This window comes from Halorubrum sp. Ea1 (assembly GCF_002252965.1).
Lineage (GTDB): Archaea > Halobacteriota > Halobacteria > Halobacteriales > Haloferacaceae > Halorubrum.
The window spans coordinates 1-56,452 of sequence record NZ_NHPG01000082.1 but is presented as its reverse complement, the minus strand read 5'-3'; the positions used below and the strand labels follow the sequence as shown (position 1 = coordinate 56,452).

53 protein-coding genes, 1 tRNA gene and 2 pseudogenes (1 of these 56 cut by a window edge) are annotated in these 56,452 nt (G+C 59.0%); 26 read left to right on the top strand and 30 right to left on the bottom strand.

The genetic code is table 11. The annotated features are described in order from the left end of the window. Positions 1-436 carry the 3' portion of a universal stress protein gene (locus DJ73_RS10435; protein ID WP_094522599.1) on the top strand. 14 nt of this gene lie to the left of the window's left edge, so the window shows 436 of its 450 coding nt (coding positions 15-450); the start codon falls outside the window, past its left edge; its stop codon occupies positions 434-436. 78 nt (positions 437-514) lie between these two features. Here the strand turns inward: DJ73_RS10435 and DJ73_RS10430 are convergent, their stop codons facing one another. Both DJ73_RS10430 and DJ73_RS10425 read right to left on the bottom strand, forming a co-directional pair. Next, on the bottom strand, positions 515-745 hold the full coding sequence (locus DJ73_RS10430) for a hypothetical protein (protein WP_094522597.1): 231 nt from the start codon (positions 743-745) through the stop codon (positions 515-517). An 86-nt stretch (positions 746-831) separates the two neighbouring features. Continuing rightward, complete coding sequence (locus tag DJ73_RS10425) at positions 832-2,229, bottom strand: APC family permease (protein ID WP_094522595.1); 1,398 nt, start codon at positions 2,227-2,229, stop codon at positions 832-834. A gap of 208 nt (positions 2,230-2,437) precedes the next feature. Between DJ73_RS10425 and DJ73_RS10420 the strand changes: the two genes are divergently transcribed. Further along, a complete protein-coding gene (locus DJ73_RS10420) occupies positions 2,438-2,836 on the top strand; it encodes a hypothetical protein (RefSeq protein ID WP_141212707.1) in 399 nt (132 codons plus the stop codon). A gap of 76 nt (positions 2,837-2,912) precedes the next feature. On the opposite strand, the gene DJ73_RS10415 is transcribed toward DJ73_RS10420, so the two are convergent. Then, positions 2,913-3,866, bottom strand: a complete 954-nt coding sequence (locus DJ73_RS10415; protein ID WP_094527497.1) for an alpha/beta hydrolase — start codon at positions 3,864-3,866, stop codon at positions 2,913-2,915. Between the two features lie 49 nt (positions 3,867-3,915). Here DJ73_RS10415 and DJ73_RS10410 point away from each other — a divergent pair, with 49 nt between their 5' ends. After that, positions 3,916-5,352: a DEAD/DEAH box helicase family protein gene (locus DJ73_RS10410; protein ID WP_094557915.1), complete on the top strand. Its 1,437-nt coding sequence runs from the start codon at positions 3,916-3,918 to the stop codon at positions 5,350-5,352. Positions 5,353-5,632: 280 nt separating this feature from the next. Next, positions 5,633-5,836 (top strand): hypothetical protein, encoded by a 204-nt coding sequence (locus tag DJ73_RS10405; protein WP_094522587.1) that lies wholly within the window; start codon positions 5,633-5,635, stop codon positions 5,834-5,836. Between the two features lie 65 nt (positions 5,837-5,901). Here the strand turns inward: DJ73_RS10405 and udk are convergent, their stop codons facing one another. Then, a complete protein-coding gene (gene udk, locus DJ73_RS10400; RefSeq protein WP_094522585.1) occupies positions 5,902-6,600 on the bottom strand; it encodes a uridine kinase in 699 nt (232 codons plus the stop codon). A gap of 237 nt (positions 6,601-6,837) precedes the next feature. On the opposite strand from udk, the gene DJ73_RS10395 reads away from it, so the two are divergent. The 6 genes from DJ73_RS10395 to DJ73_RS10375 all read left to right on the top strand — a co-directional run bounded on the left by DJ73_RS10395 (position 6,838) and on the right by DJ73_RS10375 (position 12,587). Beyond that, positions 6,838-7,467 carry a cyclic nucleotide-binding/CBS domain-containing protein gene (locus DJ73_RS10395; protein ID WP_094522583.1) on the top strand — a complete coding sequence of 210 codons (630 nt, stop codon included), beginning with the start codon at positions 6,838-6,840 and terminating at the stop codon, positions 7,465-7,467. A gap of 96 nt (positions 7,468-7,563) precedes the next feature. Continuing rightward, positions 7,564-8,097 (top strand): GNAT family N-acetyltransferase, encoded by a 534-nt coding sequence (locus DJ73_RS10390; RefSeq protein ID WP_094522581.1) that lies wholly within the window; start codon positions 7,564-7,566, stop codon positions 8,095-8,097. Between the two features lie 68 nt (positions 8,098-8,165). Continuing rightward, positions 8,166-8,239, top strand: a tRNA-Thr gene (locus tag DJ73_RS10385). 138 nt (positions 8,240-8,377) lie between these two features. After that, entirely contained in the window at positions 8,378-10,501 is a 2,124-nt protein-coding gene (locus DJ73_RS10380) for an Lrp/AsnC family transcriptional regulator (protein WP_141212945.1), read from the top strand. A 446-nt stretch (positions 10,502-10,947) separates the two neighbouring features. Further along, the gene (locus DJ73_RS19785) at positions 10,948-11,526 is read left to right on the top strand and encodes a hypothetical protein (protein WP_141212944.1); all 579 of its coding nucleotides are present in this window, start codon (positions 10,948-10,950) and stop codon (positions 11,524-11,526) included. After that, entirely contained in the window at positions 11,523-12,587 is a 1,065-nt protein-coding gene (locus tag DJ73_RS10375; RefSeq protein WP_094557913.1) for a Kiwa anti-phage protein KwaB-like domain-containing protein, read from the top strand. The genes DJ73_RS19785 and DJ73_RS10375 overlap by 4 nt, the downstream gene beginning before the upstream one ends. Before the next feature lie 47 nt (positions 12,588-12,634). On the opposite strand, the gene DJ73_RS10370 is transcribed toward DJ73_RS10375, so the two are convergent. From DJ73_RS10370 to DJ73_RS10340, 7 genes are all read right to left on the bottom strand, one after another. After that, the gene (locus DJ73_RS10370; protein ID WP_094557912.1) at positions 12,635-13,024 is read right to left on the bottom strand and encodes a hypothetical protein; all 390 of its coding nucleotides are present in this window, start codon (positions 13,022-13,024) and stop codon (positions 12,635-12,637) included. Between the two features lie 471 nt (positions 13,025-13,495). Beyond that, positions 13,496-17,008, bottom strand: coding sequence for an Eco57I restriction-modification methylase domain-containing protein (locus tag DJ73_RS10365; RefSeq protein WP_141212943.1), 3,513 nt, complete (start codon positions 17,006-17,008; stop codon positions 13,496-13,498). Positions 17,009-17,277: 269 nt separating this feature from the next. Next, the gene (locus tag DJ73_RS10360; protein WP_094557910.1) at positions 17,278-17,868 is read right to left on the bottom strand and encodes a site-specific integrase; all 591 of its coding nucleotides are present in this window, start codon (positions 17,866-17,868) and stop codon (positions 17,278-17,280) included. Between the two features lie 415 nt (positions 17,869-18,283). Next, on the bottom strand, positions 18,284-19,771 hold the full coding sequence (locus DJ73_RS10355) for a tripartite tricarboxylate transporter permease (RefSeq protein WP_094557909.1): 1,488 nt from the start codon (positions 19,769-19,771) through the stop codon (positions 18,284-18,286). Then, positions 19,771-20,265, bottom strand: a complete 495-nt coding sequence (locus DJ73_RS10350) for a tripartite tricarboxylate transporter TctB family protein (RefSeq protein ID WP_094557908.1) — start codon at positions 20,263-20,265, stop codon at positions 19,771-19,773. The genes DJ73_RS10355 and DJ73_RS10350 overlap by 1 nt, the downstream gene beginning before the upstream one ends. 12 nt (positions 20,266-20,277) lie before the next feature. Beyond that, positions 20,278-21,345 carry a tripartite tricarboxylate transporter substrate binding protein gene (locus tag DJ73_RS10345; RefSeq protein WP_094557907.1) on the bottom strand — a complete coding sequence of 356 codons (1,068 nt, stop codon included), beginning with the start codon at positions 21,343-21,345 and terminating at the stop codon, positions 20,278-20,280. 959 nt (positions 21,346-22,304) lie between these two features. Further along, complete coding sequence (locus DJ73_RS10340) at positions 22,305-22,910, bottom strand: site-specific integrase (protein WP_094557906.1); 606 nt, start codon at positions 22,908-22,910, stop codon at positions 22,305-22,307. 330 nt (positions 22,911-23,240) lie between these two features. On the opposite strand from DJ73_RS10340, the gene DJ73_RS19780 reads away from it, so the two are divergent. The 3 genes from DJ73_RS19780 (at position 23,241) to DJ73_RS10335 (ending at position 25,318) form a co-directional block, all read left to right on the top strand. Next, on the top strand, positions 23,241-23,873 hold the full coding sequence (locus tag DJ73_RS19780) for a hypothetical protein (RefSeq protein ID WP_141212942.1): 633 nt from the start codon (positions 23,241-23,243) through the stop codon (positions 23,871-23,873). A gap of 90 nt (positions 23,874-23,963) precedes the next feature. Further along, entirely contained in the window at positions 23,964-24,266 is a 303-nt protein-coding gene (locus DJ73_RS19775) for a hypothetical protein (RefSeq protein WP_141212941.1), read from the top strand. 29 nt (positions 24,267-24,295) lie between these two features. After that, positions 24,296-25,318, top strand: a complete 1,023-nt coding sequence (locus DJ73_RS10335) for a S8/S53 family peptidase (RefSeq protein ID WP_094557905.1) — start codon at positions 24,296-24,298, stop codon at positions 25,316-25,318. An 899-nt stretch (positions 25,319-26,217) separates the two neighbouring features. Here the strand turns inward: DJ73_RS10335 and DJ73_RS10325 are convergent. Next, on the bottom strand, positions 26,218-27,462 hold the full coding sequence (locus DJ73_RS10325) for a site-specific integrase (RefSeq protein ID WP_094557903.1): 1,245 nt from the start codon (positions 27,460-27,462) through the stop codon (positions 26,218-26,220). A 130-nt stretch (positions 27,463-27,592) separates the two neighbouring features. Here DJ73_RS10325 and DJ73_RS10320 point away from each other — a divergent pair. From DJ73_RS10320 to DJ73_RS10310, 3 genes and pseudogenes are all read left to right on the top strand, one after another. Continuing rightward, positions 27,593-28,325: pseudogene (locus tag DJ73_RS10320) on the top strand (IS1595 family transposase); the annotation flags it as partial. Between the two features lie 373 nt (positions 28,326-28,698). Further along, positions 28,699-30,453 carry a serine protease gene (locus DJ73_RS10315; protein ID WP_094557902.1) on the top strand — a complete coding sequence of 585 codons (1,755 nt, stop codon included), beginning with the start codon at positions 28,699-28,701 and terminating at the stop codon, positions 30,451-30,453. A gap of 124 nt (positions 30,454-30,577) precedes the next feature. Continuing rightward, positions 30,578-31,570, top strand: a complete 993-nt coding sequence (locus tag DJ73_RS10310; RefSeq protein WP_094522577.1) for an MvdC/MvdD family ATP grasp protein — start codon at positions 30,578-30,580, stop codon at positions 31,568-31,570. A 109-nt stretch (positions 31,571-31,679) separates the two neighbouring features. Here the strand turns inward: DJ73_RS10310 and DJ73_RS10305 are convergent, their stop codons facing one another. Continuing rightward, on the bottom strand, positions 31,680-32,468 hold the full coding sequence (locus DJ73_RS10305; RefSeq protein ID WP_094522575.1) for a winged helix-turn-helix domain-containing protein: 789 nt from the start codon (positions 32,466-32,468) through the stop codon (positions 31,680-31,682). 584 nt (positions 32,469-33,052) lie between these two features. On the opposite strand from DJ73_RS10305, the gene DJ73_RS10295 reads away from it, so the two are divergent. After that, positions 33,053-33,259, top strand: coding sequence for a hypothetical protein (locus tag DJ73_RS10295; RefSeq protein ID WP_094522573.1), 207 nt, complete (start codon positions 33,053-33,055; stop codon positions 33,257-33,259). Positions 33,260-33,294: 35 nt separating this feature from the next. On the opposite strand, the gene DJ73_RS10290 is transcribed toward DJ73_RS10295, so the two are convergent. Both DJ73_RS10290 and DJ73_RS10285 read right to left on the bottom strand, forming a co-directional pair. After that, positions 33,295-33,714, bottom strand: coding sequence for a universal stress protein (locus tag DJ73_RS10290; RefSeq protein WP_094522571.1), 420 nt, complete (start codon positions 33,712-33,714; stop codon positions 33,295-33,297). A gap of 71 nt (positions 33,715-33,785) precedes the next feature. After that, a complete protein-coding gene (locus DJ73_RS10285) occupies positions 33,786-34,304 on the bottom strand; it encodes a CinA family protein (protein ID WP_094522569.1) in 519 nt (172 codons plus the stop codon). Between the two features lie 59 nt (positions 34,305-34,363). Here DJ73_RS10285 and DJ73_RS10280 point away from each other — a divergent pair, with 59 nt between their 5' ends. From DJ73_RS10280 to DJ73_RS10270, 3 genes are all read left to right on the top strand, one after another. Then, positions 34,364-34,987, top strand: coding sequence for a bifunctional 2-polyprenyl-6-hydroxyphenol methylase/3-demethylubiquinol 3-O-methyltransferase UbiG (locus DJ73_RS10280; RefSeq protein ID WP_094522567.1), 624 nt, complete (start codon positions 34,364-34,366; stop codon positions 34,985-34,987). Beyond that, positions 34,980-35,480: a hypothetical protein gene (locus tag DJ73_RS10275; RefSeq protein WP_094527494.1), complete on the top strand. Its 501-nt coding sequence runs from the start codon at positions 34,980-34,982 to the stop codon at positions 35,478-35,480. The genes DJ73_RS10280 and DJ73_RS10275 overlap by 8 nt, the downstream gene beginning before the upstream one ends. 77 nt (positions 35,481-35,557) lie before the next feature. Further along, positions 35,558-35,818, top strand: a complete 261-nt coding sequence (locus DJ73_RS10270; RefSeq protein WP_094557901.1) for a hypothetical protein — start codon at positions 35,558-35,560, stop codon at positions 35,816-35,818. A gap of 84 nt (positions 35,819-35,902) precedes the next feature. Here DJ73_RS10270 and DJ73_RS10265 read toward each other — a convergent pair whose 3' ends face one another. The 4 genes from DJ73_RS10265 to DJ73_RS10250 all read right to left on the bottom strand — a co-directional run bounded on the left by DJ73_RS10265 (position 35,903) and on the right by DJ73_RS10250 (position 39,581). Continuing rightward, complete coding sequence (locus tag DJ73_RS10265; protein WP_094522561.1) at positions 35,903-36,625, bottom strand: thymidine kinase; 723 nt, start codon at positions 36,623-36,625, stop codon at positions 35,903-35,905. Between the two features lie 79 nt (positions 36,626-36,704). Then, positions 36,705-37,160: a hypothetical protein gene (locus tag DJ73_RS10260; RefSeq protein WP_094557900.1), complete on the bottom strand. Its 456-nt coding sequence runs from the start codon at positions 37,158-37,160 to the stop codon at positions 36,705-36,707. Between the two features lie 27 nt (positions 37,161-37,187). After that, entirely contained in the window at positions 37,188-38,252 is a 1,065-nt protein-coding gene (locus DJ73_RS10255; protein WP_094527493.1) for an amidohydrolase family protein, read from the bottom strand. A 66-nt stretch (positions 38,253-38,318) separates the two neighbouring features. Continuing rightward, entirely contained in the window at positions 38,319-39,581 is a 1,263-nt protein-coding gene (locus tag DJ73_RS10250) for an HD domain-containing protein (RefSeq protein ID WP_094557899.1), read from the bottom strand. 103 nt (positions 39,582-39,684) lie between these two features. On the opposite strand from DJ73_RS10250, the gene DJ73_RS10245 reads away from it, so the two are divergent. Further along, positions 39,685-40,089 carry a universal stress protein gene (locus tag DJ73_RS10245; protein ID WP_094527491.1) on the top strand — a complete coding sequence of 135 codons (405 nt, stop codon included), beginning with the start codon at positions 39,685-39,687 and terminating at the stop codon, positions 40,087-40,089. 33 nt (positions 40,090-40,122) lie between these two features. Here the strand turns inward: DJ73_RS10245 and DJ73_RS10240 are convergent, their stop codons facing one another. The 3 genes and pseudogenes from DJ73_RS10240 to DJ73_RS10230 all read right to left on the bottom strand — a co-directional run. Beyond that, positions 40,123-41,361 (bottom strand): HD domain-containing protein, encoded by a 1,239-nt coding sequence (locus tag DJ73_RS10240; protein ID WP_094522551.1) that lies wholly within the window; start codon positions 41,359-41,361, stop codon positions 40,123-40,125. Positions 41,362-41,476: 115 nt separating this feature from the next. Continuing rightward, complete coding sequence (locus DJ73_RS10235) at positions 41,477-42,046, bottom strand: transcriptional regulator (protein WP_094522549.1); 570 nt, start codon at positions 42,044-42,046, stop codon at positions 41,477-41,479. Positions 42,047-42,127: 81 nt separating this feature from the next. Continuing rightward, positions 42,128-42,814 (bottom strand): annotated as a pseudogene (locus tag DJ73_RS10230) (phosphoribosylamine--glycine ligase); the annotation flags it as partial. A 183-nt stretch (positions 42,815-42,997) separates the two neighbouring features. Between DJ73_RS10230 and DJ73_RS19770 the strand changes: the two are divergent. Continuing rightward, the gene (locus DJ73_RS19770; RefSeq protein ID WP_141212940.1) at positions 42,998-43,567 is read left to right on the top strand and encodes a hypothetical protein; all 570 of its coding nucleotides are present in this window, start codon (positions 42,998-43,000) and stop codon (positions 43,565-43,567) included. A 21-nt stretch (positions 43,568-43,588) separates the two neighbouring features. Next, a complete protein-coding gene (locus DJ73_RS19765; RefSeq protein ID WP_141212939.1) occupies positions 43,589-44,227 on the top strand; it encodes a hypothetical protein in 639 nt (212 codons plus the stop codon). Positions 44,228-44,422: 195 nt separating this feature from the next. Here the strand turns inward: DJ73_RS19765 and DJ73_RS19760 are convergent, their stop codons facing one another. The 5 genes from DJ73_RS19760 to DJ73_RS10215 all read right to left on the bottom strand — a co-directional run bounded on the left by DJ73_RS19760 (position 44,423) and on the right by DJ73_RS10215 (position 50,899). Further along, a complete protein-coding gene (locus DJ73_RS19760) occupies positions 44,423-45,298 on the bottom strand; it encodes a hypothetical protein (protein ID WP_141212938.1) in 876 nt (291 codons plus the stop codon). Between the two features lie 1,173 nt (positions 45,299-46,471). Then, positions 46,472-48,736 (bottom strand): hypothetical protein, encoded by a 2,265-nt coding sequence (locus DJ73_RS19755; RefSeq protein WP_141212937.1) that lies wholly within the window; start codon positions 48,734-48,736, stop codon positions 46,472-46,474. Further along, positions 48,729-50,045 (bottom strand): hypothetical protein, encoded by a 1,317-nt coding sequence (locus DJ73_RS19750; protein ID WP_141212936.1) that lies wholly within the window; start codon positions 50,043-50,045, stop codon positions 48,729-48,731. Before DJ73_RS19750 ends, DJ73_RS19755 begins: the two co-directional genes overlap by 8 nt. 173 nt (positions 50,046-50,218) lie before the next feature. Beyond that, the gene (locus tag DJ73_RS10220) at positions 50,219-50,488 is read right to left on the bottom strand and encodes a hypothetical protein (protein WP_094557897.1); all 270 of its coding nucleotides are present in this window, start codon (positions 50,486-50,488) and stop codon (positions 50,219-50,221) included. Positions 50,489-50,542: 54 nt separating this feature from the next. Next, positions 50,543-50,899: a hypothetical protein gene (locus tag DJ73_RS10215; RefSeq protein ID WP_094557896.1), complete on the bottom strand. Its 357-nt coding sequence runs from the start codon at positions 50,897-50,899 to the stop codon at positions 50,543-50,545. A 117-nt stretch (positions 50,900-51,016) separates the two neighbouring features. On the opposite strand from DJ73_RS10215, the gene DJ73_RS10210 reads away from it, so the two are divergent. Both DJ73_RS10210 and DJ73_RS10205 read left to right on the top strand, forming a co-directional pair. After that, a complete protein-coding gene (locus DJ73_RS10210) occupies positions 51,017-51,835 on the top strand; it encodes a transcriptional regulator (RefSeq protein ID WP_094557895.1) in 819 nt (272 codons plus the stop codon). A 109-nt stretch (positions 51,836-51,944) separates the two neighbouring features. Then, positions 51,945-53,171 (top strand): PD-(D/E)XK nuclease family protein, encoded by a 1,227-nt coding sequence (locus DJ73_RS10205; RefSeq protein WP_094557894.1) that lies wholly within the window; start codon positions 51,945-51,947, stop codon positions 53,169-53,171. 91 nt (positions 53,172-53,262) lie between these two features. On the opposite strand, the gene DJ73_RS10200 is transcribed toward DJ73_RS10205, so the two are convergent. Then, on the bottom strand, positions 53,263-53,451 hold the full coding sequence (locus tag DJ73_RS10200) for a ribbon-helix-helix domain-containing protein (protein WP_094557920.1): 189 nt from the start codon (positions 53,449-53,451) through the stop codon (positions 53,263-53,265). A 130-nt stretch (positions 53,452-53,581) separates the two neighbouring features. Then, positions 53,582-54,946, bottom strand: a complete 1,365-nt coding sequence (locus DJ73_RS10195; RefSeq protein ID WP_094557893.1) for a restriction endonuclease — start codon at positions 54,944-54,946, stop codon at positions 53,582-53,584. A 337-nt stretch (positions 54,947-55,283) separates the two neighbouring features. Between DJ73_RS10195 and DJ73_RS10190 the strand changes: the two genes are divergently transcribed. Next, the gene (locus tag DJ73_RS10190; protein ID WP_176451118.1) at positions 55,284-55,697 is read left to right on the top strand and encodes a TRAM domain-containing protein; all 414 of its coding nucleotides are present in this window, start codon (positions 55,284-55,286) and stop codon (positions 55,695-55,697) included. 147 nt (positions 55,698-55,844) lie between these two features. Here the strand turns inward: DJ73_RS10190 and DJ73_RS10185 are convergent, their stop codons facing one another. After that, positions 55,845-56,126, bottom strand: coding sequence for a helix-turn-helix transcriptional regulator (locus tag DJ73_RS10185; protein ID WP_094557892.1), 282 nt, complete (start codon positions 56,124-56,126; stop codon positions 55,845-55,847). Between the last annotated feature and the right edge of the window lie 326 nt (positions 56,127-56,452).

Here is a 56,452-nt window from a genome sequence, read left to right as displayed (position 1 = left end):
CCTACTCCCCACGGACGGCAGCGAGGGCGTCGACCGCGCGATCGACCACGCCGTCGACGCCGCTGACCGATACGACGCGACCTTGCACGTGCTGTACGTCGTCGACAGCGACGTGATCAACGCCTACTCCGGCGACGAGTTCGTCGACGGCTCGGAAGGCGCCGAGGAGACGCTAGAGGAGCGCGGTCGCCAGGCGCTCGACGAGGTGGCGGCCCACGCCGGCGACGCCGGCGTCGACGTCGTCACCGACTTGGTGTACGGCGTCCCCCACGAGGAGATCCTCCGGTACGCCGACAGGGAGGACATCGACCTGACGGTGATGGGCTCGAAGACGCGCTCCGGCGACTACCGGCGGATGCTCGGCTCCGTCACCGAGCGCGTCTCGCGTCGGTCGACCGCGCCGGTCAGCATCGTGAAGACGACGGTCGAGGAGTGAGGCGACCCCGACGACACCGGCGGAAGGCGACGAGTCTCGAGCCGGCGACGCCGCGGCCCCTCCGACGCGGCCGTCACGCTACCCGGTAAGCGGGAGGAGGATCCCGAACACGAACGGTGAGAGAAGCGCGACCGCCGTCCCGAGGAACTCCAGGTCGAGCAGCAGGGTCTCCTCCCATCCGGGTACCTGCAGCCCGCCCGCGTGGATGATCGCCTTCCCGACCGCGCCGGTCAGGAACAGACAGACTCCGAGCAGCACACTCCGCTTGGTGGCTTTCGAGTAGTCCAACTCACCGTAGCGTCCCGCCATGTCACTCGCTCGGACGGTCTACTAACGATTCCCATTTCGACGGGTTCGGGCTGGGAAACGGCGAGCGCCCCGCTCGTCGCGACCCCTCACTCCTCTTCCCGTTTCGAGACGGCCGCGGCCTCGTCCAACGGTTCCGACGCGTCCGGTTCGCGGTCGAAGTACGTCCCCAGCGCGCCGGTACGGTCGGTTCGCGAGCGTGCGTACGCGAGATACCAGACGGCGCTTCCCGCGCTGATCCCGACGGCGCCGACGACGGAAATCAGCCCCATCTGGGCGATCAACAGAACGCCGCCGATCACGCCGAGGACCTGTACCACGGGGTAGCCGGGAGAGCGGAACTCCGGGTCGTAGAAATCGCCGCCGACCTCCCGGAAGACGATCACGGAGACGTTCTCCAAGGAGAACACGAGGATGAGAAAGGCGCTAGCCAGCTTCGCGAGGTCCACGACCGGGACGAAGGCGATGAGCGTGAGCAACACCCCACCGGTCACGAGCACGGCGTTCACCGGCGTCAGAAACCGTGGACTGATCCGCCCGATCCGCTCGGGCAGTAGCGAATCACGGCTCATCGCGAGGAGGAACCGCGACGTCCCCAAGACGCCCGCGTTCGCCATGCTGGTGAGTGCAAGCACGGCGGTGACGGCGACGACCGTCACGCCCGCACCTCCGAACACTCGCTCGGCGCCGTCGGCCATCGGGGTCAGGGAGGTGCCGCCGGTCGGACCACCGTGAACGAGGGTATCGGCCGGGACGACGCCGACGATTACGCCCACGACGGCGGTGTAAACGGCCAACATCACCCCGATAGAGATGAGCATCGCGCGCGGGATGTTCCGTCCGGGGTCGCTGATCTCCTCCGCGACGGAGGCGACTTCCCCGATCCCGGCGTACGAGACGAAGACGAAGGCGGTGGCAGTGGCGATCCCACCGAGTCCGTGGCTGACGAACGGCGAATACTGAACCGGGTTCGAGAGCCCGACTCCGCCGACGACGTATGCGCCGAGCACGAGGACGACGAGGCTCACGAGGACGCCCTGCACCTGACCGCTCTTTTCTGTCCCGAACATGTTGAGTAGAATAACGACTCCACCGAGGCCGAGCGCGACCGCCTTCACGAGGGTCGCCGGGACGTTCACGAGTAGCAGCAGGTACGCACCGAGGCCGACAAGCGCGAACGCGCTCTTGAACACGAGCGAAAACCAGACACCGATACCCGCGACCGTGCCGAACAGCGGGCCCATGGCGCGATCGATGTAGAGATACGTACCGCCGTCTTCCGGCATCGCCGTCGCCATCTCCGCCTTCGAGAGTGCGTTCGGAAGGACGATCAGCCCGGCCAACAGGTAAGCGACGATGACCGCCGGCCCCGCCTTCTTAAATCCGACCGCGGGGAGCACGAAGATCCCGCCACCGATCATCGCGCCCATGCTCAGCGTCACCGCCGAGTACAGGCCGAGGTCCCGTTTCAGGTCTCCTTCGCTCATTACGCCATCTCCATTTTGCAAAGGGTTATTTCTTCGGTATCCTTAACAGAGAGACGGTTTTTTCGGTAAAAAGCAATACAGTAATATTTTTGTGGTTTCGGCGACGATTCGACACCTGTGGATCGTTTCGCTCGCTCCCCGGACGCCGCGCCCGCGCCCCGAGCGAGACGAGACGCTACGGGCCTCGCGGTCGGACGGCGGTGTTCACATGTTCATCAATCATCTGAGAGCGGACGAACGGACGACGCTCGTGGAAGAGGCACTCCGGCTGTCCGTGGAGGTCGGCGTCGAAGGGGCCGCGGTGTTCGGCGGCGGTCTCCTGCTGTACTTCGTCGTCGGGGGACTCCTAACGAACGCGATACGACCGAGGACACCGTACCCCCTGTTCTCGATCCAGTCCGACCCGGTACTCCTCTCTCTCGGGGCGTTGGTCGGCGCTTTCACCGTGCAAGCCGCCGGCTCGCTGCTCTTGTATCGGTTCTACGTCGGGGACGAAGACGGGTCGGCCGCGTCGATCGCGTTGGGTCTCGTCGCGTTGGGGGCCGGCGGTGGACTCCTCCAGATGACACTGCCGGCGGCTTGGGAACTGCTGATCCCCCTCGTCTGACCCCGGCGGCCACCTACCGGCCGACGGCCTCTCCCGGGGTCCCCGGGCGTCCTCGGTCTCCCAGCGACCGCGTACGTCACAGTCTCGCTTCGACGTCGCCGGCGACGGCCGACAGCGCTTCCTCCGCGACGGCGACGCGGTCCGAGAGACTGCAGAACCCGTGGGCCATCGCCGGGTAGTGGCGGTGCTCGACCGGCGTCCCCTCACCGTCGAACCGCTCCGCGAGCGCCGCCCCGTCGTCCCGGAGGGGATCGAACCCGGCGGTGACGACGGTCGCGGGCGGAAGCCCGCCGAGGTCGCCCGCGCGGAGGGGCACCGCGAACGGGTTGTGCGCGTCCACGGGGCTCCGGAGGTACCGGTCGTAGAACCACCGCATGTCCGCGCGGGTGAGCAAGGGGCCGTCGGCGTTCTCGCGGTACGAGTCGGTCTCGAAGTCGTCGCCCGCGATCGGGTAGAGGAGGAACTGGCCGGCGACGTCGACGGCGCTGTCGCCCAGTTCCCGACGGTGCAGACAGGCCGCGAGCGCGAGCGTCGCCCCGGCGCTGGTGCCGGAGACGCCGAGCCGGTCGGGGTCGCCGCCGACCGCCGCCGCGTTGTCCGCGACCCACTCCACGGCCGCGGCCGCCTCGTCGACGGCGACGGGGAAGGGGTGTTCGGGCGCGAGCCGGTAGTCGACGGAGACGACGACCGCCCCCGTGCGAGTCGCCAGCTCGCGACACGGACCGTCGATGGAGTCGAGGGTGCCGAGCGTCCAGCCCCCGCCGTGGAAGTGGACGAGGGTGCGGGCGGGCGGCGTCGATCCGTCGAGGGCCGCCTCGGGTCGGTACACCCGCACCGGCAGTTCGCCGTGGGGACCGTCGAACGCGAGGTCCCTGACGTCGGCGACGGCGGGCTCCGGGTCGCCGGAGAACACCTCGTCCTCGACGCGCCTCGCGGCGCCGACGGAGAGGGCGTGCCACTCGGGGAGCCCGAGCGCCTCGATCTCGTCGACGACGGCCGCCAGTTCGGGGTCGAGTTCGTCCGCGCGCATGGCGGACGGAGGCGGTGCCCCTTTGTAAGTCGGTCGGCAACGTCAGGCGATGAACGTCCGGCTGACCTACGAGGACGGGACGATTCGGGTCGACGCCGGAGACTCGGCCGGGGGCGCTACGGAGGAGTCGACGGACGACGAAGCCGGATCGACCGACTGCGAGCCCCTCGCGTCGCTCCCGCCGCTCCCGGGCGTCGAGGCCGACCCGCGCTCGGGGACCGGCCGCGCACCGGCCTACCGCTACGCCGCGATCCGCCGCGCGCTGGAGGTCGCCGGCGCGAGCGTCGAGGACCACGTGCTGGACGCGAGCGATCGGGCCGCGCAGGAGGCGGGGCTCCCGGACGCGCTCGCGACCGACTACGACCTGCGGGAGTACCAGCGCGAGGCGCTCGACGCGTGGCGCGACGCGGGCGACCGCGGCGTGCTCGAGCTCCCGACCGGGGCGGGCAAAACCGTGATCGCGATCCGCGCGACGGTCGAACTCGGCGTCCCGACGCTCGTCGTCGTTCCCACGGTCGACCTCCTCGACCAGTGGCAGCGCGAGCTCGAGCGCGAGTTCGACGTGCCGATCGGGCGGTTCGGCGGCGGCGAGCAGCGTCGGGAGGCGATCACGGTGTCGACGTACGACTCGGCGTACCTGAAGGCCGGCGGCGTCGGCGACGCCTTCGAGCTGGTCGTCTTCGACGAGGTCCACCACCTCGGCGGCGAGGGGTACCGCGACGTCGCCCGGCTGCTCGCGGCGCCCGCGCGCCTCGGGTTGACGGCGACCTTCGAGCGCCCGGACGGCGCCCACGAGACGGTCGCGGAGCTGATCGGCGACCGCGTCTACGCGCTCGACGTCGACGACCTCGCTGGCGACCACCTCGCGCCGTACGACATCCGCCGGATCGAGGTGGAGCTGACGCCCGAGGAGCGCGAGCGCTACGACGAGAAGCAGGGCGCGTTCGTCGAGTACGTCCGCGAGGCGGGGATCACCTTCTCCAGCGGGAGCGACTACCGGGAACTGGTCAAGCGTTCCGGCAACGACCCCGCGGCCCGCGAGGCCCTCCTCGCGAAACAGGACGCCCGCGAGATCATGATGAACGCCGACCGGAAGGTCGACCGGTTGGAGTCGATCCTCGACCGGCACCGCGACGACCGCGTGATCGTCTTCACCGCCCACACCGACCTCGTCTACCGGCTCTCGGAGCGGTTCCTACTTCCGGCGATCACCGCGGAGACGGGGGCGAAGGAGCGACGGGAGATCTTGGAGCGCTTCCGCGAGGGGACCTACGGCCGCGTCGTCGCCGCGAACGTGCTCGACGAGGGGGTCGACGTGCCGGACGCGAACGTCGCGGTCGTCCTCTCCGGGTCGGGCAGCGAACGGGAGTTCACCCAGCGGCTCGGGCGGGTGTTGCGGCCCAAAGAGGACGGCGGGCGGGCGATACTCTACGAGGTCGTCAGCGCGGAGACCGCGGAGGAACGGGTGGCGAGCCGGCGGCGCTGAACGGCGAACGTCCGAGAGATCATATTTGCATCGACCCGAGCGACCGCGGCGGTTGCTTATAAACGGTCGGTGGCGCGTGCCTGCGAGGCCGCCTCGCGGCCGAGTGGCACGCGCGAGGTCGCCCCCGCGAGCCACGACGCGTGTCCCTTTCACGAGCCATTCTTCGGCTTTCGCAGGCGGCTCACTCATCGAAGCCCGTCCACTATCGTGATTGCGAGTCGCTCGGCGCTACCGCCCCGTCGACCCTGTCGTTTGTCACTGTCGAGAAAAAACGGCACGCATGGGCAGCGACGGTCTCATCGAGCTCGATCAGGAGTGTTGGATTGCGTTCGCGAAGTACAATCTGTTGCTGGCAACGGCGTTCGGTATTCTCGCCGTGGGCGCCCGGACAATACTGGCGGACAACGTCTTGCTGATCGTCGAAAACGGAGCGCTCGCGCTGTTGTTCGGCGCCATCCAGACGTACGCCTGGCTCTCGTCCTGACGCGTTTCGGCTCCGGCGACCACTCAAAAATGACGAGCTACCGGGATCCGACGGCTCCCGTCGATTCAGTCGTCGCCGTTCATGTCGAGCGAGCGCTTCTCGCCGAGCTCCTCCTCCAAGCTCCCGCGCTCCCAGCTCCGAACGGCGTCGCCCTCGACCTCGGCGCGGAGCTTCTCCTCTAAGAGGTTCACGGCGACGCTGTTGGCCCCCTCCGGGATGATCACGTCGGCGTGCTTCTTCGACGGCTCGATGAACTGCTCGTGCATCGGCTTCACCGTCGAGAGGTACTGGTCGATGACGCCCTCCAGGTCGCGGCCGCGATCGATGACGTCCCGGCGGATCCGGCGCAGGATCCGGACGTCGGCGTCGGTCTCGACGAACAGCCGCAGGTCCATCATGTCGTTTATCTCCTCGTCGTACAACGCGAGGATCCCCTCCAGCACGATGACGTCGGTGGGTTCGACCGTCACGCGCTCCGCCTTCCGGTTGTGGATCTCGAAGTCGTACTGCGGCATCTGCACGGACTGGCCCTCCAGCAGCGCTTCGAGGTGCTCGCGGAGGAGCTCCCACTCGAACGCCGACGGGTGGTCGTAGTTGACGGACTGTCGCTCCTCGAAGTCGAGGTGCGAGAGGTCCTCGTAGTAGTTGTCCAACGGGATGCGGGTGACGCTGTCGCCGAGGTCGCGAGTGACGAGCCGGGAGACGGTCGTCTTCCCCGCGCCGGTCCCTCCCGCGATCCCGATCACGAACGAGGGAATGGTCATGTGCTGGCTCGAACGCCGGAGGGTTTGAACCCTCCTCTTCGGTTCGCGGCCACGAGCCGAGCGAGGCGTCAAGCGCGTCGCGAACTGGCGCCAGGTGCGTCGCGATCCGGAGTCGAGCGCGTCGCGGCGACGGGACGAGGGAACCGTCGTTTTCAGTGCCGATCGGCTGGCTACGGTCGGAACGGATATAACGATACCGGGGGCAGCTTTTAGCCGTTTGCGTGGGATCCACGGTCCATGCGAACAGACACCACGGTTCGTGACGTGATGCATCGCGAGTTCCTCGGCGTGAGCGAGTCCGACGGCCTGACCGACGCGGCGGCGCTGATGGTCGAGGAGGAGACCGACTGCCTCGTCGTCGTTCGCGGCGGCGAGCCAGTCGGACGGCTCGGCTCTCGGGACGCGCTCGGTGCGCTCCTCGACGCCGACGTCCAGAGCGAAGGAGACGCAGGCGGTCCCACGGTCGGGTCGGTGATGGGACCGCCCCTTCCGACGGTGACGCCGGACGACTCGCTCGCGGCAGTCGAGGAGCGCCTCGTCTCCGAGGGGGCCGACCGCGTCGTGGCGGTCGAGGGCGGCGAGGCGGTCGGCGTCGTCACCGCCGGCGACGCGCTCGCCGCGGGCGCACCGCGGACCGGCGACGGGGCTCGCGAGGCCGCAGTCGCCGACGAGTCGCTCCACGGAACGCGGCGCGGCGACGAGGGGATGCTCGGCTCGGACGGCGGCGTCGACTCGACGAGCGATGCCGCCGCGACGGACGCGTCGGGATCGGCGACGCAGGGCGTCTGCGAGAGCTGCGGGGCGCTCGTCCCGGACCTGGTGACCGCCAACGGGCAGGCCGTCTGTCCGGAGTGCCGCGAGGTGTGAGCCGTCCGACCGGCTCTCTTCCCGTCGTCCCGACCGGCGGCCGCGACCGGATCGCGTCGGTACCCTCATCCCGCGGCGCGCCGAACGAGCGAACGAATGTCAGACGACGAGCGCCCGACGGTCGCGCCGGCGACGGTCGACGACGTCGACGACGTCACCGACCTGTGGGTCGCGCTGGCGGAGGACCAGCGAAGCCACGGCTCCACGCTGCTCGCCGAGCCGAACCGCACAGCGGTGCGCGAGTGGGTCGCGCGTTCCGTCGTCACCGGTGAACTGCTCGTCGCTCGCGACGGCGACCTCGACGGCGCCCCGGTCGGCTTCGTCGGCTTCTCGATCGACCGCGAGGGCTACGAGCGCGACCGCGTCCGCGGAACGGTAAGCAACCTGTTCGTGGTCTCCGAACGCCGCGGCGAGGGTATCGGCGCCGACCTCCTCGACGCCGCCGAGCGCGCGCTGGCGGCGGCGGGCGCCGAAACGGTCGCGCTGGAGGCGCTCGCCGACAACGACCGGGCCCGCGCGTTTTACGACAGTCGCGGGTACGACCTCCACCGCGTCGAGCTGACGAAGTCGCTGTCGGAGCGGGTCGGCGACGAGTCCGACACCGGGGGGTCCGCGGGCGGAACCGAGTGACCGCGGACGAACGTCAGGCTCGCCGAAAGCGACACGCACTCATAGGAGGCCCGAGTACGCCAATCCGCGCCAGGGGAGCATGGGCGGTTCATGCACTCGACTTGTAATCGAGACTTCCGGGGTTCAAATCCCTGCCCTGGCTTGAAACGATTCGTTCAATTTCCCCTGCTAAAGGGGAGTTCGCACCTGATACAACTAGTGTCCACCCAAATAAAATGGGGTGTCGCGCGAGCCGACCCGTGGCTCCGCGCGCCAGTGGCGACGGAGGCGGGTGGTCACAGTGACCGACCCGGACGACTTCTTCGGACAGCTCGACGAGGCCGAGGCGGTCACTGACGACCAAACGGACTCTATCGGTACATCGGTCGAGCAGACGGAAGCGGACGCACTTCGAACAGACGCGGATACGACAACCAACTCAACTACAGCCACAGAGTCACGGCGACGAACCGTTGACTCCCGATACATCGCTAGATGTCGATTCTGTCGGTGTAAATTCAAACAACACCGTATTGCGGTGAGGCACGAGGGCAGGTGCGACACTGAAGCAGTCTCACAGTGTCGATACTGCCGCGAGACGCATACCCGGGACGACGACCCGGCCCACCATCTCAAATCGTGTGAGGCGTACCAGCGTGCCGAGAAGCGTCTCGAAGAACAGGGCAACTCGGATGCGACCGACACTGACGAGGCCACCGAGGCGGCCGGTTCTGATGACGAACACTTCGCCCGTACGTTCATCGACCCGCAGCCCCACGAGTTCCACGCCTATCTCAAATGGAACTGTGAGCACCTCGATAATCCGCTCAGATCGTACTTCGGCCTGCGCTCCCTCCAGGGAGAGCACGACTTCGAGCAGCACGGGTGGCTCAGAACGACGACCGAAATCGACGGCAGCGACTGGAACGTAGCGTTTGCGTTCAAAGACTCTGGTTTCGCCCCTAGAAAAACTGATAATTTTGAGCTTGAAGAGGTGAAGGAGTATAGAATCTATGTATTCCCCAAAGGATACGATTCGTATGCCGACGCCAAATCAGAGGCACGGAAGCGCGCCTACTTCTGTATATCCCCTCGGTGGCCGGACATGGAGACGAAGGAGGGTAACAAGGAGATGTCTAGCACCGGTTTAGAGGGGTATAATGTACAGGTCGAGGGCTCATACTGGGATTTCGAACAGTACCCAACGGTGCTCCGGCAGTCGCTCGATGCGCTCGCGACGCGTCAGGGATTCCGATTCAACAGTCCGACACCCATCTACCCGGCCGATTTCGATGAGGATCGGCTCCATAGTTCTTCGAATATCGTCGACGCAGAGCTGTACGTCAGAGTGCTCTTAGGAGAGACCGGTGAGGTCATCGCGTACGATGGGACGCTTCACGAGATCTCTCTGTTGCTCGCCGGCGACCGCGAAGGGTACACGAAGTCGGTTCGTGACGACCGAGAGTGTCCCGGTCACTATCACACTGCGACTATCGATTCTCGCCGTGCCGGCGAATTAGTCGGCAGCCATGAACTGGCGAAGGAATTCAAACACTACCACATGCGCAACCCCGACGCCGTCGAGGGGACAGCGCTCGAAAACCCAAAGATTGGCGTCTCCTTCCAGCACTCGATCCACGACGGCACAGTGTACTGGAGTGACCTCAACACGCTCATCACCGAGCTCGACGAGGCGCTGTTGAACATTCTCAACTGGTCGAGCATTCCCACTCGCCCGGACGGCCAGATGTTCGTTGCGGACGATTACTTCGAGGTGACCGGCTCTCGTCGGTGGCGGAAGATCCTTCCCGACAGTCTACCGCGAATCGAGACCAAACAAGACGACCAGATCTTCGGGACGGCGACACAGATGAACGAGACGGACACGGAGCTGGTCGAGACGCTGCTCACGGACGGTGGAGAGACGTCGCCGAAGGACTTGGCCCATTCCATCGGTGTTCATCTCGACACCGTCTATCGTGCTCTCAAGCGGCTCTCGCCGCTTGTGGATCATACCTACGGAGAGGTTCAAATCGGGTCGAAATACATCGCACAAGAACTGACGGGCTACATAGATTCGGTGTCGAACAGCATCAAGTCCGGTCTTGAAAACGCGCTTGATGGGCTCACCAGAGCAGAGGCTCACGGCGGCGACGACGACCCGTGGAGCAGATGGCTCGACAGGTACGGCGGAGAAATCAGTCGGACAGAAGGGGCGGATCCCGACAAACTTGACGTCGGTTTCCAGCCCGATTCCCTCGCTGAGGCGCGTCGGCTCCTCCGGAGTGGAGCGAGCCAGTGGTCGAAGGTAACGGACGAGAAGATCCGGAAATTCGCGTTCGAGTTCGCGCCGAAGATCACTCTCGTCGACGGCCGTGTATACGAGCCCCGCCACTTTGCGGACGCGTTAGGAACCCCCGGCTAGCGGGGGGCTGGTGAGAGGCATCACTATCGATCCGAGTGATTAGCGGCCTATTCTGCTGCTTTCGCAGGGAGTTCGCGAGTGTTTCGTTGATGATCTGTTCCTTGAGCGCCCGCACCGTTTCTCCCACGGCTGTAACTTCGAGGTGGGGTACCCAACTCTCAGTTACGTGTGTGGCTAAGAAGCCACATGAATAAACTACTGCCTCGCTTCGCTCGGCAGATTCCAGCAGAAACGCGGGTTGGTCGGCGCGCCTGACTCGGCGCGCCTTACTCATCGGGTCACGACTGATGGAGGCGCTTTTCAGAACATAGGAAGGGCAATTGATCGTCCATGAATCAGCGAATAACACAAATCGAGCGGTACGATAGGTTTGATATTGTTAATCTCAAGTATGTATTCCAGAAGTGATTTTTATATTGGGGGGAGAACATGAAGACGTATTAAATATGTCCGAAGAGGGAATCTATGACGAGAAATATATTGGTTTGCTAACAGCAGCCGCCTATTTTCCATTATATATTTTACTTCCAATATTATTTATTGGATATCCACTGATATCGTTAGATAATATATTGTCAGTCCTGTTATTTTCGTTTGGGATTGTATCCGCAGTCTACTCACGCCAAATGATTGAAAATGCTAGGGATAGAGGAGGTGCTCAGTACACAATCCAGAATACCACTGATAAAAATCAAGAAATTGTTCAATTTATCGTAGTCTATATTGCTACTTTTTTGATACTTCGGGATCCTTCTACGGTTGGTCTCAGAGTGTTATTAGTTGTGTTATTCCTGTTCTTGATGACAATATACACTCAATATAAATTGTCACTTGTGTATAATAATCCCGTATTTGCATTCCTTGATTATCGAGTTTATGCTGCTGATATCAATCGGCCGGGAGATCCAGATCAACAAATGAGAGCAGTCATTATACTACGTGGACCGGATGAGCCCGGAGAAGACTATCTGCTTCTAAGAAGAGTTTTTAAAGGCAGGGAGATATACGTTTCAACTGACGAATGAGTACCATTACTGAATCAGACTCTGCAGAAGACAGTGATGAGGATTCTGAAAACAGTGATGTTATATCGAGATCAGATATCGAGGATGTCATAGAAGATCTAGATTCTTTAGAAACGGGTACTCAGAAAGAACTTATTGCTGCATCCCCCGATGATTCAGGATATGATTTTTGGAAAGTGGATCTGGACTCGGAATTAGTCGGGAATCTGCCGGAATTGGTAAAAAAATGTCTACAGGGTGGTGGTGTCTATTCAGATGATGATGAACTCTCATATCATATTGAACAATATCATCCATCTAATATCGGGGAGGAACAGCTGGTGCAATACGTCTCTCCGAATAAAGTTAGAGACGAGTACTATGAACAGCTAACCTCTACCGAACCGCACCAGGGTGTCAGTACATACGAAAAAAATAGGCGCCCTAGTTTTCACGCAATTAGAATAAAGGAACCAAGTTCTGACTCGCCTATTATCGGATTCCAACAGTTCACTCGCAGGCAGATCTTCGGGCGGACCTCATTCTTCAACATCCATTATCTCCAAGGGGATGACAAATATGAAGAAATTACTGACGACATTAGAGGAATTCCAAAACGTCTGGATGCAATCTACGTTGACGGCAAATTTCTTTGTATGGATCAGCGACGGTTTGAGACCATATTTGATTTCATGGATATGTTCCACGAAGAGACTGGAGATCTTCGAAATAATCTAGAGAATGGCCCGGTCTATATTGATGACTACGAAGTATTTGAAGATGCTATTAATAAATTCCCTAACGCTACCAGAAAACTATTTGAAATAAGTGAGAACAATCGATATGAATATATAACGCCGACAAAAGCTGAGACGGTTATCAACGAATTTGACGTATTCTCAGATGCAGATAGAGAAGATCCAATTGAATTCAGCAGAGACAACGACGATAACCTTCAGATCACCATGTCAAGTGAATTTAATATATGGCCTGTACTCAGACTTTTAAATGATGACCATTTGGAGTCTCCTCTGATTGACGAGGCTAGATATATCTCATTAGGTAAGAAAGAAATAGATTGATAACTGTTAGCGTGGTTGCACAGCTGATTCTTCGCTGCCCTCAGTCGTTAGCCGGTAGCGTAGCTAACTTTCCGATTACCGAGAGGGTAGGTGTCGGTCGCCAGCTCGTCTCTGATGAACGAGCGGATGTCGTCTGCCGACTTGGAACGGACCTCCGACACACGGCTGGGTGCAACGCTCTTGACGATCTCGACGAGGCTCTTACGATCCTCAGGGAGCACCACCGGACTGTCTAGCCCGGGAATGTCGTGGCCGACGATGTACCGACCCTGCTCGCGCTGGATCTGGTCATTCTCCCACATCACCCTGCACCGTCCAGTGACGTAGTTTTGGCTGTAGCCGGTTGCATCCGCGATCTCCGCGGGTCGAGCCGCGTAGTCGATGCTTTTCAGGAACTCAACGATGTCGTCATCTGCGGGCTTCTTGTCGTAACCCATCTAGGTCTTAATTGTGCTAATGGGACCCCTCGGCGAAAGTTAACCCTAAGGAGGAGGGCCGATATACTCCTCTTGAGGCTACCCCGCCACAGGGTTGAGTCGGTCATCCCTGTTGGCACAACAAGGGGTGACCTCGACTGACAACCGGGGCACCTGTCTGCTTGGATGGCGGTAGGTGTCCCGACGACGGTTCTCCTGTCCTGTCGGCCATTCATGAGTTTACTTTACGCGACAACGTAAGACACTGGCACGTAAAAACGGTTCCGGGGGCAGAGTGAAAGTGAAATATAACGCTATAAATCGCAGGACTAAGGCGGCTTTTCTCTTGAACTAAAGGGGGGTTGAGAGGCGTATTTCACGGCCAAAGCGCGTATATGAATTCTGGGATAGTCACAATTCATCGATCTACCAGACCTGTACAATATAAGATCGACAAGTTCGGAGAGATCCAAACTAGCTGCTGTGTCTAACCTAATTGTCGTCAGCAATTATTGGTTCGTATGACAAGTCTTGGTTCCCTGTACCTGCCCGGGCACTCCCCTCGCCAAGGTCGGTCAGATAACTTTGCGTATATTTCACCTGCTCATCGCTCAAGTTATAGAGTTCGCCGGTCAGTGCGTCAACATCGTTAATAATCGGGCGGAGCGAACTCATCCGGAAACTGGACCCACTGAAGGAATCACTCATCCGTGACCAGAGAGTATCAGCGAGTTCAATAATCTCATCATCATACTCCTCAATTGTCGACTCATCTGGCCACGGGAACGCTGATAGCTGCGTCCAATTGTGATGGTGTTGGTTTCCGTAAGTCATCCAATATACGTAATAGAGTGAGGAGTTCAAAACGAGGAACGCCGTCTTTTGCTCTAGCTCCGTACCGAAGTATACCGGATCTACCTCACGAGCTTGGTATAACTCTTCCAGCATCGGATTGATCCAGTACCCAACACCTTCACGTCTCCAAACTGGATGGATACCGTCCTCGGGCTGATTTTGTTCATATTTGTCCTCAAAGACAGTATCTGAATGGTCTTTCAATTGTGATAAGATATTCCGCTTTACTTCCCCTCCGATTTTTGGCAGCAGCGGCCCGCCAGAGCCGTCTCCACCAATTTTGTCCCGAAGAATTAGACCATCGACAGGACTATAATCGAGATTCTCGAATCGTTTTTGCCTGTTGTCGCGATTGAATACCGTGAAGTCGCTGGTATAGATTGTCCCTGTCTTTGACGCGTTTTTTTGACCGGATATGAGCGCGACCCGGACTAGGGCGTTCTCGAAGACGCCGACCCGCCCCCACATCCCGAAGCAGGCGACTCGGGCGGGGTCGAGCGCATCGCGTAGCAGGTCGTGGAACTCCTCTAAAGAGGACTGGTAGATCAGCCGGAGCGTCGTGACATTCCCGAAGTACCCGCCATCAGCCGTCAGTTGTAGCTGACGCTCAACGAACGGTGCGGACACGTCATTCACCGACCCCGTCAGGTAGGGCGCGGTAAACATTTCCTCGTTCTGATTCAGGATGTCACCGTAGGGCGGGTTTCCAATCACAACGTCGAACTCGATATCTGGATGCATACCGTTCGCTTCGTCCAGTGGAAGCAGTTCGGGGAATTCGATGTCCCAGTGTAGTGGCTGCCCAGAAATGTGATCGAGGTCGTAGCGCGTCGGCTGGCGCTCGACAGTATCAAAAACGAACCCCGCATCGAGGAGTCGGCGAAGATCTTCAACGATGGCACGGTGTTCGGCGAGCTCACCGCGCGTGCTGGTGGCGTTCTGGATCCGCTCCTCCACATCGAGCTTTGCGCTCTTGTTAGTGTCACGCCAGTCCTGCCACTCGAATCCGGCGTCGTCGAGGAGGTCCTTGTCGTCGTCAGTGAGTGCGAGGGAGTCGCCATCAGCATCCCAGCGCTGGACTTTAACCGACTGCACGGTTGGGTAGAACTCCTCATCCGGGATCGAGGCAACTAGCGCGTCGAACTCCTCAACGCTCGTCACCTCTGACTCAAACGTATGGGTGAGGTTGCGGAGAAACTTTTCATCGCGATCCTTGCGGATCCGCTCTTCGAGGTCCATCACTTCCTGGCGGGTGCCCTCGTTCTCGAACTTGTAGGCACGTCGCTTTTTTGCGAGCGTGGGCAGACGCTCATCGATCGCACCAAATTGCGTCTGCACGTCACCACGAACTGGGAAGCCAACGAGTGAGTTACCTGCGACGATGTTCACGTCGATATTCGGAAGACGACCAAATTCCTCCTCCCAGCTGTTCCCCTCGATGATCTTCAGCCAGACGCGAAGCTTCGCGATCTCGACGGCGATATCGTCCACGTCGACGCCGTATATGGCACGTAGCGCGATCTTCTGTTTCGCGTCGTACCGCTCTCGGGGTGAGGGCTCCTCACCACCGTTTAGGCCACGGAGGATCGACAGTTGCACTTGGTGAAGTTCCTCCATCGCCGTCGTCAGGAAGTGACCAGAGCCGCAGGCGGGGTCGAGGATGGTGATGTCTGTGAGTCGATCGAGCACATCCTCTAGAGCTTCAGGATTTGCCCCGTACATGCCTGCCCCGTCCTCAACGAACCGGAGTATCTCGCTTAGATCAGTCTGCTCGATCTGGCTGCGTACGTACTCCTCAGAGTCATCGTCGGAGTGTGCGATGAATGCCTCGACAAAGAGGTCTTTCACCTTGGGATCAACCGTCTGCTGAGAGAGGTGGCGGGTTACGTCGTTTGGAGTGTAGTACGCGCCGATCTCCTTCTGCCGCCCCTCCTCACCGCCGATGTGGTTGATCGTCTTCTCAAACACGCTGCCGAGGATTGCAGGGTCGAAATTCTGACCGTTCATCTCCAGTTGGTGACCCTCAATTAGATCCTCAATAATGATTGGCAGCGTCCGATCCACGAGGTTATATTGTGACTCGTCCGGGACGTTCTCGCGGAATAGCCCACCGTTCAGATAGGGTACGTCGGCGTATCGGCCCGCGCGGAGCTTCGGGTGACGCTCGTCTTCGTCGGTATTAAACAGGTCGTAGAATAGCGGCTTGATGTACGCCTCGTAGAGTGTCCCTGGGATCGAGTCGGTGTTCTCCTCGTAGTCGCGGACGAGCGTTCGCAGGAATCCGTTCGGGAGCACGTCACGGGTTTCGAGGAACTTGATGAACAGCAGACGATTCATCAGTGTGACGGCAAACAAATCCTGCTCCTTCTCCGTTGCAGTCGATGGGGCCTTAATGTCGTCGCGAAGGCAAGTATCATACTCATGCTCATCACTCTTGCCGAACAGCAACTCGATATACAGCTCGTAGAACTCCTCAACGTTCGCACTCCGCGTGTCACGGAATTTCTTCGGAGCAGTCTGCGTCAGCAAGGTGTGCAGATTCCCCGGCTCGAACACGGAGATGAACGACTCCAGCGTCCCCTCCACATCCACGTCGTCAAGGGAACCGGGGCCAATATGTCCAAGCTCCCGAGCGACCGCGTTGATGATCGGTCGTAAATCCACGCGTTCGACCTCGTTGAACTCAAGGAAGTCACCACCATGTTCGGCTCGGTAGACAACCCACTCGAACCCGTCCGTGGCGATCCCGTAATCGGGCCATGCTTTGTTCGAGAGGTAATCGCCGACTAGCTCCTGTTCAGCAGTCTCGATCTTGTTTGGTGATTTGTTTTCACCGATGACGATGAACTCACCGCCGCGCTCGACTATGCGAAAATCGGGAGCTTCCCGCTGTGTTGTACCTGCGGCTGCTCGCTGACTAGCGGGACGTCCAGGTTCCCGATTGAGGCCAACAGCCTCGATTAATGGCCAAATGAGGTTTCCCTCAGTCCATTCTTCAGGTCGGTTGTCGAGTGCTTTGATTGTGAGTGTCTCATCCCCTGCGAGAATCTGCTCGATCTTATGTGGGTCGGATACAGTCGAAGCAAGATTGTCGAGAAAGTCTTCGATAACCTGTCTCAGTCCTGTGATTTGAGCAGAGTGAGGTGACATAATAATACTAATTCAGCTGGATATCTCGTACTCACACTCCCTATTGGTTTACTTTCCGGTCGTGGTCACGTCTGGAAGTTCAATACTGTCTTGTGCTACATGCGCGTGACATTCGTCTATTACCAACCACTGGTATCAGCTAATAACAGGATGAGGAGGGTATCGGGCCACCACCGACTACGAGAACGGAGTACAATTGGTCCAGTTTCTTGGACAAGTCGTTAACGTCTCTCCCACGACAGACGATAATTGAAACTGCATTTTGTAATCTAGAGCCAACCCACTTTCTCACGAGCTCGACGTTGCGCTGCTGGGCTATACGTCCCCTTGTAGTGGTCGAGGAACGTCTCTAAGTCCTCCCACCCGCCCCAATCAAGCACCAAGAGCGGGTCTACCTCTTTCTCAGCGAGTGACGTCGCCCATGTTCGACGGAGGTCGTGTGTTGAGAGATACGTCCAGCCCTCGTCGTCAGTGTCCTCGGCCAACTGTTCGCGAGCATTTTTCACCCACCGACGCAGCGAGCGCGTTGACTGTATCGAGAGGATCGGCTCATCAGACGGTGCGTCGCGAACGTCACCGATTGTCTGGATAGTGGTTGCGAGATTCGCCGGCATGGGCGTCTCACGGTATTTTTCTCCTTTCCCGTCTGGTACCCGGAGTATTGGGCCCGCATCTGTGCTAGCGACGTCCTGCGGAGCGACATCAGTGATCTCTGCAGACCGTAGGCCGCAACGCGCCCCGAGCTCGAAAGCGACCCGGTGCTCGGTGTCGCTTGCGATATCGACAAGTTGCTGTACTTCCGTTTGACTGAGCCACACCTTCTTGCCTGCATCGTCTTCTTCGTGGTCCCGCAGATTCATCGTAGCGTCCGGTTATCAAGCTAACCGGACATAAAAGCGAGGTCTGTATCCCAATTCGAGGCTATTCTGGGTTGATAGAAGCTAGATGCGTCCGGCTTCTCCCCAAGAGCCGGACACACAATTCTGGTGGCCCTCTTTTTGCGGATCGACTTGAAATTGGTTGGGAGAGAAACCACAAGCAGTCACAGTAATAGATCAGGAACCAACCGGCAGATGGTCAGAACGTGAACGCTGTAGCTATGGCTCATAACTGTGTGACCGCACGACGGGGACCGACGGCTCAGCGGGCTTGAGACTTTATTGAATCATCAGTATCTGACCATCTTAGTACCATCCTACGCACGCTGAGGACTTTGCAGGTCTTCATCCGATCAGAGCAATTTAAAAATGTATGATGTATAAAAATTGAACACCGCTACTCGAGAGCCCGCCGTTCACGGAAGCGTTGTACCAGTGGATAAGTCACTGACAACAGACTCAACAGTAATATCGTCACCGTGAGTGGATTTTCAACGAAGACCCCTAGCTCTCCACCAGAGAGTTGTAGCGACCGGCGAAGATTTACTTCGGCTATCGGACCAAGTATTAGCCCGAGCACCATTGGTGCTAGTGGGTAATCCTCAACGCGCATGACATAACCGAGCATCCCAGCGCCGATCGTGGTCCAAATGTCAAGTGGATTTCCTCTAAGCGCGTACGCGCCAACTAGCGAGAGAACAAAGATAACCGGCCACAGGTACTTCGGGGGGAAAGAAATAATCCGGGCCCAGAAGCGTGCGCCGAGGAGGCCCACAACTAGAATGACAATATATATTAAAAAGAACCCAACGAAGATCGAGTAGACGAGTTCCGGCTCGTCTTGGAAGAGGGCAGGTCCAGGACGGATTCCGTGGACCATCAGTGCTCCAATAAGAATTGCCGTTACCGAGTCGCCAGGGATCCCGAGGGTAAGAGTCGGAATTAGCGCTCCGCCGGTCGAAGAATTATTCCCCGATTCGGCGGCTGCAACACCGCGGATGTCACCGTGCCCAAACGTACCATCATCGAGCCACCGTTTTGCCTCGTTGTAAGTGACAAAAGAAGCAATGTCTCCCCCCGCCCCGGGGATTGCTCCAATGACGGTCCCTGCAACGCCTGAGACGGTTGAAAGTGGGAGAATTTGACTAAGCGTCTCCCTGTCTGGAATCAAGTTAGTGATATCCTGGTCGGTACCCGTATCATCCAAGCCTACTTGATATCGGTATAGTCCTTCAGCAATACCAAACAGTCCGATCATTACCGCGATAAATTGGATACCGGACGTGAGTGGCTGATATCCAAACGTGAATCGAGCCGAAGACATCACAGGGTCCAGCCCCACTGTCGCTAAAAACATCCCGAGTAGACCCGAGATGAGACCCTTAATCAACGAGTCCCCGCTCACACTGGCAATAATCGATAAACCGAAGACTGCTAATGCGAAGTATTCAGGGGAGCCGAATTCAAGTGCAAAAGTGGCGATCTGCGGCGATATAAACGTCAATAACACGACGCTCACGGCACCGCCGATGAAAGAAGCGATTGTTGCGACAGAGATAGCTTGGCCGGCCTTACCCTGCTCTGCTAGTGGGAATCCGTCAAAAACGGTAGCAGCAGCACTTGGTGTCCCCGGAGTACGGATGAGGATTGCCGGGATTGAGCCCGCGTACAGCGCCCCTCCATAGATACCCAGTAGAAGCATCATACCGGGGACAGGATCCATACTGAATGTAAACGACACTAACACCGCGACGGTCATCGTCGCGGTCATTCCAGGTAGTGAACCCATGATAATACCAATAAGAACTCCTGTAACAAGCAGGAGGAACGTTATTGGCTCCGTGACAGCACCGATCGCTCCGATGAGGTTCGCAGTGACACTCATCAGAGAATACCCACTGTCAAGGAGATAGCACGACCGAGTCCAAACGGCCCATCGGGAAGGGGTACATGAAGAAAGCCCACGAAAACGTTCTGAAGAACTGCACTAATCCCGAATGCGAGCGGTACAATCACCCGGAGATTATGTGCTCCCGAGTAATACATGACTGCGACGAGAAAGACTATCGTCGTGAGCAGGAAGCCAGCTAGTGGAAGTACGAGGGCATAACCGACGAGAAGCGTTACCGGGGCCCCGAACCGGATGATATCATCTCTTGTCACGGTCTTTCCAATCGGATCCCGCGACACAATTGCATCAACAAACTGTATCAACGCCAGTATAGCAATCCCTCCAGCGATGAACCGTGGAAACAGCGCTGGCCCAGGCGTCCCGCCAACCCCGCTGGGGAAACTCCTGCTGACGAAAAACACGCCTATAGCGAACGCTACTAAAAGAACAGAGCCGATCTCATCAGTCCGGGTGAATTCCAACGACATCAATACTTTCAGTTATTCCTCAAGATCCAGATTTGATATGAGTTCCTCAAATTCGCCATTCTGCTGATCCATGAATTGACCGAATTCTTCAGGGTCACGGTACACGAGGCCAAACCCATTATTATTCATAAACTCTTGGAAGTCATCAGAATCATAGACCGTTTTATACACGTCATGGAGCGCTGAAACAGTCTCGTCCGGCGTCTCAGCAGGGACACCAAGCCCTCGCCAAGCACCAACAATAATGTCGTAATCTGCATCTTGGAACGTCGGCGTGTCGGGGAAGATATCAACTGGTTCTTCACCCATAACACCGAGTATCTTGAGAGGCCCATCTTGAACTTGTGTAGCGACCTCTGCAGCACTAGCCGTCGTGGCCTCAACCTCGCCATTGACGACCGCTGTAGTAGCAGGGGCACCTCCATCATACCCGACGTGATTAACTTGATCCTGAATCCCCGACGCTTGTGCGAACCGCGCCGCTGCGAGATGCCAGATAGCGCCGATACCAGAGTTGGAAATCTGAATCTGCTCGTCAGTATCTTGAGCGTGTTCGACGAATCCCTCAATCGTATCGTATGGAGCGTCCTCGTGGACAGTCAAGGCAGCTGGGTCAAAATTGTACTGCATAACGGCTTTGAAGTCGTCGGGTGTGACGTCCGATATATCGAGATGTGAAATAGTACACACCTCAACAGTTAGCACCCCAACTGTTGATCCGTCTGGATCTGAGTTGGCGACCCGCCGGAAGCCTGCACTTCCGCTGCCGCCAGTCACGTTGCTCACAAAGAAGGAGGAATCAGATTGTTCCCCGGCCAACGATGCCAACTGTCTGGCAGTTCGGTCCGTTCCACCGCCGGCCGCCCATGGGCAGATCATCTCAATCTCGCTGGAAAGGGTATTGCTTCCAGAGTCTGTTGAATCTCCTCCGTCTGAGCCTCCAGACGATCCGTCACTGTCGCTGCTATCACTTCCGTCGCCGCCGTCACTGCCGCCCTGACATCCTGCTAGCGCGACAACCGATGCGGTTCCACCGACACCCTTGAGAAACGTTCGCCTCTTCGCAAACTTATCTGACATACCAGTCTGAAAACCATGACAAACATAAATAAAACCTTTGATCAGGAAATTCTAATACTGTACGACCGCGGCCTCAACTCCCCGGGAACTTTGAGGGAACCCTCCGAGAATCGGGTGCGTCAACGCAGTCCACCAGAGACGTCGTATTGCCTCCTAGCATGGTCGGTGGTAGCTGGCCGCGATATCGACCGATTTCGACGTTTCTGCTCGATCAAAACTGTCGAATTCGGATGTTACGAGCGCTGCTCTATCTCCCAGATCTGGGGACCCAACTGATGCCCAGTCCTCACCGGGGCGCTCCCCCGGGGTAGTCCCGGGAACCCAAGCCAACCCAACGGGGATCACCAGGCCTTCCCCAGAGAACCGGCTGCCGCCGGCGTGGCCCCTGAGAGGCATCACACCATCTCCCAGTACAATTGGTAGCGACTGAATTCGATGTCAGCCGTTTTCGCCGTTTCCGATCGAAGAATACTGTCGAATTCGGACATTTTGAGTATACGATTTTCGCCTGAGGTGAAGGCTCACGGAGAAGGCGGACGTCGGGACAATCCCCGGAGCCCCGACCAATTTTTTGTCTGTTGTCGGGGACCGTTTCCCCCCGAAAACCCCCTACTGACGGTACATGCCTTCGAAGACACCACACCGAACCCTGATCTTGCCGGCAGAAACACACCCCGATAACGGCTGGTTTTCCCGTTTTATCTCCGCTAGAACTGCCAAATTCGGATAGTCAGAAGGCTCCCTATTTGGGGAGCGAATCCCCTCGGTATCTGCCGGGACTGTTCCGGGGATACAGGGGAAGTCCCGGCCAATTCTCCCGGAGCATCCCAAGCCTCCCAGCCAACTCTCCCGGGGTATCCTCCAAAGCTCCCAGCTAATTCTCCCAGGGGATCGTCCGGGGTTCCTCGGCCAATTCCACTGGGACATCTCCAAGGTCTCCAGCCAATTACCCCGGAGCATTACCTGTGAAGCCCGGCGGACTCGAAGGCGTCGTCGACGACAGAGGGGGTTGGAGCGTTGAGGTACGGCTCGATGGCCTGGAAGGAGTCCCACCCGCCGGCTTGCATCACCACCCGGGGATTCATACTTTCCTCCACCAGCAACCGCTGGGCAAATCGCCGGCGAAGGTCGTGGGAGCTCACATGTCGATAGTCCGAATCCCCCGTCTCCTCGGCGGCGGCCTCGGCCGTGCGCTTGATTGCCGCCCGGACGCCCCGGACGGAGAGGTCGACGAAGGGTTGGTCGGGGGCGATGTTCTCGGCGTTTTGATACTGTCGGAGGGACCGCTCGACGTCCTTAGGGAGGTAGGCGTTCCGAGGCTTCCCGCCCGAGCTGGTGGTATCCTTTACCCGGGGCACCCGGAGACGGTAATGGTCGGCGTCGGTCTGCTGGACATGGGCCGGCTTGACTTGGGGGATCTCGAAGGCCCGGAGCCCGACGAACCCGCCCAATTGGAGCATCACGTCGTCTCGATATGAGACGGCGGCCCGACGGAGTTGGTCGAGATCATCGTCGGTCATCCACACTTTGTACGTGTCTTCACCCTCCGTCGCCTCAGGTCGCATGTTGGTTACTATAGTTTCCGTTGTGAAGTATCTTTTATCTGATTAGAATTACCTGGAATTGGGCCGACATTCGTCAGGAGGAGCCTGTCTCAAATCAATTCACTTCCGGGTTATCTGATAAAACGGCACCCTATTCACACGCCCAAGATGTCTCTAGGATTTTTGAGACTACAATCTAAATCCTTGCTTGTGGATTGCCGGTTAATCTAAAATAAGAGCAAATGATTTGACCCCATTATTTCAACTTGGAACCGATTGTATCCCAATTCCAGATTATCCAGAGTGGCCTGTAAATTGATATGTATGGGCCGTTCATATAGATTAAGATAAATGAGTTCAAATCAGAGCGAGCAGGTATTTCAAAAGTATCTCACTGAGGATGCAATTGACGCACTAAGTACATTAACTGATGAACAGATAGATTCAGAATTGGCAAAGGCAAAACTCCGAGAAACGATCTCATTAGGAACCGATATTGAGGCACCTGATCGTGAATTTAATCCACATGAAATTGTTGCCACCAAGCAAGGGGGCACCTCAGTAAAACCGGCTAACGTAGAACTGAATGTCATGGATGCTGCCAAGGCATTCACAACTGGTGGGTTGGCTGTTGGAAGTGCATTCGGGATGCCTATATTGACCTATCTAGCGGTGCTCTCAATTATCATCGCCGGGCGAGACTTGACCGCTGAAGACTTGTCCACTGAGACAGCGGTCGTTTACTCGATGGTTCATCAATACGGATCCGACGGCGGAGTGACAAAGAAAACACTGTATCAAAAAAGATCAGTTGTTGAGGACTACGTCGACATGCCTCTCACACTCTCTCGAGATACCGTTAGTACTGCTCTTGATCAACTGTGTCGAATCGAGGCCGCCCGTGTTGCAAATGAAAACACAGGTACAGACCAACGATATATACCACAAGAGCGCTGCGTGTTCACTTGGAATCTTCCTGACTAAACTAACGTTATCGGGGTGTGTATAGTCCGAATATCCAATCTGTAACCGGGAAACACTTTTAAGTTTACACGCTGTGGATTGCTAGCATACATGATGACCCCTGAGAATTCGTCGAAATCAAGCCCTCCACATGTTGATCCCAAGCTAAGCAAACTTCGGGAGCGTAGAGAATTAAGTTCAACAGAAGTCTCTGTCCTGTTAAGGGGAACTGATGAGCGTTCTGAGACAATACACTATCTCGAAGAAATTGGTGCCAATGATATTGAAGCAGTTGCGTTTGAGTCTATTCGTGCTGATGTAACTGTTGAAACATTAGAAACTGCCTTTGATAATGGTGCTATCGAGGCGGCTGAGCTCGCGCGTCCAGTGAGGGTTTTTGACGAGGGAAATTAGAATCCGAGAGTGGCACAGATGACAAAGGTATATCGAGTGAGTTCATTCTCAAAAGCTACAGCCGTGCGCTGGGTATTGCTGACGTTGACACCACCGGTACAGAATTAACAATTGGTATCGCAGACTCATGTTGCTCCCCTCCGAAAAATTGTGAAGTAGAGTACGAGACCAAGGTCGACAAATTTGATCATCATGGTCAGGATCCCTATGGCCACGGAACTCGAGTAACTCGTATAATTACTAAGATGTTACCCGATGCAGACTACCAGTTCTATCGAATTGTTGGGAACCGAAGAGAAGGGGCATGCCAGCATCCGGCACTCCTACAGGCGATGTACACGGCATGGATGAGTGGAGTTGATATTCTTAATGTATCTGGCGGATACGAAGCGACAGAAAATCGTGAGCTTCCCTCAGAGAGAGAAATAACCAAATTCGCAGATCATGGGTTGACCACAGTCTCGGCGCTTGGGAATTATATAAAAGATGTAGTCACAGAACCAACGTTTCCCGCTAAGCATCCAGATGTAATTGGGGTTTCAGGGTACGAGCCCTATTGTAACTCTGATAAAGACATTAATGGAAGAGAAAAATCACACCAAGGATACACGTTTGGATCGAAATCAGTCAATAATACTTCCACTTCTGATAATAACTACTGTGGGTATCGATCGTGTCAAGATGGCGTTTGTACTGCTTCTGAGGAGTGTTCACTTACTGAAACCACATGGGATGGCAACGTTACACCGTCAGATAATAGCGCTAGTCCCGATGTGTACGCTCCAGTCAGGTACCCGGTAGAAGATGGGGATCGTGTTACTCGAAAGAGTGGTACCAGCTATTCAGCACCATTAATTGTAGCTACCATCGGCGCAGCTCTTGATGACGCTAAGCAGGCAGGGCGAGACCCGTCTCCCAAAGAGCTCCAGATTCAACTCAAAAAGACTGGTACACCCCTTACTGCTGATGATGGATATAAACCTAACGCTGCGAACCTTCTCACTGCACTCAAACCCGATGACTTATCAGTCCCGTCGTTAGAAGAGGAGTAATAATCATATTTGTTTATAAAATATACGAAATAAACCATATCTGTTATAAGTATATCCGAAAATAGAACGCTAACAGACTCAATCTTGTTGAATAGTGGTAGTATATATGAAAACCAGATGAGCCACAGATTGTTAGGGGTTGTTGTGGGTGATCTCAAACCCGAGGGTATTTCATTTTGACTCAGGGAACGCTATTCACCAGAACAATAGATTCAAACTTGGAAGAAGGCATGTTTATGTATATAATTCATATTTCACAGATCTATATGTTCTATTTCTATAGTTGAAAATATAGGTCTGGTGTTTTCATACACAAAACACAGTATTCCCAACAATGGATGTTTTATATCTTTTTTATTTACCAAAAATAAACAGGTGCTGAGCAGAACTTATCTTTATATTGTTACCGAGTCCACCTACAATCACAGCACTCGAAACATATGCGCACGACAGTAAAACACGGCGGCGGCTTCGTTGTGTCAGCTGCTTGGTGCGCTCAACACGGCTTGCTCAGCCCGTAATAGAGCACGACCGACACATCATGTCAACCGAAATCACCAGTGTCAACTATCGCAATCGTATCGCCATCGAGACAGGACCCTTCGGAACCACGGAGGAATCTAATGACTAAAGCTGGAGCTGATAGTATGTCCGAGTATACGCGTCAAAACACCGACTTCATCTCACGCGTTCTCGCTCACGGTGACGAGGAAGCGCGGGCCTACGCACTCGCACTGCTGGCCAATAGCGGTTCAGTCGAAGCCATAGACGAAGTTCAAGCACAATTAGACGAAATCCGTAGAGAAGTACAGTAAACCGCGGTATCACTGCAGCACTACACCCGTAAAATGAACTATCTGCCCTATTCACTCTCTAATCATAGGCCTGTCAGTCGATTGCTACTCCTCGGAGAGCGCCTCCGCAAATTCACGAGCGTCTTCGGCAAGTTCGGGATGGTCCTCGACGAGCTCGGAGAACGCCCGGGACTGTTCGAGGTCGTCGAGAAGGTCGTTGTTGTCTTTGACGAAGCTGAAGACGGCTTCCCGGACCTCCCGCTCCTCTTCCTCGATCGAGCCGAGAGCCCCGTATTCGAGCGGCTGATTACACCAGACACACGTCGAATGCTCCCGAGGAGTTCGTTTGTCACAGCGCGGACACTCGACCGGCCCGATGGGTTCGGGTTCCTCTTCTTCGACCTCCATTCCGTGTATTCGCGCGTATTCGGAGTCGGCCTCCCCTCCGAATCGAGCGATATAGTGGGCGGTCGCGTCACTGCCCCGCTTACGGCCCTGCCGATCCTCGATACGGGCCTGACTCATCCCTTGGCGCGCGAGGTAGGTGGCGTTCGACTTCCGAAAGTTGGTTGGGGTGACAGGCTTCTTTATTCCAGCACGCTCGGCAGAGGCCTCGAAGCAGTTCTTGAACTGTCGATAACTGAGTCCGTCCGATTCCGACAGCTTCGACCAGAGCGGAGCACCCGGATCATCTGGTGCCGGGTGGTCGGTCATCCATCGCTGAACGTACGGCACGCTTGGCACGAGGGAGACGGACCGCTGTCCGGTTTTGCCATCCACCCGAATCATGAGTCCGTGCTCGTGGTCGCTCACGTCGCCGACTGTGAGATCTTGGAGTTCGCCGCTCCGAGCTCCCGAGTCGAACGCCATCGCGATGAGGGCGGCGTCACGAGTGTTCAGTGTGTTCTCGATCATGGGGACGACGTCTTCGTTCCAATCGAGCATCTCCGACGGGTCGGGGACGGGGTTGTAGCTGTTGGAGGTCCCGGAGGGAATCCATCCAGTACCTGGAGGATGCCCATCGCCGTCGGTGACGCGCTTCCCGAAAACACGGAGGGCAGTTCGGTAGTCCGAGTTGGTGTTCTCGTTATCGTAAGTGCGGTTGATCCACCGGACGATGTCCTCGGTTGTGGACCGATCCTCAAGCGCCTCAGCGAGTCCACCAACCTCCTCGGCCATGATCGTACAGTGTCGGAGCAGTTTGTTGTGCCGGTGGTCGGTATACTCCGATTTCAGGAGGTCAAGGCGGTCGCTGAATGCGAGCAGTACTTCCTTATCTTCTTTTTTGATGTCACTAGATTCCTCGATTCTGTCTTGGAGATTGTTGATTTGCTTTCTGATATCTGGCATTTTTGGGATACCCTATCTTTAATAAGTTGGACTTTGAACCTTGCGATAGTGTCTCTGCCCTGGCTTGCTCGCTCTTCCGTAAACTGGTGTTACCAGAAAAATTAGTGCCTCTATTCGGGCAGAATCGGATATACAAACGAACCGCCCCGCTTTCGGCCAGAGGCCAGCGGAACTCGCGGAACATGGCGTAATAGAATTTCGGCCCGAGAGGCTCGACGCTATTATCGAGCGGCGTCTCAAGAAGATCTGGTGAGAACGCTCTTTTTCACCTGCGGCGCAGAGAGCCTCCACGCCCGCGACGGCTCCGACCGTATCTGGTGTGGCCGCTGTGACTGGAAAGCCACGTCCACCCGCCGGACGATCATTCTACGATTCGGAACTCATCCTCGGTGAGCTCCTCAACGTCTTCATTCTCCACGCTAACACACTGCTAAACATAACCCGGGCGGCCCTCCTCTCACCGTGTTACACGACACTTCACGACCAACTCAGCGAGTTCGAAACGCGTTCTGTCGGGGATTTCCGACTGTCTGGGAAATGCGCTCACAGACAGTCGATGGGCCAACACAGGTCAAAGAAACACACCAGGTGTGTGCCGGATTTGAATACAAAGACCAGCCACGGTCGAGTCCATGCCGCGGCGGGTCGTCAGAGGGCGGACGCACCCGCTGGACAGAGGATCAGGGAGAGGACTGACGCTCGTCGCGGCAGGCCGCGACGTGCTTCGGGTGGTGTCAGCTCAGGAGGGAAGCGACCACGAGGGCGATCTCGGGCCAGTTATTGAGGAGGTCGACGACTTCTCTCAACTGCTGGGAGAGGTCCGGACCGACGGACTGCCGGCCTCCCGAGGCATGGAGCATGAAGTCTGCGCCAACGCCGTCGCGCCCGATCACTTCGTGACCGGGCGGATCGACCGGCTGGTCGAGGAGTCGGTCGCGACGGGCGCGTGCGACACCCGCGAAGCGGCCCGCGAGGCATGGGGTGGGGCGTCACGTCGGGTCGGCCCGCGACACCGTGCCTGCTCTTGACACTTGTATCACGCCGTGTACACTGAAGACGTCGTGAACGGTGTAGCTCCCGAAACATGATACTGGCCCAACAAAAATCCGTAGACACCCTCATCTGACGGGGAGACCGTGGGGGACGGTCGGGTGGGGGCACCGACCGAACAGTCGCTCGGTTCGTCCCGACCGGCGCCCGACCGAGCCCGAACCAGCGATCCGTCGATACCTGACAATGGCAACACCGTCAGATCACGACCACGAACACGACAACGATGGCACAGGCCGTTGGGACTTCCCGCCGCTCTACCCGTTCCCCGTTGAGGAACCGCCAGTTGGGGAAATCCCGGACGAGGGGCTCCCCGAGGATCCAACGGATCACGAGGCGTTCATGGACTGGGTCGAGAGCCAGTGTGACACGACGAACGATAAACAACCCGTCGAACAGTACGACGGGACGCTGGGCGTCTCGAAGTCGTTCGTCGGCAACCACGAGTCACCCGTCGGCCTCATCCAATGGAACGACGACCTCGACCAGCGGTATTCGGACCCCGGCAGGTTCGCGGGCGATCGTTGGTGCACCGGGACGCTGGTCGCCGACGATCTGTTTCTGACGGCGGGGCACTGTTTCGACTCCGCCCCGGGCGTGCCGATGAAAGGTGGCCAGCGGATCCGTCCCCACGAAATCGCGACGAACATGCACGTCGACTTCAATTACCAAGTCGACCCGTCGGGGAACCTCCGGCAGGAACAGCAGTTCGACATCGTCGAGCTCGTCGAACGCGACAGGGGCGGACTCGACTACGCAGTGGTCAGGCTCTCGGGGACGCCCGGCAACCGGTTCGGGTCGGCGACGCTTGCTACCTCGCCCGTCCAGCAGGGCGATTCCCTCTGCATTATCCAGCATCCAAGGGGTCGCCCGAAGAAGATCGAAGCCGGGACGGCGACGCACGTCCATACGAGTTCGACCTCGGGACAGCTTGGGGAGGACTACTTCGGGTACGGTGACATCGACACGCTCCGCGGCAGTTCCGGGTCGGGGGTCCTCCGGGAATCCGACGGCGCCATCGTCGGCGTCCACACCAACGGCGGCTGCCGCGCCGGACGCGGGGGTCACAACCACGGAGTGAAGATCGGTCCGATTCTCAACGAGTCGGACGTTCTTACCGCGTTCTCATTGAAGAACCCGATCGAGGGGAAGATTCCCCTCAGCGAAAAGAACTTCCCATCCGAGAAGATGAAATTCACCGACGAGGGGGTCGGCGGGAACAAATTCCTCAACGATCCGCCGGTAGGGACCGGCGGCCGAGGGACGGTCAAACACGTCGACGACCGAAAGGCGACCGGGCTGGACAAACCGCCCGGCGACCCCGCCGGCCAAGGTGGGGGTGTCGGTGGCGACGTTCCCGGGGCTGGTGGCGGTCTTGAGTACACCCCAACGCGACCGTACATCCCAGAAAAAAACAAGTTCACCGACGAACCGGGCGGTACGCTCCCATTCCGCGACACGCCGATCGGCGGCGGCGACGGCGGCACCTCCCCGTACATCGACCGTCGAAAGGCGACCGGGCTAGACAAGCAGTTCGACGACATGGGGCTGGGACAGATGCCGTTCAGCCCGATTCAGCAACAGGGGCAGAGGCAACCGCAGGGATACGGATACGGCTTCGGGCCCGCCGGAGGGAGCAAAGCCGGCGGCGGAGAGCGTCCGTTCGTCCTCCAGACGCCACATCACGTGGGCCAAGGTTCCGGCGCCGACCTGCAGGGGACGGGACAGGGCCAAGGTCAGGGTCCACCCCACGGCCACGGCGGGACCGACCGGACGGCTGGCGGCGGAGGTGGGGAGCTGCAGTCAACCTACGAACAGCTCCTGAGCGACATGCAGCAGTTTCTCCAGCAACAACAGACGCAACTGCAGGCCATCAACGACCAGTACCGTCAGTTGGCCGCCGAGTACCAGCAATTCCTCTCGCAGGGGTCCCAGCGGTGACGCCCGCTCGCAACCGCCCCGACCGACGGGTCGCGTCATCGGTCGGTGACGCCGGGCGGGCGCGGCGGAACGGCCCGGCCCCGACCGGAGACGATCGAGGAGTGCCAATCCGGAGGGCTCTCCCGTGATCCTGGTCGTCTCCGAGGCCGACGATGACCACGCGCGGGCGGTCCTGGACCGGCTCGAGCGCCGCGGCGTCGCCGCCAGGCTGCTGGACACGTCGGCGTTCCCGCAGCGACTGTCCCTGTCGATGACGTACGCCCGGACGGACGGGGACGGGACCGGGGCCGACGGCGATGACGAGCCGGCGCTGCACGCCCGACTGGGCGACCTCGAGTTGGCCGACTGTGGCGCGGTCTGGTGGCGCCGTCCCCAACCGTTCGACCTGTCGCCGGAACTCACTGGCAACGTCGACCGGTCGTTCGCCTACCGGGAGTGTCAGGCCGCGATCGGCGGCCTCTGGCGGACGCTCGACGCGGAATGGATGAACCACCCGACCCACGACGAGGAGGCCGCCCGCAAGCCCTACCAGCTACGGGTCGCCCAGCAGATCGGGTTCGAAATTCCCGAGACCTGCATCACCAACGACCCGGCCCGGGCTCAGGCGTTCGTCGACGCACACGGCGCCTCGAAGACCGTGTACAAGGCGTTCACCGGAACCGAAGCCGCCTGGCGGGAGACACGCGTCCTCCGGGACGGCGAGACGGATGTCATCGCCGCCGTGCGGCACGCGCCGGTCATCTTCCAGGAGTACGTCCCTGCGGGCGTCGACCTCCGGATCACGGTCGTTGACGGCGAGGTGTTTCCGGCGGAGATCCACTCTCAGGAGACGGCCTACCCCGTCGACTACCGCATGAACGTCGATCGGGCCCGGGTCGAACCCGCCGACCTGCCCGACGACATCCGCGACCGGCTCCGGGAGTACGTCGACCGGCTGGGGCTGGTGTACGGGGCGATCGACATGCGACGGCGACCGGACGGGCAGCACGTCTTCCTCGAGATCAACCCGTCGGGACAGTGGCTGTTCATGGAGGAGCGTACCGGTCAGCCCATCACCGAGACTGTCGCCCGGGTCCTCGCGGAGGCAGACGCGCAGACACCGCCCGCCCGCCACTGATGGAATCGACTTTTCGGGACCGGTCCGATCCGGTCCGGTCGGGGCCTGACGACGAGGGAGCGCGCTCCGGATCAGAGCGTCCCTCGTCAGTGGCCCGCCCGGTGGAACGTCAGGCGCACACCTCCTCCGGGGCCAGCGGCGTCGCCTCCCGCAGGCAGGTCTCGAAGATGTCGATGGCCCACGCATAGACCGCTTCGTCGTCGGTGACCAGCGCACCTCTGAGCACGTTCCGGTCGTCGGTCAGATCGATCCTGACCGTGTCGTCGACGATCCAGACCGCGATCGGGACCTCCTCGCAGACGTACAAGTCAGCGTTCGCGTGGGCGAGCAGTTCGTTGACTCGTTGGGCCGTCGGGGGATGACTTCTGGCGGCGTCGACGACCGCCGGCGTAACGACGAGTTCCAGTCGCGTACCGTCAACGACGACATCCCGAAGGTTCTCGACGATCCGTGGGGCCGACGCACAGGTAACGGCTCGGATCCGTTCGCCGGCGCGGTGGAAGGCCGCGAGCTCCCGGAGCAGGACGGTCGCGTCGCTCCCGTCCACCAAGACGACCTCCGCGTTCCGCAGTCGCCGGACATCGAACGTCACGACCTCGCTTGAGAGCCACTGGAGCGGTTCCCGGAGACGGCGTTCGGCCTCGAAGTCGCCCACTAGGTCTTTGAACCGTTCACAGACCCAGCAGCCGAGCGGCGTCGTCGTGTACTCCCGTTCCGACCGCTCGATCCAGCCTCGGCCTTCGAGTTCCCGGAGAATGCGTGCGACGGTCACGCGGGAGGCGTCGACCGACTCGACGAGTTCGCGACGGCCGCGGGGCGACTCCTGGAGCAACTCTAGGATCGCGACGCGGTTCGCGGAGTTGGCCAGATACGCGATCTCGTCGAGCGCCGCCTCCATGTGTAACTGTACCACGATTTTTCGTATAAATCTATGGACCTCACATAATCTAAATAATTACGCGTTCGTCGGCGGGAATCGTCGTGCACCCGGAGCACCGACCGTGACTCATCGGCCTGTCGCTCCGTGGGATGTCCTCGGCGGTCCGGAGTCGATCGGGGGAACCGGCGACCGCGGACAGCGACGTGGACGTCGCGGCCGCCACGGTCGCTACGATCGTCGGCCGGGACGTGCCGCGCGATCCGATCCTCGCTCGGCGGGCCGAGTCGATGCGCCGATCGCTTCGCGGGACGGTGAAGCGAGCGATTCCGAGCTGGGCGCCCACCGTCCACTCGGGGCTGTTCGCCCGCGGGCGGATACAGGGGGATCGCACAGTTTCACCCGGACGAAGAGGAGCAGGCCGTCACCGAGCTGTTCGCGTCGGAAGCCGGAGCGGCGACGCGCCGGGGCGGCCCCCTGTACGTCGCCGCCGGCGACGAGGCGACCCTCTCGGCGCTGTGGGACGCGGTCAGCGACGACTCGCGGGGATAACTGGGTCCGTTTCTCGGAGAGTCACTTATATACGCCACACACCGATCCGCGGTATGGACCGGACCGACACCGCGCTGCTCGGCGTCGCCGGGGTCGTCGCCGCTCTCGTCCTCGCCATCGTCTTCGCCGCGGGCGTCCTCTTCGGCCTCGACGAGTCCGTGACTCGGCCGATCCGGCTGCTCGCCGTCGAACCGTTCGCGTGGATCGTCGTCGCGGCGCTGCTCGTCGCGGTCGTCGGTCACGCGTACATCGACGGCTGACGACGCGGACGGGGGGCCGGGCCGTCGCTCCCGCGTCAGCGAACGACCGTCACGGGGACCGGCGAGTTCTGGAACACCGACTTCGCCACGTTGCCGACGAGGAGCCGGTCGGCGAGCGACCCGCTGTGCGTCCCGATCACGACCGCGTCGAAGTCGTCAGCGCGCTCGACGATCCGGCTCGCCGGCGACCCGACCTCGGACTCCACCTTCACCTCGACACCGTACTCCGTGGCGATCTTTCCCGCCCGTTCGAACACGTCCTCGGAGAGCTCTCGGACCCGCTCCTCGCTGTCGTCCGCGAGCGCGATTCCCGTCGCCGCACCCATCATCCCGGAGGGCTCGCCGACGACGTGTAACACCGTCACGTCGGCGTCCCGATGTACGTCGAGCGCGTAGCGGAGCGCCCGTTCGGCGAGCTCTGAGTCGTCCATGGCCACCAGTACGCGCTCTACCATGGTACACGTACACGCGCCACGGGGGTAAACGCTTGCGGGCTCGGACGACTCGACCGGCGTCGGGCCTTTGCTTACTCCCCGTCGTCGATCTCTCGGACCGCCCGCAGTAAAGCGTCGAGCGCGGCGTCGACCGCGGCGCGTTTCACGGCGTCGCGGTCCCCGTCGAGGGCGACGCGCTCGCTCCGGACGAACGACGCCTCGGTCCCCCACGGCGCTGCGTACGCGACGCCGACGTACACGAGCCCGACGGGCTTCTCCGCGGTGCCGCCGTCCGGTCCGGCGATTCCGGTGGTGGCGACCGCCCACGTCGTGTTGGCGTGATCGCGCGCGCCGGCCGCCATCTCCTCCGCGACCGCCGCGCTCACTGCCCCCTCGGCGTCGAGCGACTCGCGGGAGACGCCGAGCACCTCCCGCTTCGCGTCGTACGCGTAGGTGACGAACCCCCGGTCGAAGTAGGCGCTCGCGCCGGGGACGTCCGTCACGCGCGACCCGACCAGCCCGCCGGTCAGCGACTCCGCGACCGCGAGCGACTCGCCGCGGTCGGTCAGCAGTTCGCCGAGGACCTCCGCGGTCGACTCCGTCTCGTCCATGCCCTTCGTCTGACCCGCACGCCCGTGGGATTTACGCTCGGGGGGACGCAAGCGCTCCCATGACGGACTGGGACGAGCGATTTGCGTCCGGCGAGTATCCCCGGGAGCCGGAGCCGTCGCCCGTGTTGCGCTCGTACGAGCCCGCGATCTCCGACGGACGCGCGCTCGACGTCGCCGCGGGCACCGGCCGGAACGCGGTGTTCTTAGCCGACGCCGGCTACGACGTCGACGCGCTCGACGCCTCTCGCGAGGGGCTACGGATCATCGGCGAGCGCGCCGCGGACCGGGGGATCGGCGACCGGATCGAACCGGTCCTGGGCGACGTCTCCACGTACGCCTTCCCGAGCGAGGCGTACGAGCTGATCACGATGAGCTTCTTCCACGTGCTCGACCGCTTCGCCGACCTCGCCGAGGCGCTCGTCCCCGGCGGCTACCTCTTCGTCGAGGGACACCTCCGGTCCGCGTCGCCGACGCCGTCCGGTCCGAGCGACGACCGGTACCGGTTCGCCGCCAACGAACTCCTGCGGGCGGGGCTCGGCCTGACAGTGCTGTACTACGACGAGACGACGGAGGAGCGCCCCGACGACCGACGCCGCGCGACGGCCCGCCTGCTCGCCCGCCGGTCGACCGGCGGGCGACAGTCGTATCCGCCGCGGCCCGGCGGGGAGCCGGCCGATGACTGAGGGCGGATCGCACGGGGAGTCGCTCCGCGCGCTCGTGGCGTCTGCCGTCGGCGACGACCTCTCGGGGTCCGACGACCCGGTTGCTGTCGTCGAGCGCGGTGACGACCCCGGACCCGCGGCGCGGCTCTCCGGGCTCGTCGCCGGCGACGACTCCGTCGCGGGCGTGGTCCCGCGGATCGACGCGTCGATCGCTCGGTCGGTCGCGGACGGGGTCGAGGGGACGGTGCGACTCGTCTTCACCGGACGCGCGAGCGATCGGTTCGACGGGCCCTCGGGCGCCGCCGTCCGTTCGATCCTCTCGGGCCACGGCGTCGAGGCGTACCGCCACGAGGGCGACTCGCCGGTCGGGATCCTCCTCGTCGGCGACCGCGCCGTCGTCGGGCTGTTCGACGACGCCGGGCTCGCCGCGATCCTGTGGTCCGACGCGCCGCCAGTCCGCGAGTGGGCGGCCGCGACCTGTCGCCGGTTCCTCTCGGCCGCCGAGCCGGTGTGACGGCCCGCAGCGCGGCGTCGACGACCGCGTGCGCACGCGGCGCACCGCTTTTAAATACGCCCGGCGAAGCGACTCGTATGAAGGCAGCGCTCCTGCTCATCGTCGGTTTCCTGGGACTGGTTCAGACGCTCGCCCCGCGCCCCGTCGTGCGGGCGTGGACGAAGGTCGTCTACCGCGACGCGGGCGACGCGGAACCCCGAGAGTGGGCCTACGTCGCCGCGCGAGCCGAGGGAGCGGTGCTCGCGCTCGTCTCGATGGCGGGGCTGTACCGCCTCGCGACGGCCGAAGCCGACGACAGTGGGCCGATCCAGGCGTCCGACGAGCCGACGGACGAGTAGCTCGGGCGAGCCCCGCCGCGAGCGACCGCGACCGCGGTTTCCGCCGCTGGGCTCAGTCGTCGCTGGGCTCAGTCGTCGCTGGGCTCAGTCGTCGCTCGGGTCCACCGGTTCCTCTGGGAGTTCGGTCGACGTCTCGCCGTCGGTCGACGTGTCGGGAGCGGCCGCTTCGTCGGACGTCGCCTCCTCGTCGGCCAGATACGACCGGCCGCCGTCCGGACGCTCACCGGTTCTCAAGACGTGGCAGTCGCGGCACCGCGCCTCGTACGACTCCTCGGCGCCGACGAGGATGGTCGGGTCCTCGGTGTGGGCGGGCTCGCCCTCGATGAGCCGCTGGTTCCGTGAGGCGGGTTCGCCGCACACCGAGCAGATCGCCTGGAGCTTGTCGACGTACTCGGCGGTCGCCATGAGCTGCGGGAGCGGCTCGAACGGCTCGCCCCGGAACGTCTGATCGGTGCCGGAGACGATCACGCGGGTGCCGGCGTCGGCGAGCCCGTTACACACCTCGACGAGCGCGTTCGAGAAGAAGTTCGCCTCGTCGACCGCGACGACCTCCGGGTACGGCTCGTCGTCAAGGATCGCCAGCGGCCCGTCGCCCTCGTTATCGACGACGGTCGCGTCCCACTGGCGACCCGTGTGACTGCCGATCGTCGTCTCCCCGTAGCGGTCGTCGACCGCGGGCTTGTACACCGCGACCGACTGCCCGGCGATCTCGGACCGGCGGAGGCGGCGCAACAGCTCCTCGGTCTTCCCCGAGAACATCGACCCCGAGATGACCTCGATCCACCCGGATCGAGTGATGGCGTGCATGAGCGATCGGGCTGGTGCCAGCGACTAAACCGTTTCTCTCCCGGCCCGTCGCAGGGGCGGAACGGCGGTCGGATCGCGGTCAGACGCCGCTCGCGAGCGCGACGACCATCGCGGCGGCGACGACGTACACCGCGGCCGAGACCGCCCAGTCGCGCCGGATCGTCGCGAGCCGCTGCCGGGGGATTCCCCGGGCGCGCGGGAGCGGGACGAGCGCGAAGAAGCCGATCATCAACGCGAGCATGACCGGCGACGCGACGGCGAGCGCGACCGGGGCGCCGACGCCGAGTCCGACCTGAACCGCGGAGACGAGACCGACGAAGAGGAGCCCCGAGCCGCCGCCGGCGACGTAGTGGACCCACGTGGCCAGCCGCTCCGGGGCCCGGTCGACCGACGTGTTTGTGAGCACGCTCGCGGCGACCCTGGGAGCCGTCGTCCCCTCCGGAAGCCGAGGCATCACGCGGTCCATCGCGAGCGTCGCGAGCAGTCCGACGACCGGCCCGAGTGCGAGGCCGGCGAGCAGCGAGAACGTGGCCATCGCCGATCGGTACGGCCGCGACCGGCTTCAGTCTCCCGACGGGTCGATCTCCTCGCCGCCGATCACGACCCGCGAGACGTCCGCGGCGCCCGCCCGCCGGACGATCGCCCGGACGAGGTCGCGCGCGCCCGCGAGGTTGTCGGAGTCGCCGTCGAGGGCGAGCAGGTCCGCGTCGGCGCCGGGCTCGACGACTCCCCGGTTTAGCCCCGCGATCTCGGCGCCGTTGACGGTCGCCATCCGCAGGACGTCGCGCGCGGGCAGGTCGGCCAGCTTGGCGGCGAACTCCATCTCGCGGAACATCGAGGGGGAGTCGAGCATCACGTTATCGGTGCCCAGCGCGACGGTCGTCCGCTCCGCGAGCTCGCGGACCGGCGGCACGCCGACGTTCGTCACGAGGTTCGAGCGCGGGCAGACGACGACCGGCGTGCCGCGGTCTTCGAGGCGTTCGAGATGAATCTGTTCGGCGTGGACCATGTGGACGAGGAAGTCCGGGTCGAGGTCCATCGCCGGGTTGACGTCGTCGGCGTCGCGCTCGCCCGCGTGGATCCCGAACAGCTTCCCCGCCTCGCGGGTCTCCCGCCGCACCGCGTCGAAGTCGGCGTCGCGGGCGCCGGAGGCGCCGTAGCCGTCGGCGACCGAGAGGACATCGGGGTCGTCGCGGCCGAACACGACGGGGTCGATCGCGCGCTCGCCGAAGGCGACGCCCTCGCCGGCGACCGCGTCCCGAAGCGCGGCCACGCCGTCGACGCCGCCCTCGCGGAACTCCAGGAAGGTGGCGGTGCCGGTCGACTCCATGTACCGGAGCGTCCGGGCCATCGCCGCCACCTTCTCCTCGCGGCTCGCCGACCGCAGGAGCCGGTGTTTGAGTCCGTCCGGCGGGGCGACGAGCTCGTCGAGCGAGAGCCCCTCGCCCGCCTCCTTGGCGATGGAGTCGCCGATGTGGGTGTGGGCGTTGACGAAGGCGGGGAGGATCACGTCGTCGCTCTCGACGGACGCCTCTTCGATGCGGACGATCTCGCCGCCGTCGACGACCACCCGTCCCTCGACGGGCTCGAAGGCCTCGCCGACGAGTATCGTCCCCTCCAGATGCATACCTCACGGTCGCCAGCCCGGGGTTAAAACGTCACGGGAACGGGGCGGTGGAGGGCCTCAGCCCCCCTACTCGAACTCGTCGAGCGTCGTCGCCATCGCCCCGCGCACCTCGCTCACGAGCCCGTCCGGGTCGAGGTCGAGCACGTCCGCGGCCGCGCGTCCGACGCGGTCGGTGGCCGGCTCGGGCGCGTACACGCCGAGGCGCCACTGGTTGCGCTGTGCGGTCCGGAGCGCGGAGACCAACGGCGACTGTCGCTCCAGCCGGCGGATCTCGCCGCTGACCGTCACGCGGGCGGTCGACTCCCGCATGGACGGCTCCGGCGGCACGTCGAGGATCACGTGCTCGCGGTCGACGCCGGCCTCCTCGGCGATCTCGCGCTCCAGGCCGACCTCGGCGTCGCGGTCCGCCTCGTGAACGCGCTCTGGGACGTCGTCGTACTCGGCCCACACCGCCAGCTTGTAGAGGTCGCGCTCGTCGTAGCGGCGGGAGAGCTCGCCGGTCGCCCGGCAGTCGCGGATCGCGGCGAGGAAGTCGTGGTCGTCCATGCGCCGGAGATCGGTCGCCGTCGTCGCTGTCGCGTCGAGCAGGTCGCTCGCGGACCGCCGCAGCATCGCCTTCGAGATGCGCGCGACGTGGTGCGTGTAGACGACCGGATTCATCAGCGCGCGGGCGAGCAGGAGGCTCTCCGCGGTCTGGACGTTCCCCTCGTCGAGGACGAGCTCCGGGCCGTCTCCGTCCGGGCCGACGCCCGCCGCGTCGCCCTCTCGCTCGACGAACGTCAGCTCGCGGACGAACCGCTCCGTGTCGATGGTGCCGTACGGGACGCCGGTGTGGTAGGCGTCGCGCACGAGGTAGTCCATGCGGTCGACGTCGAGCTCGCCCGAGACGAGCCCGGCGTACGTCCCCTCGCCGGCGACGAGTCCGGCGATCCGGTCCGGGTCGAGGTCGCGGTCGCGGAGCACCTCGCCGACCGCGCCGGTCGCGAGCAGCTCGCCGACGTCGTCGTGGTACTTCCCGGTCCGGCGGTGGGTGAGCGACTCCAAGTTGTGGCTGAACGGCCCGTGTCCCACGTCGTGGAGCATCGCCGCCGCCTCGATCCGCTCGGCCCGCTTCCCGGCGATGCCGAGGTGGTCGAGCGCCCGGCTGGCGAGGTGGTAGACGCCGAGGCTGTGCTCGAAGCGGGTGTGGTTCGCGGAGGGGTAGACGAGCTGGACCGTCCCGAGCTGTTTCACGTGGCGGAGGCGCTGGACCGCGGGGGTGTCGATCAGCTCGGCGGCGACACCGTCGATCTCGATGTGGTCGTGGACGGTGTCCTTGACCGTGATCATGGGGAGCGGTTCGTCGGCATCTGGTAAAAGGAGTGGGAGGGCCGGCGGCGGCCGGCGGGAACCGCGGCTATTATTTATAAGGGTCGTCCGCAAAGGTCGGTGTATGTACGAGTTGCTCATCGGGATCGATAACGCGACCGACAGCCGCGCGGTCGCGCAGGCGGAGGCCGTCGCCGACCTCCCGCACGCGGCCGACGAGACGAAGGCGACCCTGTGTCACGTGTTCCAAGACAACCCCGAGGGAGCCTCTGTCCACCAGCTGTCCGCGGTGCGGCGCGCCCGGGAGACGCTCGAAGCGGCGGGGGTCACCTGCGTCCACTACGAGGCGAGCGGCGATCCGTCCGACGAGTTGCTCTCGGCCGCCGCCGACATCGACGCGAACGCGATCTGCGTCTCCGGTCGCAAGCGCCGACCGTCGGGGAAGGCCGTCTTCGGGAGCGTGACGCAGGACGTGATCCTCGGGAGCGATCGACCGGTGTTCGCGGTGCCGGCGCCGCGCGAAGAGTGAGCGGGGACGACTGATCGGGGACGCCTGAACGGGTTACGTCCGCGTGCCAACGGTCCGGAGCCCGAGCACGTCGCGCGCGGCCTCGCCGACCGCGTCGACGTGCTCCGGCGGACAGTAGACGCCGAGCGTCCAGCGGCGACGCTCGGCGCTCCGCAGCCCGCCGACGAGCTCGGAGGCGTCCTCCAGCCGCTGCGGGACGCCGTCGACGACGACGGTGGAGCCGGACTCCTTCAACCCGGGCCGAGAGGGGACGTCGACGACCACCGCCTCGCGGTCCAGTCCGACGGCGTCGGCGATCTCGCGCTCGGCGGCGACCTCCTCGGCGTGACCCGCGTCGACGGTTCCCGCCGGCACGTCGGCCAGCCCGACCCACACCGCTCGCTTGTAGAGGTCGCGGCGCTCGATGCGCCGGCCGAGCTCGGGGACGGTCTCGCGGAGCTCGACGAGCAGGTCGTGGTCGGCCATGCGGCGGAACGTCGCAACGTCGGCGTCGGTGCGGTCGAGGTAGCGCTCGCAGGCGCGCTCCAGCATCGCGCCGGCGACCCGCGAGACGTGGTGGCGGTAGACGACCGCGTTCATCAGCGAGCGGGCGACGAGCAGGCTCTCCGCGGTCGGGACGTTTCCCTCCGCGAGCACGAGCTCCGCCCGCTCGGGATCGACAGAGCCGGAGTCGCTGGCTCCGTCGCTCCCGGCCGAGCCGCCCTCGCCCGCCAGTCGGAGCTCGTTGACGAGCCGTCCGGTGTCGACCGTGCCGTACGGGACGCCCGTGTGGTGGGCGTCGCGCACGAGGTAGTCCATGCGGTCGACGTCGAGCTCGCCCGAGACGAGCGCCCCGAGCCCGCCGTCGCCCGCGATCAGCGAGGCGACGCGTTCGGGGTCAAGCCCGTTGCGCTCCAAGACTTGGCACACCTCCCGGTCCGCGTCGGTCAGCAGCCACGCCACGTCGTCGTGGTCGCGCCCGGTCGCGCGCCGGATGATCCCCTCGGTCTGGTGCCCGTACGGGCCGTGGCCGGCGTCGTGGAGGAGCGCCGCCGCGCGGACGTGAGCCGCGGTGTCGTCGTCGAGGTCGAACCCCTCGACGGCGCCGCGCGCGAGGTGGTAGACGCCGAGGCTGTGCTCGAAGCGGGTGTGGTTCGCGGAGGGGTACACCAGCCTGACGGTGGACAGCTGTTTGATGTGGCGCAGTCGCTGGAAGGCGGGCGTGTCGATCAGTTGGGCGGCGAGGTCGCCGAGCCGGACGTGACCGTGGACGCTGTCCTTTATCGCCTTCATCGTCCGGGCGTCGGCCGCAGACTGGTTGGTCGTTTCGACTCGGCGCCGGCGTCGGTCGGGGGGCGAGCCGGCCCGCGGACGACGCGGGCTCGGGGCGGCGACCGTCCGGGGCGGGTCACTCGTCGACGATCTCGACGTCGAACCGCTCCTCTAAGGCCCGGACGACGGAGCCGCCGACGCCGGCCGTCGCGGCGCGACCGTCCTCCACCGCGAACAGGTCGTCCTCGTCGACGTCGAGCTCGTCCGCGAGCTCTTCGACGGTGAGCCCGGCGTCTCGCCGGGCCGCCGCCACCTCGTCGCCGTAGCCGGAGACGAGGTACGGGAGGCGGTCGGACTCGTAGCTCGTGCCGTCCTCCTCCCAGTGCTTGGAGTCGCCGGTCACGGAGTCGTACATCTTTGCCTGCTTCCGCGCGAGCTCCTTCTTCCGGCTCTCAGATCCGGACGACTCGGCGCTGGCGCCGCCCGGGCTCCCCCCGGAGCTACCGCCGCGACTGCCGCCAGAGCCGGAGCCGCCCCCGCCCTGCGGCGCGTTGCCCGCGTCGTCGTGCGGCCGGCAGTCCGAGCACACCAGCAGCTTCGCGCCGGCGACCGTGGCCCGCTGGAGCTTCGTGGTCTCCCGCCCGCAGAGCTCACAGGCGTCGCCGTCGTCGCCGCCGCCGCCACCGCCCGTTGAGTACTTCGTCATACCGCGAGTGGTAGACCCGGACGGTTAAAAAGTCGTGGAGGGGCGGCCCATCGGGCGAGCGGCGGGTCGACGGCGACTGTCTCACGCCCCGCCCGGTCCGAGGTACCCCCACGCGAGCAGTCGGTCGCCGTCGCCGTCGACCCACCGCTCGCCGATGTCGTCGCGGTAGTACATGTTCGGCATCACGACGTCGTCGATGCGACCGTACGCCTGCTCGCGAGCGGCCTGCATCGTCTCGCCCGTTCCGGTGACGACGATCGGCATCCCGCTCTCGCCGGCGGCCCGCCACTGGCCGTCGACCCGCCTCGCGTCTTCGAGGTGGATTCCCTCCCTGCTCTCCGTCTCGAACACCACGGCGGCGTTCCGCGAGTTCTCGTCGTACGTCTTCTCGTCGTCGAACGGGAACGGCGGGAGCACGATGCGCACGGCGATCTGGTAGCCGTTGTGGACCTCCACCTCGGGGTCGTTGCCGTGCGCGAGGTCGTAGAAGAACTCGCCGGTGGACGACTCGATCGACTCCTCCTGTAACGCGATCGTCGGGTACCCGAACCGCGGCGTGAACTCCAGCGGGTAGATCCCGTGCTCGTTCACGATGCAGTTGATGTCGATACTGCCGACGTACCCCTCGTCGGCGAGCCAGCCTTCGATTTTGCCGAAGGTTTCTTCGAATAACTCGTTCTGGCCCGCCCAAAACATCGAAGTCCCCATCTCGCCGGTCGAGGGACCGATGTTCCCTGGGAACAACTTCTTGTGCTCGTATTTCCAAGATCTATTATACAATAATTACTGGGGATTCGGGTTGGTTAGCTCATTTGATTAAGAGTTTACGGCTCTGTTGAGATCCTTTTCTTCAGATAGAATCTTAACTGAAACAGCTGGTCGCTGAAGAGTGCGTTTCTACCGATACGCTCCGGAAAACAACTATCATGAGGGGCTGCCAATCAGTCTTCTATGGCGTCACTTGGAAATTTGTATCTCACCAACCGTGCGGACGAACAGTCAGTCGGTGCTGCGCTACGAATTGATAAATCACCGGTGGAAAACCATCAAATAGATGTAAACGACGATTGGAAGGTTGAACTTGCGGACTCTAGTCAGTATGCTGTAGCTCGGGGAACTATAGACGTTGATACGGAAGAAGAAGCCCTGTCGCACAGTCATTCAGCCCTTCAGCAAGCATTAGATATTCTAAGCATCCAAAACGATGATCAACTGAGGGTTGAAAATGCGGATTCAAGCCGGATTGTCTGGTGGGAAAGTGACGGTTCACAGCATCTCCGAGTCGTCGAAATCAGTGACGTATCGGTTTCGATGGAGGCGTCAGCTACGGTGATTGATGAAGATGGTAATGAGGTAGAAATTGAATCAGATCCGACAGAGTGGCACGAGAGTCTTCGATATTTCCGGTTAGCACAAAACACCGATGACTTGTTTGATGCCTATCGCAATCTATTCTTGGCACTTGAACTGATTCTCAGCGAGCGCGTTCCGATCAATTCCGGTGAACGTGAGTCTGATTAGCTGAAACGAGCTCTAAAAGACGTGCATAGCAGTATTGGGGTAGACAACTATGCAGACGACCCGGGCAATCCTATTGATTCAATTTACAAGTCCCAGTATGTTGGTATTCGGTGTGAGATGTTTCATGCGAAGAAAAGCAAGGATCGACTTCTCCCACATGATGAAGATGACAGGCAAAAGGTTGAGGAGGCGATTGGCGATCTCGCTCGGCTAGTAGTTGATACAGTCAAGGATACGATATCTGTGAATCGTGCTTCCGGAGCTATGACTAACGTTGGATTTGAGCAAACGATGCAGTGGATGAAGTCGGAACAAGGTGCTGAAGTGCTGGTTTCAAGTGATGATTCACCAGTACATAAATCGGAATCAGTTGAGCATGAGGCGTGGACACCGAGGGTTTCGCTTCCAACGGAGTTCTCTGAGGAGTTGAGTGAGCCAGGTTTGATGGCTGTGCTTGGTCAGGATGATCCGGAGGATCATTTTGATGGACAGTCGATCTATCGTCTCGGATTAGTACAAAAGAGATCAGACAGTGATGGTTTAGTGGTTGTTAGCCCTGTTTCTGACGGTCTTTCGGTGAATGGTATCGATGTTCTTGAGGTCGGGATTGGGATTCAACTGAATAACGCAAATTCAGTGAGGACCGATTTCCCAAGCTGAAAGTTTGGATTTGAGTTCCTTCGACGTTCATTGTCAGACCAATCTGAAGAGTCCAACCCCCAGTCTGGCTTTATTGTGGATTAGGTGTGCTATTTTTATTCATCGGCGTAACAGGATTCTCAAAGCGGTAGTTCGCATATACAGACCGTAACGAGGACAAAATAGACCACCTGCTGAGGACCTGATGAAGCCGATTTATACTATTGGAAGCTGTTCGGTCATAGTCAAAAAAACAAGCATATAAATGACTGCCCAGATCGATAGCTTCCAAACCGGCTTCCTGAACTCTTCGTACGAATTGCTCCCATATGCGACGTATTGATAACAAGAATGGTCGTGTGCAAATACAATACCGGGCAAAGCAAATGGGACAAAATTATTTCCGCTAGAGATTCCCAGAATTATTGAGGGGACTCCGATTAGAATCGCACCCACTACGACAATCAAAACTTTCCCGAAAAATTTCTTCTTGTTAATATCAATCTCACTCAAGTCAGGAATACTGGTATCAACATACTTAGATATACGCTTCCAAGAATCACGATCTTTTCTCGCCCTAGATCCCCAATAAGCTATTATTTTTATGTCGCCCCAAAGACCTGCGAACTTATCCCCTTGATTTTGTTTTTCATCGAATTTTGCATACCACCATATCAGATAGTCTCTAAATATGAACTCTTGGAATACTACTAAGACCATCAGAAGTGTCGGTGATGTAATTGAAAATACAAGAATTTCAGAGATGCCGTATATGCCAGATAGATACTCTGAAAGTGAATAAAGCAGTATGATGACACAAACAGTAGTGGCAAATTCAATAGCCCATATCGTTCTCTTCATAATAACCTTTACAGGAGCATATGGACTGGCAATGGCTATTCTTCTTACCAGCGTGATAGTTAGAACCGAAAATGCTGCCAATTTTCCCAGCCACTCAGCGTTTGATATTGGATATGTGATTACAGCTGTAGCTAATAGTGCAGCAAAGGCGATCTCGAAATCAACGCTACTCTCCGTATCATCCTTTGCAAAAAATTCGTCAGCGAGATCTTTTTGATTCTGACGGGACATTCCTTCAGGAAAATAGTAATATTACATGACTAATCAATGTAATCTTTCTACACTCTAAGAACTCTGTACTGAGTGATTGAGAGTGTGGAAACATCAACTGCTGAGGATCCCAACAGAGCCGAGTTTACCTACAATTGTCTCTCAACTTATGAAGTACCGAAGAGTCGGAAGCACTCAACACTGTAGTCAGGGCACTCCATCACGAACTCGACTCACCGAACCGGTGAGATAGATACTGAGTGGCTGTCTCTTTGTCGATAAACCCCTCAACAGTCATATCAAGAACACACTCAATCACAATCTCCTTTCGCATCACTCGATTCTGCCCTACTTCGTGTACATTACTCGACTGCCGGGAAACAACACTATCTTCAGTGCCTTGATCGACAAGGTCCGACATCGAGTATATCTCATTAACTCCTACTTCAGAGAGTCGAACGATTTCATGTTCTCCGATGGGGAGACAATGAGGGTTGGAATAGGTTCGAAAGTATTTCTCGGAACACATTGGGAGCCAGCGCTCACACGAAAGACAATGTCTTCGGTATTTGTTTCCGGCACGGGGCTGCTGTTCCATCTCTTTGTCGAGAACCGGGACCACCTGGTTCTCGTGACAGTATTTGCATTCTTCCATGGACTGTGTCAATAGCGAAGAGCAGCTCTATAAAGAAGTAGAACAACAACGCAGACTGCGATCACTCCAAATCTAAGCACCCTAAATCTTCCAACGCGTACCGCTTGTTTCGGATTCGGAGCCCTCATCATCATTGAACTCTAGCGCTTCACAACACATACAAATAATCAAACATCTCTGCGCCAACGTTCATACTATCCAACACCGCCCCCGAAATCAGCTACAAGACTACCTATCCCCGGGACATTATAGCGGGGAATAATAGGATAATTCTGGTTCAGCTGAGGATGGAGGTATATTCTTAGCAGATTTAATCACATCTCATGCGATTTTGGGGTGCGTCTCAGCTATCAACCGCACCACATTCGGCCGTAATTTGGAAAAATGTGCTAAGCGCTACTTAAAGAGTCTAAAATAGCCTATCGACCAATAATCAATAGAACTGCCTGAAAGAGCAGTAAATCAGCTAAGACTGATTCTAAGTTGTTTAATAATGCCCGCAATCTCATCTAAAACAATATATTATTTGATATATTCGTTCAAATCGCACCAACTATGAGGCTGATATCCCTGCTTTTGCTAGGCGGATTCGGAAGCTTTCTCCGCAAGTTACGGTACGTGAGAAGAAAATCAAAAGCATCACCGAGAGCACCGCTTTCAGCAAGTTGAGTCTGAACTTCAGACGGTCGATATCCGTCTTTCTTTCGCCTACTGACATCAATGTCGAACTGTTCGATCGCAGAAAGTCGTGATAGAATCGCCGGGAGGTGTTTCCCGTTCGGTGTGACGAAGTACCGGTCAATTCGATCGGGAAACGCGGCGAGTTTCTCGACTGTTCCCTGGGCCCCATCTGTATCACCGGATTTCGTTTCGACTTCGGCAACGACGACTGGTTCGCCCTGAGAAAATCCCACGACGTCTAGGCGTTTCTTCGATAGATGTGATACGTCGTCCCAACAGGTAGTCGGCTGTAGCCGCCAGACATCACAGTATCGAACAACGCGGTCAACATCAGACCGAGAAGCGACAAGGAGCGCAACGAGGTCAATCCCGACCCTGTGTAGCGTATTTTCTGAAGGCGAGCGTTCGCCCCAGCCGTCGTTGCTGACGTTCGGAATTCCGAGCTGTTTACGGGCCTTCCACGGCACCGAGTAATATGTTTGAGGAGTGTTCGGCTGAGAGAGCAAACCCAGACTTTTGAGCCGATCCACATCAACATCAAGTTTCGACCCGTCAGGTTGGTCTCGGAACGACGCCATACTTTGCGTCAGTGAATACGACCCGATCCGTCGCTCCATTGCTAAGCCGATACGTGTGAGAAAGAGTGCCTCGGCTGCCGATATGCCATCAATCTCGGATGGATTTATAAGTGGTTGAACAGCTTTTACCCTCCTGAATTCGGAGTTCATTTCGCACGCAGCAGCTCGATGTGCGTCTTGGATGGCACTAGTATATTCTTCGGATTGGAACGGTCGATCCAAATCAGAGAGGCCCAGTCGAATTGCGTCTGACGAGGGAAGACCAACGTCCACCTCTCTCAACGTAACGAGTTCGTGTCTGTATCGCTCCCAAGGGAGTGTTTTTCTTCGCGGGTAAAATGGAGTAAATTGTGGAGCAGGTACTTCATACGCGTCGCCCGAGTTTGAAGCCGTGAAGCCATCGTCAATCGCAGCGTCTAGAGCGTTTTCGAGTGTTTGTTTATTTTCGATGTCGTTACCAGGTCGATCAGGCGAAGGAAAGAACTGACAGACCTCATCAAACAGGGTCGTGAGAGGTATTGACTCGTTGAAATTGAGTGTTGAACTCGCACGAATGGTGTCGGTGACTGTAACGAGGCGCTTGTCTGGCCGAGGAAATGGATCCTCGGTATCCGGATCAACTAATGGATTGTCTGAATCCGAGCCATAATGGGTGCCATAAGCTCGAGTTTCTCTGTATTTCAACTCGCGTCGAATCCATGATCGGACTTGGGGTGTGATATCGACATATCGCTGAATGTCGTTCTTAGAAAAGATTGCATAAGCAAGGTTGGCGAGTCGGTACCACCCGTGGTACGCATAATTAGCAAGACGCATTAAGACCACATCGTCGGGAACGAAGAGATAGTCACGCTGTCTGGTGAGTGGTGGGGGGTCATCAAAATTGAACTCTGGGAAGAACAGTGGACGATCAAGTGGTCCAATAAAGGTCCGCGCACTTGCGTGGCTCAACGGGATTTTGAAACCATCATCACATCGAATCACGCGGTCCACGTATTGGGATTGTCGTGACTCCACAGATTTATCTTCCGAGTGGTAGGTTCGAGCAGCGACGAGTCGGTTCGACGAGGCCTGCTCTGAATCCGGTGCCAGCAGTATCGCTACGATCTCTCGTTGTAATGGATCCGAAATCAGATTTTGAAACGCATACAGTACATCGTACACGTATTGATCTCGAACGTGTTCCCCCGTGTAAGACAGCCCAGGAGAATTCCGGAATGGTCGTGTCATCATCCTGCGTTCAGAGCTATGCTCAGGATACTGATCATACACATATGTCCCGCGGAGTGGATCCGCAAATTCGACACGAAGAGCGGTTATCGCGGCGAACGTAGCGATTTCGTGGAACGATTCGACAGTAGGGGGTTCTTCAATTCCATCTATCGACTTCACCGCCTTCACACCATACTCATCGAGGCGTTTTCCAAATCCCTCGCCAGTATCATCAAATAACGCGAAGAGTTGCCGCAGCTGCCTTCGCGTACAGTCTAACGAGAGGAGAGTTGCGCGTTGTACGTCGAGGTACCGGTCTGGTATCTCAAGCATAGGTTGGGACTGAGATGAGGTTGTCTAAGGTGTCGACTCCTTCATCGAGGAATCTCCGACGAGGGAGAAGCGCCATTCCATCGAGGAGGGGAATCTGTCGAATGAGTTGTTCGTGTAATTTCTGTACGTTCGGAAGCGACCGGTATCTCTCTCTCGACTCTGGGAAGACCCCGGGGCAATCCGTCAGTTTGCTACACTTCAGGAAATGGAGAAAGTCATAGATTGACTCTCGGTTCGGCAGAACGAGGAGACCTGTGGCTGCGGTTTTCCCGATCTGAGCGGCCTGTAGATACGTCTCGAATGGCGACTCTTCCCACTCTGTGACGACTCCTAGGTATCGGAGTCGCTGACCATCGGTAGTGTATTCGAATCCTGCGACATCAAATCCGAGTACGGGGAGACTCGACGAGGTCTCTTTAGAGGAATCGTAATCTGAGTGCGAGTAGATGAGGTGTGGCGAGATCGCCCAGTCAACGTTCGGCAAGCGGAGTAATTGCGTCTTCATCCGACAGGCCACGAGGTTATGATCTCTATGGGCATCTATTATGGCCCTTCCATCGAATGGCTTGAAATCAGAGTACGGGTGAGATGCGTTCTCCGGATACGTATCGACCAATTCGACATCCCACATCTGCCTGAACTCTGCCGTCGTACTGTAGACTTTCGAGCGGTCGACACGCCGCTTAATTATCCACTTCGAGTCTAGGGCATCTGGTTGTACGCCGTAATGATTTGCACAGACCTCACACAGGTCCTTTGTAAAACCGCGACGAAGTCCACCGTATCCTGGGATCAACCCGTACTGATCGAGAAACACTAGGTGGGCAAACACCCTCGCTGGTGTGACCTCCTTTTCTTTTTGTTTGATTCGTTGTTCGCTGGCTTTGATCCCTGCGAGGACGCCGAGAACCAATTTGTCATGATGCAGCAGTAGGTCTTGGCGGAACGCTTCCGCCAGCCACTCTTGAGGTCGAATGTTGTATGGTGTATTGGAAAGGTATTCGCCGAAGCCTGTCGAATCAGTCTGAATTAATGATCTGAGTGCCGGATACAAAGGCTCGAATGAGATGCCATCGTTCCCCATAACGTGAGGTGTGATATGTGTCTCAGGAGATCGATGTCTCGGGAGCAGCCATTTTTGCGCAGTAAGCTGCCGCTCAAATGAGACCACTTCTGGGGAATGACAAGGAGTTTCGTTCTCACCGTACTTGCGGCCACAGACAGAGCAAGTTCGCTCTACAAAATCAGTTAGTTGCGGCTGCTCGTTCTGGCTTCCTCCGTTCTCTTCTCTTTCCGTATTGCTCCACATACTGAATCTAAATTTGTGATCGAATTTAAAGGTCTGCCCAGAGATATTGCTACGCTTCTGTTACTGTTCCGTCTATCTAACCGCAAAATTATAAAAATAGATTGAGGGGTCTGTAGGCCCTTAGTGGATCATTGGGAATGGGTTCACGCTCCCCGAGCCAGCAGTCCTTGCTGTTACTCTCCCGGCTTCGTCCCGGTCCGCAGGTTCTCCCGATACTCTCCCCATGCTTGGTACATCTCTGTCCGTTCCGCTTCCGTCATCGTCTCGTGTTCGGCTTCGTCGTAGAACGGGAGTTCCTCCTTTTCAGGAACTGACATCACCTGCTTGAGTGGGTAGATTTTCTTGTAGTAGTTCTCTAACACCCATTCCTCACCGTGCTCATCGACTGCTTTCTGAATGTACGGGGCGGCCTCCGAATATTCCTCGGCGAGTTTGTCAGTCATAGCAATTGTGTCTTAGGTAGTTTGAGATGTTCCGATACGTGGACGGGTCAGCAGTCAGGCGTCCGTGAACTCACTGAGTGAGTGGTTCGGGCTACTACTGTTCCACTTCCCGATTTGGATGAGTTCGAATGTCTCAAGTGGAGCGTCGATCGTGTCGGCGAGCCGCGTCTGAATCGCAGAGGGCAGGCTCTCGATGGGAATCGCCGTGAGCGCGTGCTGAGTAAGGTGGTAACTCGATGCGAGGTTCGTCGGGGCGACAAGAATCACGCGTTCTCCATCGACATCGTCGAGCGCGAGTTGGGCATCCCGGTACTGGTGGACAGTCACATTCAATTCATCCACGGGAAAGAGGTAGTCAGCAGCCCCAAATTCGATACTCGCCCCTGCTGACTCAAAATGCCCTTTGAGCATAACTATGTACAAATATATGTTCTATAGACATTAACGTTGTGGTGAATGAGATGGTGATCTGTCCCACTACGGGCCATGCTCCCCAGTTTGAATAGCCCGCCCGCTACAGCAGAACCTGTGTCCCGAGATCTCTACGACTGTACAGCGGCTGAACTCGCAACAGGCTCTGTCGAACATCTCTCATACGACACTCCACCAAGTACTGCTGCCGAGTGGCTCGAAACGAACGGGTACGACGCCGCGCCGATCCAACGACAGGGCGACGCGGTCGGGTTCATCCACGAAGACGACGTCACTGCTGACGATGACGGCGATACACTCGAGGAGCATCTCACCCCGCTCACAATTGACTACATGATGAGCGGAGACACCGCGTTTGAGGACGTCCTTGCTGCGCTTATTGAGGAACCGGTTTACTTTCTCGGCGGCCACAGCCGCATTACTGGGATCCTCACCCGTGCCGACCTCAACACGGCCCCAGTACGCATCTACCTGTTCGACCGCATCACCTATCTCGAAGAGCACCTCCGCGAACTCATTCTTGAGCACGCACCCAATTGGAAACAGACGCCAGTCACTGTTGATGAGCTCGACGACATCGAGGACCGATACACAGACGCACAAGCTGCTAACGTTGAGTTGGAGGAGATCCACTACGCACAGTTCTCTACGTTAAACACCATCGTCTCGAACGTCGAAGCCTGTTGGCAAGCCTGTGGGTTCTCAACGACAGCGCAAGCAGGGTCTCGACTTCACGAGATCACAGACCTCCGGAACGACGTTGCTCACGCCAATCTTCTCGTTGAAAATACCGATAGCGATGGGTTCCTCAATAGCGGTCGTACGACCGAGAATCTGTCTACTACGCTTGCGAATATCAACCGAATTCTCACTAATCTCCAAGAAGGCGGGTACGCTCCGGATACAGTAGAATGACACAGTCTGCGAGTCCGGGATTGAGACCGCAGTGCGGCGTTGACATCAAACCGATATCACACGACGCCAAGCACGAACGATTTTATATGAATGGTGACAGTCTCACACGTTGACCCATTCAAAAGACGAGTCGTATGAGGCGCTCAGGAACCACCTCGAACAATTGAGCGGGGCAGTCCAACAAATTCCTACGCCGCCATCCAATCCGGAATCCGTGTTGTCGATTCTTGGCGAGGCACGATCAGAAACGTCGTGGGAAGCACTTTTGACGTATTTTTTGAACCCCACAGCACCGCATGGGATAGATACCGATATCCTATCAGCGTTTTTCGACACGATTTCGGCGACAACACAAAGTAATCTCTCTCCACGGAGTCATCAACTCTCGGAGGTTGAAATCGAAACCCAAATTGTAGCCGATGACGGGGTTCCTGACCTCCTTTTGTGGGTTCCCGACGAGTGGTTCTGTTGTGTCGAACTCAAATCACACTCCGCGGAGTCCAACGATCAAACGCTTCGGTACGCGACATCTGAGTCACTCGGTCCACTCACTGTCGGAGACTTCGATCCGACTGACCGGCACTATCTCTACCTCGTTCCGGAAGCGACACCGCCGCCAGCGAGCGACGCGTTTGCCACCCTCCACTGGGAAGCGGTTGTCGGTCAGATGCGAACGGTACTCAACGAGAACCGCGGTCGGTATCCGGTAAAAAGCAGCGCACAATTAGCGGACTTCCTCGACACAATCGACGATGAACTCAACATGACGGATCAAGAACGATATCAGCGCGAGAAAGCCCAACTCGTTATCGACCACAATGACGCTCTCCAAGAAGTACTCACAGCGCTTGATGACGTCGTTACGGCAGAAATCGCTTCATGGCAGGATGATTTTGCAGATGTAGCCGATTCGTCATGGAATGCCGAGCTCGCCGGCAACAAGTACGCTCGTGTATATCGTGACGAGTGGGTACGCCCAACAAAGGGATCTGCTGCGGATCAGACGCCAGTCGTAGTGTATGAACTACAGATCGATGCTGATGCGTTGCGAAGCGGCACCCCGCAGATAGAACTGAAGCGGACCAGCGACACTGCTGACCCACAGCGCGTATACAATGCGCTTTATCAGGAGTCTATCCAAGAGGAACTTCAGTCGCTTGCCCCTCGGCATGACGTGCGGATTCGAGGCCAGTCGGACAAAGTCCATACGCTTGAGACGAACATTGATATCGATCTCGCTGGCGGGGATACCATCGGCGGTCAATTCGCCATACGCGTCAACGAGCTTGGCCCGATCAATCGGGTCATCGATCAGTTTGTTGCCGATCTCGACTAACCTGACTTACGACATTTTGTCCCCTTATTAAGCGGCTCTGTGGGCCGAAGCAAATTCAATAATCTTCGAGATTCGGTGCTGTCGGTTACGGCTAGTGAGATTCAGCTTCGTCCGTCTCAGCCCGTCCGTGTCGTCTATCGATCTCATCGAGCATGTCGAGTGTTTTGCGGATCGATGCCCGAACCGCGTCGCTTCGATTGACGAACTTTCCTTCGTCGCCGACGTGTTCATCAAGGTCATCAAGCAGTTCCTGGGGGATTTCGACGCTGACCTTCGGCATACACTCGTATTCGCAGAGGAATATCTTCATAGTGTTGCACAGCACACTAGACACTCTAGAGGTCCTGTACAATACGCCCACAGCAATCTACAAAATCAAGCACTGCGAACAACCAACCTAACAAAACGAGTCAGAGCCCACCGACGCTGACAAGTACACCGAGCAGTACGACCGCGACGAGTATCACTACACCAACGGCGAGCAGCGTGTTCTCCATGGCTTTCTCGTAGAACGGCATGGCCTCGTACTGGTCTTGGAACGCATCCCGATTCGACTCATCATAGAAGTACTTCGTTTTTAACGCGAACCGTTCGGTCACCGCACAACCGGTACAGACTGGTGTGCCCTCCAACCGTTCGGTTTTGATATGCGAGTCACAGTTGATACTGCCGCAGTTCGCACAGAACGTGTAGATAGCGTCGGTCCCAGCAGTATTACAGTGAACGCACTGGTGGACCCCATCTTCACTGGTTACGCGTGAGGGCCCCGCCGCGAAATACTCGTACGGGTATGAGTACTCCTGTAGCTCGATCGTGTGCCGAACCTGCGGTAGGTACACCGGTTGGATCGACTGAACAGAGATGTCGGAACGTGCCGGTTCGCACGTTTTCGTGTATGTGACGTTGTTATCGCCGGTGTAGGAGACGGTCGTCGTGTGACGCTCTCGGAGCTGCTCGACCGTCCACTCTTTGTATTCGGTCTGGGTCTGCCCGAACCGGCGCTCCTCAATCGCATCGAACTCACTCTCGAATCGGCCCGTATCAAGAGCGACTGTCGCGGTGAGATTTTCGACGACAAGCTTCGACACGTCACTCGACGCGATACGTGACTGGCCGCGCTCTGCGTGGACGACGAATCGGGAGCGGTCGTTAATTCGATGAACGACGCCGACCGACGTCTCGAAGACCGCGTTCGTGTCGGCTGTCACGGCGACAACCGGGCGAAACGTGACCGCGGAATACGGTTTGGGAAGGTCTGCGGAGTCGATGTTGTCGATATCGCGGAACGCCGCCGTAGCCGGTGCGTTCACTGTCGTCGCCGGATCATACGGGCGGAGCGTCTCGTCGCACAGAATTTCGATCCGGCCGTTGTACAGGTCTAACCCGATGTCGTCAGCGATCTCGCGGAGGTCGCTACCGTCAATCAGTTCGATCGGGTATGGGTCGTCATTTCGGTGGAGTCGCTCGGCGTATTCGATCGCTGGGCCAGTGAACCGACCAGTCGTCGCCACCATGCCGCGCTTCGGCCCGTCGAACTCGAACGTCGCAATCGCAGAATGCAGTTTCTGTACGACTGGCCGGCCCACCGTCCCCGTGTGCTTACACTCGACGACAACCGCCCGGCGGGTTCCGTCGACGACCTCCTCCATGAGGATGTCCCGCCCCTCGTCGGCCGTCCGCTCGGCCTGGCGGACGTTCTCGTACCCGAGGTTCCGGAACACGTCCTCCATCACGTCCTCGAACTCGAACCCGGACAGGTCATCGAGAACCGGCATATGAGCTGTACGATACGTTAGCGCTTCGTCGTATATACCTTCCTTGAGAATTGGTATGCGGACCGTAATTCAACGCGGTCGTTGTGAACTTTCAGCTCTGCTGAAACCCTCTTGATTCGATATTATCGCTACTGAAACATCAGACCCAGATGAGACCAATGAGTCCGATGGCGATCATAGCGACCCCGACCAAGAGTATTAGTGCCTGCCGAGAACCGACCGCATCACGGAGGTACATATGCGGCCTTACGGTGGGCGCAACAAAATAATGCCGTCTGCTAGAGATACACAGCAGAATAAAGTGCTCTTCGTCGCGTCTACAGTGTACGGTCTTCAAATGGAGATTTCAGAGGAACTTCAGTGTCTGTTCTCGGGGAAGATCGAAGAGCGTGATGGGTCATATGTCGTTAAGATACCAGAGCAAGAGCTCCGCCTTGGCGAGCTACAGGCAAACGAGACGTACCGTGTAGCTGTTCTGCCGGCACCCACGACCAACGAGGCAACCAACACTGACGCTACCCCAAAACCAGAGCAAGCGCCACAGACGCCCCCTATCGAGGAGGGCGAACAACGCACCGTCGAAATCGAGGATATTGGCGACCAAGGCGACGGTATCACGCGTGTTGAGCGCGGGTTCGTCGTTATTGTTCCCGACACGAAACAGACTGAGCGTGTTACCATCGAGATTACCGATGTACGCGAAAATGTCGCTTTCGCGGAAGTTATCGAGCGCGTCAGTTACTACGAGTAGTCTGAAGCGTTCATCCTCTTTGTCGGGGGACAGGACTGCCTGACCGATACGCACACTTCAGCGACGAACTGTTTCACACGGTATTGTGTCTGGTGAGTAGGATTTCACAGCGCCACAGAGCCTCTAATCTCGATTACGATGGGCCAATCAGTTGTCGCGGTCGATATACTGACGTTCCCACTCAACCCGTGCCTCAATCTCTCTGGTCCCTCGACGAGTGGTCGTGTACTCGTTGGTTCGCCGATCGCGCTGGCTTTTCTCAACGAGTCCTTTCTCGACAAGCGTGTCGAGGTTTGGATACAGTCTGCCGTGGTGGATTTCCTTTTCGTAGTAGTCTTCGAGTTCGTCTTTGATGGCAAGCCCGTGTGGATCATCGAGGCCAGCAACTACATACAACAGATCTCGCTGAAACCCAGTGAGGTCATACATATCTCAGTAGTGTGTATCCGTCTTTTGAAATACTATTGATTTTGGAATAGTGAGCTCTTACATGCTGTGACCGCCTCCATTTTGCGCGACGTTTCGAACATCTTGGAAAGATGAGAGGGAATCTCGTGGTTAGTTCGTACTCTCGGCTTCTCAGCGTATTCTGCTAATTAGCAGGTTCAAACGTGTAGCAACCAGCGGTCAGAGGCGCTCTGGTCGCTCAGCAGATGCGATCAGACCGTGTGACCTAGCACTGTTGAAATCCTCAGCAGCTGATAGTTTATTTACGTCGTGCTGAAAAGAGGACGCGGGCTGTGTTTAGACGCTAA

Excerpts from the sequence above, each read along its gene's own strand:
- DJ73_RS10265 (WP_094522561.1), bottom strand. The coding sequence starts at position 36,625 with ATGCACGCCATCACTCGATCCGGGTGGATCGAGGTCATCTCGGGGTCG.
- DJ73_RS10260 (WP_094557900.1), bottom strand. The coding sequence starts at position 37,160 with ATGGCCACGTTCTCGCTGCTCGCCGGCCTCGCACTCGGGCCGGTCGTC.
- DJ73_RS10305 (WP_094522575.1), bottom strand. The coding sequence starts at position 32,468 with ATGGAGGCGGCGCTCGACGAGATCGCGTATCTGGCCAACTCCGCGAAC.
- DJ73_RS10390 (WP_094522581.1), top strand. The coding sequence starts at position 7,564 with ATGTCAGACGACGAGCGCCCGACGGTCGCGCCGGCGACGGTCGACGAC.
- DJ73_RS10355 (WP_094557909.1), bottom strand. The coding sequence starts at position 19,771 with ATGAGTGTCACTGCGAACCTCATCGGAGCGATCGGTGCTGTCACGGAG.
- DJ73_RS10190 (WP_176451118.1), top strand. The coding sequence starts at position 55,284 with ATGGAGATTTCAGAGGAACTTCAGTGTCTGTTCTCGGGGAAGATCGAA.
- DJ73_RS10425 (WP_094522595.1), bottom strand. The coding sequence starts at position 2,229 with ATGAGCGAAGGAGACCTGAAACGGGACCTCGGCCTGTACTCGGCGGTG.
- DJ73_RS19750 (WP_141212936.1), bottom strand. The coding sequence starts at position 50,045 with ATGTGGAGCAATACGGAAAGAGAAGAGAACGGAGGAAGCCAGAACGAG.
- DJ73_RS10360 (WP_094557910.1), bottom strand. The coding sequence starts at position 17,868 with ATGAATCTGCGGGACCACGAAGAAGACGATGCAGGCAAGAAGGTGTGG.
- DJ73_RS10185 (WP_094557892.1), bottom strand. The coding sequence starts at position 56,126 with ATGTATGACCTCACTGGGTTTCAGCGAGATCTGTTGTATGTAGTTGCT.
- DJ73_RS10395 (WP_094522583.1), top strand. The coding sequence starts at position 6,838 with ATGCGAACAGACACCACGGTTCGTGACGTGATGCATCGCGAGTTCCTC.
- DJ73_RS19760 (WP_141212938.1), bottom strand. The coding sequence starts at position 45,298 with ATGTCCCGTCAGAATCAAAAAGATCTCGCTGACGAATTTTTTGCAAAG.
- DJ73_RS10220 (WP_094557897.1), bottom strand. The coding sequence starts at position 50,488 with ATGACTGACAAACTCGCCGAGGAATATTCGGAGGCCGCCCCGTACATT.
- DJ73_RS10370 (WP_094557912.1), bottom strand. The coding sequence starts at position 13,024 with ATGGGTTACGACAAGAAGCCCGCAGATGACGACATCGTTGAGTTCCTG.
- DJ73_RS10255 (WP_094527493.1), bottom strand. The coding sequence starts at position 38,252 with ATGCATCTGGAGGGGACGATACTCGTCGGCGAGGCCTTCGAGCCCGTC.
- DJ73_RS10200 (WP_094557920.1), bottom strand. The coding sequence starts at position 53,451 with ATGCCGAAGGTCAGCGTCGAAATCCCCCAGGAACTGCTTGATGACCTT.
- DJ73_RS19775 (WP_141212941.1), top strand. The coding sequence starts at position 23,964 with ATGATGACCCCTGAGAATTCGTCGAAATCAAGCCCTCCACATGTTGAT.
- DJ73_RS19780 (WP_141212942.1), top strand. The coding sequence starts at position 23,241 with ATGAGTTCAAATCAGAGCGAGCAGGTATTTCAAAAGTATCTCACTGAG.
- DJ73_RS10295 (WP_094522573.1), top strand. The coding sequence starts at position 33,053 with ATGGACCGGACCGACACCGCGCTGCTCGGCGTCGCCGGGGTCGTCGCC.
- DJ73_RS19770 (WP_141212940.1), top strand. The coding sequence starts at position 42,998 with ATGGCGTCACTTGGAAATTTGTATCTCACCAACCGTGCGGACGAACAG.
- DJ73_RS10415 (WP_094527497.1), bottom strand. The coding sequence starts at position 3,866 with ATGCGCGCGGACGAACTCGACCCCGAACTGGCGGCCGTCGTCGACGAG.
- DJ73_RS10290 (WP_094522571.1), bottom strand. The coding sequence starts at position 33,714 with ATGGTAGAGCGCGTACTGGTGGCCATGGACGACTCAGAGCTCGCCGAA.
- DJ73_RS10285 (WP_094522569.1), bottom strand. The coding sequence starts at position 34,304 with ATGGACGAGACGGAGTCGACCGCGGAGGTCCTCGGCGAACTGCTGACC.
- DJ73_RS10365 (WP_141212943.1), bottom strand. The coding sequence starts at position 17,008 with ATGTCACCTCACTCTGCTCAAATCACAGGACTGAGACAGGTTATCGAA.
- DJ73_RS10215 (WP_094557896.1), bottom strand. The coding sequence starts at position 50,899 with ATGCTCAAAGGGCATTTTGAGTCAGCAGGGGCGAGTATCGAATTTGGG.
- DJ73_RS10250 (WP_094557899.1), bottom strand. The coding sequence starts at position 39,581 with ATGATCACGGTCAAGGACACCGTCCACGACCACATCGAGATCGACGGT.
- DJ73_RS10420 (WP_141212707.1), top strand. The coding sequence starts at position 2,438 with ATGTTCATCAATCATCTGAGAGCGGACGAACGGACGACGCTCGTGGAA.
- DJ73_RS10280 (WP_094522567.1), top strand. The coding sequence starts at position 34,364 with ATGACGGACTGGGACGAGCGATTTGCGTCCGGCGAGTATCCCCGGGAG.
- DJ73_RS10430 (WP_094522597.1), bottom strand. The coding sequence starts at position 745 with ATGGCGGGACGCTACGGTGAGTTGGACTACTCGAAAGCCACCAAGCGG.
- DJ73_RS10410 (WP_094557915.1), top strand. The coding sequence starts at position 3,916 with ATGAACGTCCGGCTGACCTACGAGGACGGGACGATTCGGGTCGACGCC.
- DJ73_RS10235 (WP_094522549.1), bottom strand. The coding sequence starts at position 42,046 with ATGACGAAGTACTCAACGGGCGGTGGCGGCGGCGGCGACGACGGCGAC.
- DJ73_RS10270 (WP_094557901.1), top strand. The coding sequence starts at position 35,558 with ATGAAGGCAGCGCTCCTGCTCATCGTCGGTTTCCTGGGACTGGTTCAG.
- DJ73_RS10240 (WP_094522551.1), bottom strand. The coding sequence starts at position 41,361 with ATGAAGGCGATAAAGGACAGCGTCCACGGTCACGTCCGGCTCGGCGAC.
- DJ73_RS10245 (WP_094527491.1), top strand. The coding sequence starts at position 39,685 with ATGTACGAGTTGCTCATCGGGATCGATAACGCGACCGACAGCCGCGCG.
- DJ73_RS10275 (WP_094527494.1), top strand. The coding sequence starts at position 34,980 with ATGACTGAGGGCGGATCGCACGGGGAGTCGCTCCGCGCGCTCGTGGCG.
- DJ73_RS10350 (WP_094557908.1), bottom strand. The coding sequence starts at position 20,265 with ATGTCGTTGGAATTCACCCGGACTGATGAGATCGGCTCTGTTCTTTTA.
- DJ73_RS19755 (WP_141212937.1), bottom strand. The coding sequence starts at position 48,736 with ATGCTTGAGATACCAGACCGGTACCTCGACGTACAACGCGCAACTCTC.
- DJ73_RS10405 (WP_094522587.1), top strand. The coding sequence starts at position 5,633 with ATGGGCAGCGACGGTCTCATCGAGCTCGATCAGGAGTGTTGGATTGCG.
- DJ73_RS10325 (WP_094557903.1), bottom strand. The coding sequence starts at position 27,462 with ATGCCAGATATCAGAAAGCAAATCAACAATCTCCAAGACAGAATCGAG.
- DJ73_RS10375 (WP_094557913.1), top strand. The coding sequence starts at position 11,523 with ATGAGTACCATTACTGAATCAGACTCTGCAGAAGACAGTGATGAGGAT.
- DJ73_RS10345 (WP_094557907.1), bottom strand. The coding sequence starts at position 21,345 with ATGTCAGATAAGTTTGCGAAGAGGCGAACGTTTCTCAAGGGTGTCGGT.
- DJ73_RS19785 (WP_141212944.1), top strand. The coding sequence starts at position 10,948 with ATGTCCGAAGAGGGAATCTATGACGAGAAATATATTGGTTTGCTAACA.
- udk (WP_094522585.1), bottom strand. The coding sequence starts at position 6,600 with ATGACCATTCCCTCGTTCGTGATCGGGATCGCGGGAGGGACCGGCGCG.
- DJ73_RS10195 (WP_094557893.1), bottom strand. The coding sequence starts at position 54,946 with ATGCCGGTTCTCGATGACCTGTCCGGGTTCGAGTTCGAGGACGTGATG.
- DJ73_RS10315 (WP_094557902.1), top strand. The coding sequence starts at position 28,699 with ATGGCAACACCGTCAGATCACGACCACGAACACGACAACGATGGCACA.
- DJ73_RS10340 (WP_094557906.1), bottom strand. The coding sequence starts at position 22,910 with ATGCGACCTGAGGCGACGGAGGGTGAAGACACGTACAAAGTGTGGATG.